The organism is Xylanivirga thermophila, from assembly GCF_004138105.1.
GTDB lineage: Bacteria > Bacillota > Clostridia > Caldicoprobacterales > Xylanivirgaceae > Xylanivirga > Xylanivirga thermophila.
The window spans coordinates 1-55,820 of sequence record NZ_RXHQ01000014.1; the positions used below are offsets into that span (position 1 = coordinate 1).

The 55,820-nt window shown below is 44.7% G+C and carries 67 protein-coding genes, 1 tRNA gene, 1 CRISPR repeat array and 1 riboswitch (1 of these 70 running past the window's edge); of the genes, 63 read left to right on the forward strand and 5 right to left on the reverse strand.

Annotated features, from left to right (window positions below; all coding sequences use genetic code 11):
- Nucleotides 1–163 precede the first annotated feature (163 nt).
- Nucleotides 164–2,036: a CRISPR direct-repeat array (repeat unit 30 nt; unit sequence GTGTAACCTATACATAGGATGTATTGAAAT).
- Between the two features lie 249 nt (nt 2,037–2,285).
- The 4 genes from EJN67_RS07755 to EJN67_RS07770 all read left to right on the forward strand — a co-directional run bounded on the left by EJN67_RS07755 (nt 2,286) and on the right by EJN67_RS07770 (nt 6,204).
- Complete coding sequence (locus EJN67_RS07755) at nt 2,286–3,056, forward strand: hypothetical protein (RefSeq protein WP_129723781.1); 771 nt, start codon at nt 2,286–2,288, stop codon at nt 3,054–3,056.
- Nucleotides 3,057–3,196: 140 nt separating this feature from the next.
- Complete coding sequence (locus tag EJN67_RS07760; RefSeq protein ID WP_129723782.1) at nt 3,197–4,435, forward strand: BaiN/RdsA family NAD(P)/FAD-dependent oxidoreductase; 1,239 nt, start codon at nt 3,197–3,199, stop codon at nt 4,433–4,435.
- Between the two features lie 16 nt (nt 4,436–4,451).
- Nucleotides 4,452–6,065 carry an NAD(P)/FAD-dependent oxidoreductase gene (locus tag EJN67_RS07765; protein ID WP_129723783.1) on the forward strand — a complete coding sequence of 538 codons (1,614 nt, stop codon included), beginning with the start codon at nt 4,452–4,454 and terminating at the stop codon, nt 6,063–6,065.
- Nucleotides 6,066–6,128: 63 nt separating this feature from the next.
- Nucleotides 6,129–6,204: transfer RNA gene (locus EJN67_RS07770), tRNA-Ala, on the forward strand.
- A gap of 658 nt (nt 6,205–6,862) precedes the next feature.
- Here the strand turns inward: EJN67_RS07770 and EJN67_RS07775 are convergent.
- Nucleotides 6,863–7,414, reverse strand: a complete 552-nt coding sequence (locus EJN67_RS07775) for a TetR/AcrR family transcriptional regulator (RefSeq protein WP_129723784.1) — start codon at nt 7,412–7,414, stop codon at nt 6,863–6,865.
- A gap of 140 nt (nt 7,415–7,554) precedes the next feature.
- Here EJN67_RS07775 and EJN67_RS07780 point away from each other — a divergent pair, with 140 nt between their 5' ends.
- From EJN67_RS07780 to EJN67_RS07920, 30 genes are all read left to right on the forward strand, one after another.
- The gene (locus tag EJN67_RS07780) at nt 7,555–8,406 is read left to right on the forward strand and encodes an EFR1 family ferrodoxin (RefSeq protein ID WP_129723785.1); all 852 of its coding nucleotides are present in this window, start codon (nt 7,555–7,557) and stop codon (nt 8,404–8,406) included.
- Between the two features lie 659 nt (nt 8,407–9,065).
- Nucleotides 9,066–9,392, forward strand: coding sequence for a hypothetical protein (locus EJN67_RS07785; protein WP_129723786.1), 327 nt, complete (start codon nt 9,066–9,068; stop codon nt 9,390–9,392).
- A complete protein-coding gene (locus EJN67_RS14020; RefSeq protein ID WP_165000797.1) occupies nt 9,347–9,520 on the forward strand; it encodes a hypothetical protein in 174 nt (57 codons plus the stop codon). Before EJN67_RS07785 ends, EJN67_RS14020 begins: the two co-directional genes overlap by 46 nt.
- A 108-nt stretch (nt 9,521–9,628) precedes the next feature.
- The gene (locus EJN67_RS07790; protein WP_129723787.1) at nt 9,629–9,826 is read left to right on the forward strand and encodes a phospholipase D-like domain-containing protein; all 198 of its coding nucleotides are present in this window, start codon (nt 9,629–9,631) and stop codon (nt 9,824–9,826) included.
- A gap of 498 nt (nt 9,827–10,324) precedes the next feature.
- On the forward strand, nt 10,325–10,780 hold the full coding sequence (locus tag EJN67_RS07795; protein ID WP_129723788.1) for a MarR family winged helix-turn-helix transcriptional regulator: 456 nt from the start codon (nt 10,325–10,327) through the stop codon (nt 10,778–10,780).
- Between the two features lie 16 nt (nt 10,781–10,796).
- Nucleotides 10,797–12,161 (forward strand): MATE family efflux transporter, encoded by a 1,365-nt coding sequence (locus EJN67_RS07800; RefSeq protein WP_129723789.1) that lies wholly within the window; start codon nt 10,797–10,799, stop codon nt 12,159–12,161.
- 139 nt (nt 12,162–12,300) lie between these two features.
- Complete coding sequence (locus EJN67_RS14530; protein ID WP_243641258.1) at nt 12,301–12,510, forward strand: zinc metallopeptidase; 210 nt, start codon at nt 12,301–12,303, stop codon at nt 12,508–12,510.
- A 391-nt stretch (nt 12,511–12,901) separates the two neighbouring features.
- Complete coding sequence (locus EJN67_RS07810; RefSeq protein WP_129723790.1) at nt 12,902–13,378, forward strand: RNA polymerase sigma factor; 477 nt, start codon at nt 12,902–12,904, stop codon at nt 13,376–13,378.
- Nucleotides 13,375–13,812, forward strand: coding sequence for a DUF3955 domain-containing protein (locus tag EJN67_RS07815; RefSeq protein WP_129723791.1), 438 nt, complete (start codon nt 13,375–13,377; stop codon nt 13,810–13,812). The genes EJN67_RS07810 and EJN67_RS07815 overlap by 4 nt, the downstream gene beginning before the upstream one ends.
- A gap of 383 nt (nt 13,813–14,195) precedes the next feature.
- A complete protein-coding gene (locus EJN67_RS07820) occupies nt 14,196–14,714 on the forward strand; it encodes a hypothetical protein (RefSeq protein WP_129723792.1) in 519 nt (172 codons plus the stop codon).
- Nucleotides 14,714–15,304: a DUF1281 family ferredoxin-like fold protein gene (locus EJN67_RS07825; RefSeq protein WP_129723793.1), complete on the forward strand. Its 591-nt coding sequence runs from the start codon at nt 14,714–14,716 to the stop codon at nt 15,302–15,304. Before EJN67_RS07820 ends, EJN67_RS07825 begins: the two co-directional genes overlap by 1 nt.
- A gap of 64 nt (nt 15,305–15,368) precedes the next feature.
- Nucleotides 15,369–16,292: a DNA adenine methylase gene (locus tag EJN67_RS07830; protein ID WP_129723794.1), complete on the forward strand. Its 924-nt coding sequence runs from the start codon at nt 15,369–15,371 to the stop codon at nt 16,290–16,292.
- Nucleotides 16,279–16,668 carry a hypothetical protein gene (locus EJN67_RS07835; RefSeq protein ID WP_129723795.1) on the forward strand — a complete coding sequence of 130 codons (390 nt, stop codon included), beginning with the start codon at nt 16,279–16,281 and terminating at the stop codon, nt 16,666–16,668. The genes EJN67_RS07830 and EJN67_RS07835 overlap by 14 nt, the downstream gene beginning before the upstream one ends.
- Nucleotides 16,669–16,682: 14 nt before the next feature.
- Nucleotides 16,683–17,114 carry a hypothetical protein gene (locus EJN67_RS07840; RefSeq protein ID WP_129723796.1) on the forward strand — a complete coding sequence of 144 codons (432 nt, stop codon included), beginning with the start codon at nt 16,683–16,685 and terminating at the stop codon, nt 17,112–17,114.
- Nucleotides 17,104–17,388 carry a division/cell wall cluster transcriptional repressor MraZ gene (locus tag EJN67_RS07845; RefSeq protein WP_129723797.1) on the forward strand — a complete coding sequence of 95 codons (285 nt, stop codon included), beginning with the start codon at nt 17,104–17,106 and terminating at the stop codon, nt 17,386–17,388. Before EJN67_RS07840 ends, EJN67_RS07845 begins: the two co-directional genes overlap by 11 nt.
- A gap of 3 nt (nt 17,389–17,391) precedes the next feature.
- The gene (locus EJN67_RS07850; RefSeq protein ID WP_129723798.1) at nt 17,392–17,952 is read left to right on the forward strand and encodes a hypothetical protein; all 561 of its coding nucleotides are present in this window, start codon (nt 17,392–17,394) and stop codon (nt 17,950–17,952) included.
- A gap of 15 nt (nt 17,953–17,967) precedes the next feature.
- The gene (locus tag EJN67_RS07855; protein ID WP_129723799.1) at nt 17,968–18,516 is read left to right on the forward strand and encodes a YodL domain-containing protein; all 549 of its coding nucleotides are present in this window, start codon (nt 17,968–17,970) and stop codon (nt 18,514–18,516) included.
- A 44-nt stretch (nt 18,517–18,560) separates the two neighbouring features.
- Entirely contained in the window at nt 18,561–18,902 is a 342-nt protein-coding gene (locus EJN67_RS07860) for a SpoVG family protein (protein ID WP_129723800.1), read from the forward strand.
- Nucleotides 18,903–18,948: 46 nt separating this feature from the next.
- Complete coding sequence (locus EJN67_RS07865; protein ID WP_129723801.1) at nt 18,949–19,179, forward strand: DUF6133 family protein; 231 nt, start codon at nt 18,949–18,951, stop codon at nt 19,177–19,179.
- On the forward strand, nt 19,169–19,588 hold the full coding sequence (locus tag EJN67_RS07870; RefSeq protein WP_129723802.1) for a prepilin peptidase: 420 nt from the start codon (nt 19,169–19,171) through the stop codon (nt 19,586–19,588). The genes EJN67_RS07865 and EJN67_RS07870 overlap by 11 nt, the downstream gene beginning before the upstream one ends.
- A 16-nt stretch (nt 19,589–19,604) precedes the next feature.
- Nucleotides 19,605–20,417, forward strand: coding sequence for a Flp pilus assembly protein CpaB (gene cpaB, locus EJN67_RS07875; protein ID WP_129723803.1), 813 nt, complete (start codon nt 19,605–19,607; stop codon nt 20,415–20,417).
- Entirely contained in the window at nt 20,418–21,233 is an 816-nt protein-coding gene (locus tag EJN67_RS07880) for a nucleotide-binding protein (RefSeq protein WP_129723804.1), read from the forward strand.
- Nucleotides 21,230–22,582, forward strand: a complete 1,353-nt coding sequence (locus tag EJN67_RS07885; protein ID WP_129723805.1) for a CpaF/VirB11 family protein — start codon at nt 21,230–21,232, stop codon at nt 22,580–22,582. The genes EJN67_RS07880 and EJN67_RS07885 overlap by 4 nt, the downstream gene beginning before the upstream one ends.
- Nucleotides 22,579–23,508 (forward strand): type II secretion system F family protein, encoded by a 930-nt coding sequence (locus tag EJN67_RS07890; protein ID WP_129723806.1) that lies wholly within the window; start codon nt 22,579–22,581, stop codon nt 23,506–23,508. The genes EJN67_RS07885 and EJN67_RS07890 overlap by 4 nt, the downstream gene beginning before the upstream one ends.
- Nucleotides 23,509–23,513: 5 nt before the next feature.
- Nucleotides 23,514–24,383: a secretion protein F gene (locus tag EJN67_RS07895; protein WP_129723807.1), complete on the forward strand. Its 870-nt coding sequence runs from the start codon at nt 23,514–23,516 to the stop codon at nt 24,381–24,383.
- 12 nt (nt 24,384–24,395) lie between these two features.
- Nucleotides 24,396–24,791: a DUF4320 family protein gene (locus tag EJN67_RS07900; protein ID WP_129723808.1), complete on the forward strand. Its 396-nt coding sequence runs from the start codon at nt 24,396–24,398 to the stop codon at nt 24,789–24,791.
- Nucleotides 24,788–25,333 (forward strand): hypothetical protein, encoded by a 546-nt coding sequence (locus EJN67_RS07905; RefSeq protein WP_129723809.1) that lies wholly within the window; start codon nt 24,788–24,790, stop codon nt 25,331–25,333. The genes EJN67_RS07900 and EJN67_RS07905 overlap by 4 nt, the downstream gene beginning before the upstream one ends.
- Nucleotides 25,334–25,429: 96 nt before the next feature.
- Entirely contained in the window at nt 25,430–25,948 is a 519-nt protein-coding gene (locus tag EJN67_RS07910; RefSeq protein WP_129723810.1) for a DUF6550 family protein, read from the forward strand.
- Between the two features lie 66 nt (nt 25,949–26,014).
- Nucleotides 26,015–27,748: a hypothetical protein gene (locus tag EJN67_RS07915; RefSeq protein WP_129723811.1), complete on the forward strand. Its 1,734-nt coding sequence runs from the start codon at nt 26,015–26,017 to the stop codon at nt 27,746–27,748.
- Nucleotides 27,749–27,831: 83 nt separating this feature from the next.
- On the forward strand, nt 27,832–28,170 hold the full coding sequence (locus EJN67_RS07920; RefSeq protein WP_129723812.1) for a DUF3852 domain-containing protein: 339 nt from the start codon (nt 27,832–27,834) through the stop codon (nt 28,168–28,170).
- Nucleotides 28,171–28,319: 149 nt separating this feature from the next.
- Here EJN67_RS07920 and EJN67_RS07925 read toward each other — a convergent pair whose 3' ends face one another.
- Nucleotides 28,320–29,513, reverse strand: coding sequence for a cation:proton antiporter (locus tag EJN67_RS07925; RefSeq protein WP_129723813.1), 1,194 nt, complete (start codon nt 29,511–29,513; stop codon nt 28,320–28,322).
- 58 nt (nt 29,514–29,571) lie between these two features.
- Nucleotides 29,572–29,645, reverse strand: a riboswitch (Fluoride riboswitch).
- A 158-nt stretch (nt 29,646–29,803) separates the two neighbouring features.
- A complete protein-coding gene (locus tag EJN67_RS14025; protein ID WP_165000799.1) occupies nt 29,804–29,974 on the reverse strand; it encodes a hypothetical protein in 171 nt (56 codons plus the stop codon).
- Nucleotides 29,975–30,121: 147 nt separating this feature from the next.
- Between EJN67_RS14025 and EJN67_RS07930 the strand changes: the two genes are divergently transcribed.
- From EJN67_RS07930 to EJN67_RS07945, 4 genes are read left to right on the forward strand one after another with little or no spacing between them, the layout of a single operon-like run.
- The gene (locus tag EJN67_RS07930; RefSeq protein WP_129723814.1) at nt 30,122–31,024 is read left to right on the forward strand and encodes a conjugal transfer protein TrbL family protein; all 903 of its coding nucleotides are present in this window, start codon (nt 30,122–30,124) and stop codon (nt 31,022–31,024) included.
- Complete coding sequence (locus tag EJN67_RS07935; RefSeq protein ID WP_129723815.1) at nt 31,021–31,587, forward strand: DUF7768 domain-containing protein; 567 nt, start codon at nt 31,021–31,023, stop codon at nt 31,585–31,587. The genes EJN67_RS07930 and EJN67_RS07935 overlap by 4 nt, the downstream gene beginning before the upstream one ends.
- Before the next feature lie 12 nt (nt 31,588–31,599).
- Nucleotides 31,600–31,878, forward strand: coding sequence for a hypothetical protein (locus EJN67_RS07940; RefSeq protein WP_129723816.1), 279 nt, complete (start codon nt 31,600–31,602; stop codon nt 31,876–31,878).
- Complete coding sequence (locus EJN67_RS07945; protein WP_129723817.1) at nt 31,862–32,452, forward strand: hypothetical protein; 591 nt, start codon at nt 31,862–31,864, stop codon at nt 32,450–32,452. The genes EJN67_RS07940 and EJN67_RS07945 overlap by 17 nt, the downstream gene beginning before the upstream one ends.
- A gap of 73 nt (nt 32,453–32,525) precedes the next feature.
- Here EJN67_RS07945 and EJN67_RS07950 read toward each other — a convergent pair whose 3' ends face one another.
- A complete protein-coding gene (locus tag EJN67_RS07950; RefSeq protein WP_129723818.1) occupies nt 32,526–33,287 on the reverse strand; it encodes an MBL fold metallo-hydrolase in 762 nt (253 codons plus the stop codon).
- Nucleotides 33,288–33,475: 188 nt separating this feature from the next.
- Between EJN67_RS07950 and EJN67_RS07955 the strand changes: the two genes are divergently transcribed.
- The 13 genes from EJN67_RS07955 (at nt 33,476) to EJN67_RS08015 (ending at nt 47,440) form a co-directional block, all read left to right on the forward strand.
- Nucleotides 33,476–35,305, forward strand: coding sequence for a VirB4 family type IV secretion system protein (locus EJN67_RS07955; protein WP_207207993.1), 1,830 nt, complete (start codon nt 33,476–33,478; stop codon nt 35,303–35,305).
- 18 nt (nt 35,306–35,323) lie between these two features.
- A complete protein-coding gene (locus EJN67_RS07960) occupies nt 35,324–36,367 on the forward strand; it encodes an amidoligase family protein (RefSeq protein ID WP_129723819.1) in 1,044 nt (347 codons plus the stop codon).
- A gap of 16 nt (nt 36,368–36,383) precedes the next feature.
- Complete coding sequence (locus EJN67_RS07965; RefSeq protein WP_129723820.1) at nt 36,384–36,887, forward strand: gamma-glutamylcyclotransferase family protein; 504 nt, start codon at nt 36,384–36,386, stop codon at nt 36,885–36,887.
- A 6-nt stretch (nt 36,888–36,893) separates the two neighbouring features.
- Nucleotides 36,894–37,934 carry a C40 family peptidase gene (locus EJN67_RS07970; protein WP_129723821.1) on the forward strand — a complete coding sequence of 347 codons (1,041 nt, stop codon included), beginning with the start codon at nt 36,894–36,896 and terminating at the stop codon, nt 37,932–37,934.
- A 36-nt stretch (nt 37,935–37,970) separates the two neighbouring features.
- Complete coding sequence (locus EJN67_RS07975) at nt 37,971–38,909, forward strand: DUF6329 domain-containing protein (RefSeq protein ID WP_243641259.1); 939 nt, start codon at nt 37,971–37,973, stop codon at nt 38,907–38,909.
- Between the two features lie 16 nt (nt 38,910–38,925).
- Nucleotides 38,926–39,180, forward strand: coding sequence for a DUF6103 family protein (locus tag EJN67_RS07980; protein ID WP_129723822.1), 255 nt, complete (start codon nt 38,926–38,928; stop codon nt 39,178–39,180).
- Nucleotides 39,181–39,575: 395 nt separating this feature from the next.
- Nucleotides 39,576–39,989 (forward strand): ribbon-helix-helix domain-containing protein, encoded by a 414-nt coding sequence (locus EJN67_RS07985; protein ID WP_129723823.1) that lies wholly within the window; start codon nt 39,576–39,578, stop codon nt 39,987–39,989.
- Nucleotides 39,990–40,075: 86 nt separating this feature from the next.
- Entirely contained in the window at nt 40,076–40,363 is a 288-nt protein-coding gene (locus tag EJN67_RS07990; RefSeq protein ID WP_129723824.1) for a hypothetical protein, read from the forward strand.
- Between the two features lie 152 nt (nt 40,364–40,515).
- Complete coding sequence (locus EJN67_RS07995; protein WP_129723825.1) at nt 40,516–41,010, forward strand: nucleotidyltransferase domain-containing protein; 495 nt, start codon at nt 40,516–40,518, stop codon at nt 41,008–41,010.
- Between the two features lie 115 nt (nt 41,011–41,125).
- The gene (gene mobP3, locus EJN67_RS08000; protein WP_129723826.1) at nt 41,126–43,924 is read left to right on the forward strand and encodes a MobP3 family relaxase; all 2,799 of its coding nucleotides are present in this window, start codon (nt 41,126–41,128) and stop codon (nt 43,922–43,924) included.
- A gap of 14 nt (nt 43,925–43,938) precedes the next feature.
- Nucleotides 43,939–45,342 carry a DUF3991 and toprim domain-containing protein gene (locus EJN67_RS08005; RefSeq protein WP_128751618.1) on the forward strand — a complete coding sequence of 468 codons (1,404 nt, stop codon included), beginning with the start codon at nt 43,939–43,941 and terminating at the stop codon, nt 45,340–45,342.
- A gap of 24 nt (nt 45,343–45,366) precedes the next feature.
- Nucleotides 45,367–47,172: a VirD4-like conjugal transfer protein, CD1115 family gene (locus EJN67_RS08010; protein WP_207207994.1), complete on the forward strand. Its 1,806-nt coding sequence runs from the start codon at nt 45,367–45,369 to the stop codon at nt 47,170–47,172.
- A gap of 13 nt (nt 47,173–47,185) precedes the next feature.
- Entirely contained in the window at nt 47,186–47,440 is a 255-nt protein-coding gene (locus EJN67_RS08015) for a helix-turn-helix domain-containing protein (RefSeq protein ID WP_128751619.1), read from the forward strand.
- 174 nt (nt 47,441–47,614) lie between these two features.
- On the opposite strand, the gene EJN67_RS08020 is transcribed toward EJN67_RS08015, so the two are convergent.
- Nucleotides 47,615–47,938: a helix-turn-helix domain-containing protein gene (locus EJN67_RS08020; RefSeq protein WP_128751620.1), complete on the reverse strand. Its 324-nt coding sequence runs from the start codon at nt 47,936–47,938 to the stop codon at nt 47,615–47,617.
- A gap of 162 nt (nt 47,939–48,100) precedes the next feature.
- Between EJN67_RS08020 and EJN67_RS14235 the strand changes: the two genes are divergently transcribed.
- From EJN67_RS14235 to EJN67_RS08070, 12 genes are all read left to right on the forward strand, one after another.
- Entirely contained in the window at nt 48,101–48,274 is a 174-nt protein-coding gene (locus EJN67_RS14235) for a DNA-binding protein (protein WP_128751621.1), read from the forward strand.
- Nucleotides 48,275–48,288: 14 nt separating this feature from the next.
- On the forward strand, nt 48,289–48,903 hold the full coding sequence (locus EJN67_RS08030) for a helix-turn-helix domain-containing protein (RefSeq protein WP_128751622.1): 615 nt from the start codon (nt 48,289–48,291) through the stop codon (nt 48,901–48,903).
- 158 nt (nt 48,904–49,061) lie between these two features.
- Complete coding sequence (locus EJN67_RS08035) at nt 49,062–49,979, forward strand: ABC transporter ATP-binding protein (RefSeq protein WP_128751623.1); 918 nt, start codon at nt 49,062–49,064, stop codon at nt 49,977–49,979.
- On the forward strand, nt 49,972–50,721 hold the full coding sequence (locus EJN67_RS08040; RefSeq protein WP_128751624.1) for an ABC transporter permease: 750 nt from the start codon (nt 49,972–49,974) through the stop codon (nt 50,719–50,721). The genes EJN67_RS08035 and EJN67_RS08040 overlap by 8 nt, the downstream gene beginning before the upstream one ends.
- Nucleotides 50,721–51,566 carry an undecaprenyl-diphosphate phosphatase gene (locus EJN67_RS08045; protein WP_128751625.1) on the forward strand — a complete coding sequence of 282 codons (846 nt, stop codon included), beginning with the start codon at nt 50,721–50,723 and terminating at the stop codon, nt 51,564–51,566. Before EJN67_RS08040 ends, EJN67_RS08045 begins: the two co-directional genes overlap by 1 nt.
- Before the next feature lie 530 nt (nt 51,567–52,096).
- Nucleotides 52,097–52,510: a sigma-70 family RNA polymerase sigma factor gene (locus tag EJN67_RS08050; protein ID WP_129723827.1), complete on the forward strand. Its 414-nt coding sequence runs from the start codon at nt 52,097–52,099 to the stop codon at nt 52,508–52,510.
- 154 nt (nt 52,511–52,664) lie between these two features.
- On the forward strand, nt 52,665–52,793 hold the full coding sequence (locus tag EJN67_RS14395) for a hypothetical protein (RefSeq protein ID WP_279387723.1): 129 nt from the start codon (nt 52,665–52,667) through the stop codon (nt 52,791–52,793).
- A 339-nt stretch (nt 52,794–53,132) separates the two neighbouring features.
- Nucleotides 53,133–53,513: a type II toxin-antitoxin system PemK/MazF family toxin gene (locus tag EJN67_RS08055; RefSeq protein WP_128751628.1), complete on the forward strand. Its 381-nt coding sequence runs from the start codon at nt 53,133–53,135 to the stop codon at nt 53,511–53,513.
- A 15-nt stretch (nt 53,514–53,528) separates the two neighbouring features.
- Nucleotides 53,529–53,900 carry a recombinase family protein gene (locus EJN67_RS08060; protein ID WP_128751629.1) on the forward strand — a complete coding sequence of 124 codons (372 nt, stop codon included), beginning with the start codon at nt 53,529–53,531 and terminating at the stop codon, nt 53,898–53,900.
- An 11-nt stretch (nt 53,901–53,911) separates the two neighbouring features.
- Entirely contained in the window at nt 53,912–54,067 is a 156-nt protein-coding gene (locus EJN67_RS14030) for an SHOCT domain-containing protein (protein WP_165000800.1), read from the forward strand.
- 124 nt (nt 54,068–54,191) lie between these two features.
- Nucleotides 54,192–55,766, forward strand: a complete 1,575-nt coding sequence (locus EJN67_RS08065) for a recombinase family protein (protein WP_128751630.1) — start codon at nt 54,192–54,194, stop codon at nt 55,764–55,766.
- A protein-coding gene (locus tag EJN67_RS08070; protein WP_129723828.1) for a recombinase family protein crosses the window boundary here: on the forward strand, nt 55,763–55,820 show its start. It continues 806 nt past the right edge of the window; the window shows 58 of its 864 coding nt (coding positions 1–58); the start codon lies at nt 55,763–55,765; its stop codon lies off the right edge, out of view. The genes EJN67_RS08065 and EJN67_RS08070 overlap by 4 nt, the downstream gene beginning before the upstream one ends.

Here is a 55,820-nt window from a genome sequence, read left to right on the forward strand (position 1 = left end):
GAGCGTAGCGAAGTGCATTTTAGGCTTGACAACTTTGCTAAATGGTAAAATTTAAGATATTTTTCTTAATTATTATAGCGATTGACTTTCTGGAAGAAAAAGGTGCCAATAAAAACTTGACACACACTTCCATAATTGCTTAGTTGATTTACATATACAAATGGTGTAACCTATACATAGGATGTATTGAAATAAGTATAACGTGGCATAGCTTTAAAACAATTCGAGTGTAACCTATACATAGGATGTATTGAAATGCATTTAGAGACTGTGGGTTAATCTCTACATCTAATGTGTAACCTATACATAGGATGTATTGAAATATCAATGGAAGGGGAGAATGTTTCCATATCTTTTAGTGTAACCTATACATAGGATGTATTGAAATCCCTTGATGTCTAAGTCTTGCCTGTCGCTCCACATCGTGTAACCTATACATAGGATGTATTGAAATCTTGCAACTGTTTCCAAATCTGGCGAATTAATATAGTGTAACCTATACATAGGATGTATTGAAATCTAATCGTAAACATATTTAACGGTGGGGATGTGCCGGTGTAACCTATACATAGGATGTATTGAAATACTCGACACCTGCAATATCTGTGTCTTTTGTAAATAGTGTAACCTATACATAGGATGTATTGAAATTATAAACTTGTGGAAAGCGCCTTAACCTTTGATAGGTGTAACCTATACATAGGATGTATTGAAATAATGTAGTGCGGTGCATGTCCACACCGATTATATAAGTGTAACCTATACATAGGATGTATTGAAATCTGATTCTTTAAGGGAAGAAGCCAAAAAAGTAGGAAGTGTAACCTATACATAGGATGTATTGAAATTGTGCAAGAATGAGAATGTTTCAATCGGAAGGATTCGTGTAACCTATACATAGGATGTATTGAAATGCATGTAGCCCTAGACGGTGAAGGCCCTATTGATATGTGTAACCTATACATAGGATGTATTGAAATATGAAGTCTTTTACCACTACGAATCTCCCATATACTGTGTAACCTATACATAGGATGTATTGAAATACAAATGTAGTTAGCGTGGATGCAGATGCAGATTTAGTGTAACCTATACATAGGATGTATTGAAATATGAAAAATCTAAAGAAATGGTTAAGGGTATAAATGTGTAACCTATACATAGGATGTATTGAAATTTGATACTAGAGCAAGATTTATGTTTGGTAGAGAGCGTGTAACCTATACATAGGATGTATTGAAATACACTAGAAAGCCGAGTATCTACAGCAGAGCAAAAAGTGTAACCTATACATAGGATGTATTGAAATACTCCATTCTTTAAAGGAAATATTTGCGTTTTCTTGGTGTAACCTATACATAGGATGTATTGAAATATTTTTCGATGTCCTTTTCTAAGAATACGTTTTGTTGTGTAACCTATACATAGGATGTATTGAAATATAGTTCTGTACCTTCTACTATATTAAATACCCACTGTGTAACCTATACATAGGATGTATTGAAACAAGGTGGTGACTAGAGCAGATGGGTGCTGAAATGTAGTGTAACCTATACATAGGATGTATTGAAACATGCTATTAGACCAAACCAACCCGTTATATAAGTTAGTGTAACCTATACATAGGATGTATTGAAACACATTTGACTTTATTCCCAGATGGTAAGTGGGTTACGTGTAACCTATACATAGGATGTATTGAAACGGGAATCTAAAACATATAAGAAAGTTAGACAATGCTGTGTAACCTATACATAGGATGTATTGAAACTAATCTCACCAAATACGGCCGCTTTATCATCCCATTGTGTAACCTATACATAGGATGTATTGAAACTAAATTTAAACGAGATTTAGCAGAAGGCACATATAAAGTGTAACCTATACATAGGATGTATTGAAACTTTACTGTTTTTAATGGACTGCAATCAAAATTGTTAGTGTAACCTATACATAGGATGTATTGAAATGGATGAAAGTACAACCTTTTAGCATAAGGTGTATTGGTGTAACCTATACATAGGATGTATTGAAATATTTATTATGATTGCTCTTAATATTATTTTGCTGGTCTTTTCCTTCTAGATTATTTCCAGTATGCCGGTCTTTTATGTTTTAAATATCGGACAGTTTAATATTTTATCTTATCCATAATTATCAAAATGCTATAATAGCAGGTATATTTATAGCAAAGCTACTTTATAAAATAAAAGTTTGTAACAAACGACAAGTTTCAACATAATATGTATTAGGGGAAACCCACTTTTTAAGGAAGGAGTGCTATTATGGCAGATTTAGATAAATCCATGGAGAATATAAAAGAATCTAGTGAGCAAATAGCTAGTTCTTTAAATGATAAAGAAGAGTCCATTCATACAGTTAAGCCTGAAGTTTTATCTGAGATAAAAGAAGCTTTAGAGGATAAAGTAATAGCTGAATATGTAAGTGAGGACTTGAACGAAAGTGAAAAAATAGAGTTGAAAGGCTGTAGATGTGGTGATCCACAACAAAATCAAGAGACTCCTCAAGCATGTAGCAGGCTCGCTAATTTTTGCTGTATAAGGGATATTCCTGATGGATTGACGATAAGTTCTAGAATAACTGATTTTAGAGTGGTATATGATCCAAGGGGATTGAGATGCTGTGTTGAAGAAACCAATATGGATGTTACTCCGCCCACTGGATGCTCAGATTTAGAAATTCCAGTATTTGCAGTTCGTGTAGTCGGATGTATCCCTGTCAATATCAGTTTGTTAGCTTTTGAAAGCCGTTGTGGTGTTAATTTAGTTCCCTCTCCCTCTCAGGACAATAGAGTAGCGCTATGTTGCAAAACAACTGTTTGTGTTGACAATGTAATCTGTTATAGGGGTACACGAGCTCAGGCAGAAGCAGCATGTGCCTCAATTCGATCTAGCATCGCCTCAAATCCATGTACTAATGTTCCATTGGTATCTGCTGCGGCTCAAGCTTTTACTGTACCATTTGGTGCATGTTTTGATAGACCTAGGGTCTTGGCATTTACGGGGACATTTAGATTGCCTGCTTGCCCAGCATAAAATTTATCAAAGGCTGTATCAAACTAGGAATTAATTTCTAGCTCGATGCAGCTATTTTTTTATATTTTAAATGAATATTAGGATATGTTATACTACAAATAATAATATTATAAACTAATAGATATTGAGGTAAGGTGGATATGATTAAAGAAAGAAAACATGTAATCGTTATAGGTGGTGGGGCATCTGGTATGGTAGCAGCTATCTCAGCAAAGAGACAAGGAGCTGATGTTACAATACTAGAGAGAAATCCTCGAGTTGGAAAAAAGATACTTGCTACAGGAAATGGCAGATGTAATTTTACTAATATAAACACAGATATCAATTATTATAATGGTAATAATCCCAAATTTGCATATAGTGCATTATCCCAGTTTAGCGTTAACAATACTATTGATTTTTTTGAAAAGCTTGGAATAGCCCATAAAGTAGAGGATTTGGGTAAGGTATTTCCCATGTCAGATCAGGCGTCAAGTATTTTAGATGTATTATTATATGAATTAAATGAAATAGGGATTAGAGTAATATGCAATGCCTATGTTAAAAATATAGTAAAAGGTAATAAAGGATTTACAATTGAATTAGAGGATGGTTCGGTGTTTAAAGGAGATAGGGTAATTATAGCAGTAGGGGGTAAAGCTATGCCATCTACTGGTTCAGATGGTAATGGGTTTGAATTGGCGTCAAAATTAGGACATTCTGTTATAGACGTTTTCCCTGCTCTGGTTCAATTAAAACTTGAAGGATCATTTTTTAAGCAGATCCAGGGAGTTAAGTTTGTGGGTACGGCTGAAATCCTATATAATAATAGATCATTGGCAAAAGATAGGGGAGATATACTATTTGCCAATTATGGAATATCAGGTCCTCCTATCCTTCAAATTAGCAGAAAAGCGGGAGAGATCCTCAAAAATAACAAAAAGGCTATATTAAAGATAACAATTATTGATACAATTTCCCAAGGGGAACTTAGAGATATTATAATACGGCGATTTAAAAACAACCCTAAAAAGACGGTGGAATTTAGTCTTGTTGGTCTTATAAATAAAAGGCTTATTCCTGTGGTATTAAAAGAAGCAGGAATAACCAATCTCAAGTGTCCGGTTGCAAATATTTCCAATAAAGAGATTGATAATATAGTAAAAATATTAACGGATTGGAGATTTGAGGTAATAGGTACAAAAAGTTGGCCTAGTGCCCAGGTAACCGCAGGTGGTGTTAATACAAAGGAGATAGATCCAAACACTATGGAATCAAAAATAATGGAAGGTGTATTTTTTGCAGGTGAAATAATAGATATAGATGGACAATGCGGTGGATTCAATCTACAATGGGCGTGGTCGTCTGGATTTATTGCGGGACAGAATGCAGCATTGTAAAATTGGAGGTAGATAAATGATTAGGCTTTCAAATATAAAGATTAGTTTAAAGAAAATTAACGACAATAGGGATGAATTAGATCTTATAAGGCAAGCGGTATTAAAAAAACTCGGTATTAATGAAAAAGAACTTATTGGCTATGAAATATTTAAAAGATCCATTGATGCTAGGAAAAAAGATGACTTATACTACGTATATACGATTGATGTTAAAACACACAATGAGCAAAGGATACTCAGAAATCATAATCGTAAGGGAGTGATAAAAACTCCAGATATGGCTTACGAAGGTGTCAAGTTCGGGGAAGATAAGATGTCCTATCGTCCCGTGATCATAGGTATGGGGCCTGCAGGTCTTTTTGCTGGGTTAACCCTTTCAAAACTGGGTTATAGACCCATAATTCTTGAACGGGGAGAGGATGTTGATGCCAGAACTGATAAGATAGGTAATTTTTTGAGGGAAGGAATCCTTGATCCTGATAGCAATGTACAATTTGGAGAAGGGGGAGCAGGGACTTTTTCAGATGGCAAACTTACTACCCTTATAAATGATAAAAGATGTAGATTGGTATTGAATGAATTTGTAAAAGCAGGTGCACCGGAAGAAATATTATATATCAATAAGCCACATATTGGCACAGATATATTAAAATCCGTAATAAAGACCATTAGGCAAAGGATTATTGAAAATGGGGGAGAAGTAAGATTTAATGCTAAGGTAACAGATTTTATCATAGAGGATGATAAGCTAGAAGGTGTAATAATAAATGATTGTGAGAAGTTAGCATGTAATACTGCTTTGCTGGGAATAGGGCATAGTGCTCGTGATACTTTTCAAATCCTTTACAAGCGGGGGGTTCATATAACTCAAAAGCCGTTTTCAATTGGGGTAAGGATAGAGCATCCTCAGCATTTTATAGACATGGCTCAGTATTGCAGTTTTGCAAGGCATCCATGTCTTTGGGCAGCAGACTATAAGTTATCCTATCATTCAAAGAATGGACGATCAGCCTATACTTTTTGCATGTGTCCCGGAGGTTATGTAATAGCTGCTGCATCAGAGGATGGAGGAGTTGTTACAAATGGCATGAGTAAATATGCACGGGATGGAGAAAATGCCAATTCCGCTTTACTTGTAGGTGTAACACCAAATGACTTTGGCAGCTCTCATCCTTTGGCAGGGGTTGAATTTCAAAGGAGATGGGAACGGGCGGCTTATAAAATTTCAGGGGAAAATTATAGTGCACCGGTTCAGCTTATAGGGGATTTTCTTAAAGACAGGCCTAGTACGCAGTTTGGATCTGTAGAACCAACATATAAACCGGGTGTAAAATTTGTAGAGTTAAAATATTGCTTACCCGACTACGTAATAGCAACTATGAAAGAGGCCATTGTATATTTTGATGCAAAGATTAAAGGGTTTAACATGTCAGATGGCATTTTGACAGGTGTTGAGACAAGGAGTTCTTCTCCCATTCGAATAAATAGGGATGATGAGTACTTATCCAATATATCTGGTTTATATCCTATAGGAGAAGGTGCAGGCTATGCAGGAGGTATAATGTCATCGGCAGTTGACGGAATAAGGGTAGCAGAAAATATTGTATCTAAATATGCATCTTTTGTATAAAAAATATTACTGCATCCCCTATTGACAATATCAATGTCAGGGTTTACTATAGTTTTGTAGTATGGGGATGTAGTTCAGTTGGGAGAACGCTGCATTCGCATTGCAGGGGTCGTGGGTTCGACTCCCATCATCTCCACCAGAAGATTAGGTCAAAATAGATGCAGGGCTGAAAAACCCAGTATTTATGCGGCCTGACGAGGGTTTTGAATGAGAAATTCAGAACCCTCGTTTTTCATAGATGCACTCTACTTTTTTAGAAGAAAGTGGGATGTTTCTTTTTTTAGGCCGGAATCAATCCGGCAGACAATTTCATAAAGCCAATACCCTGTAGGGCAATTTAAAGCGGCTGTGTTCTTCGTAACTGAAAAACAAAGCCGCTTTTTTGTTGCCTGAAATCAAAAAGAAAGGATAGATGCACCATGAAAACTGAACTGCAAACCCTGCGGCTATTCAGCCCCCTCTTTCCCCGCATCTACAGAAGAAATGAATGTGGCGATATTCAAAATAATCTGGAGGATTTTAAGTGAATATGCAAATATGTTTTTGTTTTCTTAGGCGATGAGCTTAGGGAAATTTTTGTTACGGGGCTTATGCCAAGAAGAAGTGGGGTGATCTTTATTAAGAAATCTGATAGAGAAAAATGACGCAATTATTGCAGACGGACACGGTTATGAAACATATCGTTGCCCCAAATGGGGTGAATTATATGGACATTTTTTTCATTCATATACATTATCCAGATGGTAGCTTTGAAGTAGGATGCAAATGTACGAAATACAAATCGATCTTTGAAAGAGTTATAGAGAATATGGAAACACGAACTCCATAAGTTGCATTATTTCTTCGGGAGTCTTATCCATTCCACCTTCCGCCCACTTTAAGAGAATACTCAATAGGCCACCTGCGCTAAAAGCCATGGCATAGGACAATGCCTCGGTATTGTGAGCGAGTGGATGATTTCCTTTTATGATTTGAAAAACTTCAGGGAACAACCTTGAATATTGGTTCATAATAAATGGAAGCATTTCATTTCGTCTTAATAGTTCCAAGAAATTTCTATGCTCATACCAAAATTGAAAATAAAGCCTGATGGTAACAGCAAAGTGATGATCTGATTCTTGATTTAGTAATTGCAAAAATTCACTGAACAATTTATCCGTGTAGTATACTAAAATATCTTCTTTGGTCTCAAAAATGCGATAAAATGTTCGCCGGGATAAATCAGCTTTTGTCGCAATTTCTGTTATGCTTATGTTCTTAAATTCTTTTTCTTCCATTAAAACAAGCAAAGCGTTTGTTAACCATTCCCGGGACTGGATAGCAATAGGGTTAGTAATTTCTTGTATCATGAGCCGCCTCCTCTATTCAGTGTCACAAATCAGATGTTTTGTAGCACTTGTGCTGCGTACCTTGTCAATCTGTCTTAAATCAATTATACTTAAAAATACAAAATGTCACAAGTGTGACAAGGATGGGAGGTGAAGATATTATGCAGTCAGGTATGAAGAATAGAATCTTCTATTTTTCAGGAACTGGAAACAGCATGAGAGCAGCAATTGTTATTGCACAAGTGCTAGGGAATACTGAAATCATTTCTATGCGGTGCAATCCATCGGATGTTCCAGCTATCAATTCGGATATAGTTGGATTTGTTTTTCCAGTGTACCACTGGACTATATGTGAAGCCATACAGGAGTTTGTTTCTGATCTGGAAATCAATCCCAATGCCTATATTTTTGCTGTTTCAACACCCAGCTTTATCAACGGGTTTTCTTTTGAAGTACTGGATAAACTCCTAAAAGAGAAAGGTGCAAGATTGCAATACGGAAAAAGGATATTTTCTGTTGCAAATCTCTGTATTGTTTATCCTCCATTTCCCTTTCCAAAACTGCGTGTTCCTGCAACAGAGCGGAAGATTGCAAAGATATCTGGCATGATTCAGAAGAAAGCGACGAACACCTATGCGAAAGCTGGGTGGCTGACAAGGCTGATCTATCCGAAGATGATGCCGAAATATCGGGCTATACAAGCAGAAGTGGATAAAGGGTTTTCTGTTTCCGATGATTGTATTTCCTGTGGGATTTGCTCAAAAATTTGCCCGAAGAAAAATATTACAATGGAGAACTTACACCCCCTATTTTTGCATAATTGCAGTTGTTGTATGGCGTGTGTTTCTTTCTGTCCGGAAAAAGCAATCAAGTATCATTTACCGCCTGAACAGCTTGAAAAAATCAATACACCATTTATGCGTATGATGAAACTTCCAGATAAAAGGAAGCTGTATCATAATCCGTATATATCAGCGAATGATCTAATGATAGACCAGAAATATATTGACTAAGAGTATCAACGTTTTCTCTCCTTCATCTTTTTGGGCTATTGGGGTCACCTCGGGAAATGGTGTCCGAAGTAGATGAACTAAAATTGAAAAAGCGATGTCCACCCTCATGACGGTAAAAGAAAAAATAGTTGCTGCGCTGCGAAGGACACTTTGTTATATCTAAATGACAGATATTTACCATAGCGGCAGCTTTAAAATAATAATCAAAACTGTCGTTTATCTTTTTTAGAAAGGTATCCTGCCGCCAAGGAATAACCAGCTTGAAGCGTCATCATTATTATCCACTCAAGGCACGTTGAGAGTATAATTCTGATGACGTATTGTGGTTCGGAAAGCAAGAAATAGAAGTTGACCACAACATGTAGTGGTTTGAAGACGAAATAAGGGTCAAAAAACGGTAGAAGAACACCGTTTTTTGACCCTTGAAAATAGGCTAAAATATAGATGACATTGGATAATTTGAGTGATGGCAAGGACAAAAGTAGGAAAATCAGGTTGATAAATGAATGGTTGAATAAGATACTATAGATGAACATCAGTAGATAAGTGTGAAGCTAAGATTCCCTAAATAATTTATATTGATTTAGAATGAAATTATTAAGGTGCTTTTTAATGTCTTGGTTTGTAAAACTTAAAGATGTTGGTTTAAAAATGGAGAATTGTGGGAGAATGCTGTTTTTGAAGCCGAAGAAGATGGGATAATGGTTATTGACTGTCCTACAAATGAGCATACTGATTTTGTGTTTTCATCATATTATGATATATCTGATCCAAATAATGTATCTAAGTGTAACCCTGGGTACCCAGCAAGGTATGATATGGACTTTACACATGAAAGTGCAAAAAATATGATTTATGCACCAGCATCTTTTCGAACATTAGCCCAAGGACTTGTTGAAGGTGATTATTGCTATCGTTATGATGGAGTTGGAGGCCAAAGTTGGGCTGTTCCATATGTGGTGTACTGGCACTTGGTTGGCAGGTAAATCCTGAATTAGACGCAGACACTATGAAGAATCTCCTTTCTGAAACTAGCTGGATTAACGATAAAGGGCTTCATTTTATTAATCCGCCAGAATTCATAAAAGCTGTCCGTTCAGGTGGAATACAATAGCTACTTTTAAGACAATTCAATGCAATATGAGCAGAAAAGTTTAAAAACTATTTGCAAAGTAGAGAACTATAAAGATATAATAAAGATTTGAATACATTGAAATAATCAATCCACAGCAAAACGTATATATTCGATGATACTATAAGTGTGATAGGATCTTTTAATTTTGATGCAAGAAGTAGCTATATAAACAGTGAGTCTATGGTAGTCATTTCAAGTCGGGAATTTACAGAACAGTTAAAGGAAAATGTTCAAGTAGATTTAAATAAGAGTTTAATTATAGATAAAGATTATTCTTATATATAATGATAAAGTTCAGGAAGGTAAAGTCTCCGTATATAAAAAGATAATCATCGGTTTTTTATCTAAGATTACCTTGTTTTTAGAATACCTTCTGTAAAGTAGTGATTATATTATTTGTTTTCCTTTCTTTTAGATTAGATAGGAGAGGAGAAAGAAAATATAAAAGGGATACAATGATTTCTAATCAGTAAGTATAGATATTTCAAACATGAAAGTTGTAAAAGATAAGAAATAGGGAAAATAGTATATACATCTAAAATTTAATAATTAAAACAAAGAAGCGATCTTTAGGTAAACAATGAACCTAGAAAACTCGCTTTTTTTATGCCAAAAATAAAAGTTAAGAAAAATCTTTATGTTAAGTTTTATGTAAAATACAAAGTTACAAAGTTTTGTAGATAATGATAGACATGGGATTAGTGAAATTTGCATTGAAAAAGGGAAATAAATATGTTAATATAGTTCAATGATGAACTATATTAGAGAGTGAGGTGGGTTTAAATGAAAAATGAAATAGTTAATAATAAAAATAGTCTTTTTTTAATATTTAATTGGAAGCTAAAAAAGATGTATGAAAAAATGTTTTATCAGCTAACAGAGGAATTACAATTGACCCAAAATGAAATCGATGTACTTCTATTTTTGAATAATAATAGTCCACTTGATACTGCAAGGGATATAGCGAGATATCGTGCCATGTCAAAGTCTATGATATCAAAATCTGTAGATTCTTTATATAGAAAAGGTTTTTTATCATATGAGACAGATGAAACAGATAAAAGATGTATTCATCTAAAAATTAAACCAGTGGCTATTCCAATTGTAGAAAAATTACATGAGGCTCAAAAAGAGTTTTTTTATATTCTTACTTATAATATTACTAAAGAAGAATATAAAGCAATGGAAACAGTATTAAATAAGATGTATGCAAACATCATTGATCAATTTGACGAATGAAAAGGGGATAGAAGAAATGGAAAATAAACAACAAATGGAATTAGGGACTAAAAGTATAAGTAAATTACTTTTTAGTATGGCTATTCCTGCAATTACAGCACAGGTTATCAATCTTCTGTACAATATGATAGATAGAATGTATATTGGACATATTCCAGAAGTCGGGGCTACTGCCCTAACTGCAGTAGGTGTGACCATGCCAATCATTATGGTTATATCAGCATTTGCCGCTTTAGTTAGTATGGGTGGTGCGCCACGTTCTTCTATTATGATGGGAAAAGGAGATAAGGATACTGCCGAAAAAATACTTGGAAACTGTACCACTGCATTAGTATTGATTTCAGTCACATTAACAGCTGTAGGTTTGATATTTGGGGAGAAAATGTTAATGACATTTGGGGCTAGTGAAAATACTATAAAATATGCATTGGATTATTTAAATATCTATGCTTTTGGAACACTATTTGTGCAACTTGCTTTAGGTCTCAATGCATTTATTACTGCACAGGGATTTGCTAAAATGAGTATGCTTACAGTATTAGTTGGTGCAGTATTAAACATTATATTAGACCCTATTTTTATCTTTGGATTTAATATGGGAGTAAAAGGTGCAGCTTTAGCAACAGTAATATCACAAGGAGTTTCTGCATTATTGGTTATGAAATTTCTTACAGGAAATAAAACCTTATTAAAAATCAAGAAAGAATATTTAAAGATAGACTTTAAGGTATTATTACCTTGTATTGCCCTTGGACTATCACCATTTATTATGCAATCAACAGAAAGCATTTTAGCCATATCATTTAATACATCTTTACTTAAATATGGTGGAGATTTAGCAGTAGGGGCTATGACTATCCTATCAAGTGTTATGCAGTTTTCTATGCTACCATTAGTTGGACTTACCCAAGGAGCTACACCAATTATTAGTTTTAACTATGGAGCAGGTAATGGTAAGAGGGTTAAGGAAGCATTTTTGTTACTACTTAAGATATCTTTGATTTATTCAATAGGATTGTGGGCAATCACAATGTTATCACCACAAATATTTGCTAAAATGTTTACGAAGGATGCTGAATTGATTAATATTTCTATTAAAGCAATGAGAATTTATATGGCTGCTTCTTTGCTATTTGGAATTCAAATTAGTTGCCAACAGACTTTTATTGCCTTGGGAAATGCAAAGACATCTGTATTTTTAGCTATTTTGCGTAAAATAATCCTTTTAATTCCTCTAATATATATATTACCTTTATTCTTACAAAATAAGGTCAATGCAGTATTTTTAGCAGAGCCAATAGCTGATATTATTGCTGTTACAGTAACCAGTATACTATTTACTATTCAGTTTAAAAGCGTATTAAGGGAACTGGATTACTAAAAACTTTAAATCAAGGAGTGATGACAATGTTTTATCCTTTTAGTTATTTTAGATTTGATCCAACCATGATTATTTTAATTCCGGCAGTATTTTAACGATTTATGCTCAAAGTAAGGTACAATCAAACTTTAACAAATACTTGAGAGTACCAACAAATAGAGGATATACAGGAGTTCAAGTTGCAAGAAGATTATTAGATCAACATGGTTTGCAAAATATACCAATTGAACTTTCAAGAGGTAAGTTAAGTGATCATTATGATCCAACAAAAGGAATATTAAGACTATCTCAAGAAGTGAATTATAAAGAAAAGAGTAGACAGAACTTAGCAAATAAATGGTTTGCATAAACAGGAATCCAGAAGTATCTACTTCCACCAAGGGGCTAATATCAACCTATGACATCATTATTATCCTCTCAAGGCACGTTAAGAGGATAATAACGATGACGTATTATGGTTCAGAGGACAAAATGTAGGATTTTACTACAATATGTTGTCGTCGAAGGACAAAAATAGGCAAAAATATAGATGACATTGGATAATTTGAGTGATGACAGAAGAAAATTAAATAATCAGAAGGGGTAGTTATGATTTTATATGATGGTATATCCAGTGGAATAGTGAAATATGTTTATTCTTTATTGAGCTATTTAATTTTGCAGGTAGTGCAATAAATTTTTGTGAAATGTTGTAACGAAATACGATTATGATAGTCTTATATATGAAGGGCGGTGAGAATGTGACGGAATTTGAAGAAATATACTCTGAATACTTCAAGGATGTATATAGATATGTATTATGTCTTTCTAAAAATGAAAGTATTGCAGAGGATATAACACAAGAAACTTTTTTTAAAGCATTAAAAAACATTGATAGCTTTAAAGGAAATTGTAAGATGAGTGTTTGGCTCTGCCAAATTGCTAAAAACTCATATTTTTCATATTTAAAGAAAGAACAAAACAACTTTGAAAGAGTTGAAGATATAGCCGATGTTTTTGACAGTGATTTTAAACAAATATTAGTTGACGATGAAAGTGTATTTGAAATTCATAAAGTACTCCATAATTTAGAAGAACCGTATAAAGAAGTATTTACATTGCGTTTTTTTGGAGAACTATCATTTTTAAAAATAGCCGAATTGTTTGGGAAAACAGAAAGCTGGGCAAGAGTCACATATCATCGTGCAAGAATAAAGTTAAAGGAGAGGTTAATATGAGACTATCATGTGAAGTTATTAGAGATCTGTTACCATTGTATTATGATAAGGTCTGTAGTAAAGAAAGTTCTTCGTTGATAGAAGAGCACTTAGCCGAATGTCCACAATGCGTAGATGAATTGCAAAAACTTAAAATGGATTTCGAGAATCCAACTATTTCAGATGGGAAGATGAGATTAATGGAAAATATTTCAGCAAAATGGAAAAAGGATAAGAGGGTTTCATTTACAAAAGGTTCCATGTTGGTTTCGGCTTTAGCAGCTGTGATTTGCTTCATTGCCTATAATGTTATAGGTGCAAAAGTTTTGCCAGACGGAACATTGGTTGAGCCATTCGCGCTAATACCAATCGGATATATATTTATTTTAGTGTTTATCATTTCACTAATATGTAACTTTGTACTTTTAAAGAAGTACAAAATTAAGATTAAGTAAAATGGGCATAAAGTGCTCTGTTTTATATAAAACAAAATATAGAAACTTAGAAGACGAAGTCTTCGGTCAACTTATGATCGATAGGCTTCGCCTTTTTTATTTCATCATGTACTTTAATAAAAAAGATATTAATTTATGGGATATATCGCCAAGATACACCGCAGTCATATTTCTTCTTACTGCTAATGAAAGGCTTTGGAACTCCCAGAACATACAGTAAGTCTAATGGATTTGATTTTAATAAGACTAATCTTAAAGAAATTTGTAGTTGTTTTATAAGAAATTAAATACAGAAATCTAAAGAGGCAAAGTCTTCGGTCAGCTTTATGACTGATAGGCTTCGCCTTTTTTTTATACCAAAACACAGAAAGGAAGAATACAATATGAAAAATGAAATGCAAACCCTACGGTTATTCAGTCCCCTCTTTCCCCATATCTACAGAAAGAATGAATGGGGCGATATTGAGGATTACCGGGAAGATTTAACCGCCAGTGAGGTTTTGGAATACGAGGATGAAATTCTCGCCCTCATTCAGAAAGAGAGGCTCCCCAGCGAGGGTGACCGTGGCCTCGCTGTTTACCTTGATGATGATCTTAGCCGAAAGGTATATAGCATCAATCCCTCAGTGGAGGAATGGAATGGCGAGCTGTGGGGAGTTACCGAGGTGCAAGCCCACGGGGAGCTTTCTCCCTCTGAGCTTGCAGAGCTTACCGACTGGCTGTCCGGGCAATTTTCAGACGGCTGGGGCGAGGGGCTGGAGCAAAGGGAAATCGAAGTATATGACGGTGAGCTGTATGTCAGCTTTTGGGATAGCAGCAACCGCTTCTTTATCAAGCCGGAGGACGAGCTGAAAGGCAATCAATCCTTCGGTTTTGAAATGACGATGGGAGGAATGAGCTAATGCCAAATCATGTAACCAATATTTTAAGAGTATCCGGCGATCCAGATAAGGTTAGCGCCATGTTTTATGCCATCAAGAACGAAGAAATCGGTCTTGGCAGCATTGACTTCAACAAGGTTATTCCTATGCCTAATCATATCTTTCAGGGGAATCTCGGTATGGCTGAGCGTGTAAAGTACGGCAAAGACAACTGGTATGATTGGTCTATTGCTAATTGGGGAACCAAGTGGAACAGCTATGGCTATGATACCGAGTATACCTCAAAAGAATTTGATGGCGAGCATATCGAATTCCAAACCGCATGGAGCTATCCTGACCCAATCATTGCAGCCTTGGCTAAGCGGTACCCTAATCTCAGCTTTGAGGTGAAATGGGCAGATGAGGACTTCGGCTACAATGTCGGACGCAAAGAATTTGAAAACGGCGAGGAAATATTCAGCCATACCCCTCCCGGCGGTTCCAAGGAAGCACTGGAACTGGCCGCAGAGGTTCACGGATGGGATCTGGCTGAGGAAGGTTATCTTTATAACGAAAAAACCGGCGAATATGAATACCATAATCCAAATGAGTCGATGTCACTGAAAATGTAAGTGATGATCGGCTCTTTTCTTTTTCCGAGGGAGGTGATGGAATATCAATAGCTTTATCAGCTGGGTGGGCGGTAAAAAAGCCCTCCGCAATATTATTTATCGGCTCTTCCCCAAGGATTTCGGCAGATACATTGAAGTCTTTGGCGGCGGGGGCTGGGTTCTGTTCGGCAGGCCTCCTGACTGTAAGGGTATGGAAGTCTACAACGACTTCAATGGCAACCTGACCAACCTATTCTACTGCGTAAAGAACAGGCCGCTGGCGTTCCTCAAGCAGCTGGGCTTCCTGCCCCTTAACTCACGATATGAATTCAATGTACTGCGCCAGTTCTTTGAAAAGGATGAATTCGATACCGAATATCTGCAGGAAGAACTGGAGCTGGCGCAGCATAACCTCCCGCCGCCTGCATTTGAGGAACTTAAGGCCATCCTGCTGGAGCAGGCCGAGCCAAGCGATGTGTGGCGGGCGGCTGCATTTTTCAAGCTCATCCGCTACAGCTACGGCAGCGGCTGCACCTCATACGGCTGCCAGCCCTTTGATATCAGAAAGGTATTCGCCGTTATATGGGAGGCATCAAGGCGACTTGCAAACACGGTGGTGGAAAATAAGGACTTTGAGGCGTTGATCCGGCAGTATGACCGTGATGATGCCTTTTTTTATTGTGATCCGCCCTATTACATGACCGAGGGACATTATGCGGTGGAGTTTCTCAAAACCGACCACCAGCGGCTCCGGGATACGCTGGCAGGTTGCAAAGGAAAATGGATGGTTTCCTACAACGACTGCGAATTCATCCGGGAACTGTATCAGGATTACACCATCACTCCGGTCACCCGCCTGAACAATCTGGCGCAGCGGTATGACGGAGGCTGCGAGTACCCGGAAGTTATCATTACCAACTACGACCCCAAGGAACGGGAAAATGATATGTTCCAGATGAATTTGTTTGACCTTTGTTTTGGAGGTGAGGGTGAAAATGACAGCGATTGAGAAAATGAGATGGGCAAAAGCCATGCTGGAGGAAGAAAGCGGCGGTATCTATCAGTTTGTGGTAGGCAATGTGAATGACGACCTGTATTTGCGATGCGGGGATCGTGCCAACGCAGGGCTGCATCTGACCGTGCAGCAAAACAGAAAAACCGGCAACTATGACTGTATTTTCAAGGGATACATCCGCACGAGCAGCGGCTATCACAACGCCAAAGGCATACAGAAGCTGGCTGACGAGTACAAGCAGGCCGCATATTTTCTCCGAGAAATGGAGATCGCCAATATCTCCCTGACCGAGGATGAGCTTCGCACCTTTGTGGCTGAGCTGAAATCGGTAGATGAACAACAAATCAACGCCCCGCAGATGGGGATGTAAAGGAGGCTTACACTATGAAAATCATTGAAACCAAGGGCAGGATTGCCGATAACGGCAGCATCGTCCTGCCGCCCGGTGTTTTGGAAACCATGTGCGTCACTGCTGGTGATACCGTGCATCTGGCGTACCTGTCCCATCACCCGGTAAAGGAGATCAACAGCTACGGGGAGTTTTTTCTCACCAAGGACGGTATCGACCATGTAACCGAACCGGTGGAAGCGCCGGAATCGGCAGAGCTATCGGTGCCTCATGTGCTTTTGGAGGCGGCAGGGATTCCGCTGGATGACGATCTGGACATCCGCTGTGAGGACGGCGCTATCATCATCGGCAGTGCCGATCCCGTAAAGCAGCTGCCGCCCCAGCTCATGGAACTGTTTGACAGCCTCGGCGTGAACCATGACACCATCTGCTGTGTGCTGGAGGGAGGTGGGGAGGATGAAGAATAAACCTATCTACAAGCTGATGGACGGCAAAGGCCGTGTGCTGATTCCCAAGGAGCTGCGCACCGCCAGCGGCATGGATTACGGCGATATCGTGCGCCTTAATATATCCAACGGCATGGTCAGTGTACAAAAGGTGGATATCATCGAAATCGGCGATCAGTCTCCGGAGGCGGTGGAGGCCTATGTCCGTGCGGCATTTAAGACCATGCCGGACGATACAAGACTCTCCCTCATTTCCGACCTGACTGCCCTGCTGCAGCAGAAAAAGGAGGGCTAACGGATGGAAAGGAAATCTCTATTTACTGACAAAGACTGTTCGGCAACAGGCTTAAACTGCAGCATTCATGGGAAAGTTGTTGTATTGAGTCAGGACAATCCGGAACGGCAGCTGTACTTTTGCCTCTGCGGAAACGGAGCTGGTGCCAATCCAAGCGGCTGTGCTGTCTTTTTAGTATCGCTCCGTACCGGGGAGTTTGCCCTGAAAAAACGCAGTGAAGTCATCGGCATACTGAAGCCGGAGCTTCTGCCAGACAGCGCCAAGCTTCAGCTCTCTCAAATCAGACCGGTGGGAGCGCTGGATTTAAAGAATTATGAGCCAAAATACAGCGGCTACAGCTTTCTGCCCGATGGCCGCTATGCTTCCGGCGTGTGGCTCTGCACCGAACAGGAAGCGCTGGATTATGTGGAGATGCAGAAGCCTTACCAGCATCGCATCATGATCTGCGACCGGGATGATTTTTGTGTGATGGAGCTACAGGAGGGCAGGCTTCTCCATCCCACAGAGGAAGCAATAGAGGCCTTCCGGCAGGCGTCGGGGAACGGGGGTCTTACTATGACGTAAAGGAGGCACAAGCTCATGCGAAATATCCGGATGGAAAAGGATATCATCTTGTACTACGGCAACCCTGCCGGTTATGTCAGCGGCGACAAGGCGGTGGTTGATCCCCTGTTCGAATCAGAGGAACTGAAAGCCTTTCTTAGCCGCCAAAAGGATATCAGCGAGGTGAAATGGACGGACGGCATATACGACCGTCTTGTGAATGGTCAGCGGGATAACCAGGAACTTACCCTGCTGAAAAGCTGCCGTGTATGGCAGCTAAAGCCCGAATCGGATCTCCGGATGCGCTTCATCAGCCTTGCGGATTTCTGCAAGAAGTTCGGCGAACCCAAAATATCCGATTACCAGACAGTCTATGACGGCGAGGTAGAAACCAACGATCTGGAGGCGCTCTACACCAAATTCAATACAGCTCACCCTCCCGGTTATGTAGGGCATTCCCTGTCCATGTCAGATGTGCTGGAGCTGTACGATGAAAACGGTAGCAGCTTCTACTACTGCGACCGCTTCGGCTTTCAGGAAATCGGCTTTGCACCACCGGCGCAGAGCCAAACCATGCAGCTCTAAAGGGGCTGTTTTTTATTATCAAAATGCGAAAGGAGAAAGAAATCATGCCTGATGTAGATGTAAAAATTAATTCCATGTACCCGCCAGGTACCAGCGGCAACATCCGTGCCTACGCTTCAGCAACGGTGGACGGCTGTCTCGGCATCCGGGGCATCAAGGTGGTGGAGGGAGGCCGTGACGGTCTCTTTGTTTCCATGCCAAGCCGCAAGACCGAAAACGGCTACAAGGAAATCTGCTTCCCCGTGACCAAGGAGTTCCGAGAACAGCTCCACAAGGCAGTACTGGACAGCTACCAGCAGGCCGTATCCATGAACCAAGCCTCGGTGCAGCCGCAAGAAGCTGCACCAGAACAGTCCCAGCCGCCCATGCAGATGGGCGGTATGTAAATACCCCGTCAACCCAATAACAAAAACATTTTGGAGGTAAAATACCATGAAAAAAATAATGAACAAGATTACCTATAAGGCGAATATGCTGGCAGTCAGGGCAAGAACGCCGCTCACCAACAACCGTGGGGAGGGCTTCGTAGATACAGCCATTAAGATTTTAATGGCTGTGGTCATCGGTGCTCTGGTGCTGGCCGGATTGTATCTGCTCTTCGACCAGACCGTGCTACCCACCCTCACCCAGCGTATCAAAGAAATGTTCAACTATGCCGGATAAGCTGGCCGCTGCGCAAGCGGTCTTTTTTATTGCCCTATTGTGTTCGGCATCGGCGATTGACTTTGCGAAACGCATTATTCCCAACTGGCTTAGTATCGCTATTGCCACTATTTCCATATTGGATTTTACACCAGTTAAAATGCTGGGAATCCTTGTTGCCCTGCCGTTTTTAGTGGCAGCAATATTCTGTGGTGGCATGGGCGGCGGCGATATCAAGCTGATGGCGGCCTGCGGTCTTGTGCTGGGGCTTCCAAAAGGATTGCTTGCGGCAACTGCAGGATTAAGCCTGCTGCTGCTCTACGTGGTAGTGTATCGGATTTTTTGCAAGGTGCAAAGACGGGAGGCGCAAAACGCCTTCCCTCTTGCACCTTTTTTATCGGCGGGCTGTCTGCTCGCTTACTTCATTTAAGGGAGGAAATCAAACCATGAGTTTTTTTAAGAATAGAACGGTTATTGGCGTGATTTGCATTGTGCTGTCCTTGCTGATCTGCTTTGCCGTAACGCCGCTGTTTAACCAGAGCATCAGCCAGAAAACTGAGATCGTGCGGGTGACCAAGCCCATCAAAATAGGGGAAGCCATCACCAAAGACATGGTGCAAACCGTGGAGGTGGGCGGCTACAATCTGCCGGAGGATGTGGTCAGGCATACGGATACGGTGATCGGCAAATTTGCCTCCGCTGATTTGGTGTCGGGAGATTATATAATCGGCTCCAAAATCGCTGATGCCCCTGCTGCGGAAAACGCCTATCTCTACAACCTGACCGGAGAAAAACAGGCCATTTCCATATCGGTCAAGAGCTTTGCCGCAGGGCTGTCCGGCAAACTGGTTTCCGGGGATATTGTGTCCATCGTTGCTCCAGATTACAAAAAACAGGGTGTAACGGTCATTCCGCCGGAGCTGCAGTATGTGGAGGTCATCGCTGTCACCGCAGGCAGCGGATATGATGCCAACACCGGAGAACAGAAAAAGGATAAGGATGAAAAGGAACTTCCTGCTACTGTCACCCTGCTGGTTACCCCGGAACAGAGCAAAATCCTTGCCGAGCTGGAAGCAGACGGAACCCTTCATGTGTCCCTCGTTTACCGTGGCAGCAAGGAAAATGCGGCAAAGTTTACCGAGGCGCAGGACTTGGTGCTTTCCAAGCTATATCCCGATAAGCTGGAAACTCAGGAAAGCGAGGATAACAGCCAGCCGGAATCACCTGCGAATACACCGGTGGAAAGCGAGGCTGAGTAAATGCTGAACTTCAAAAAAGGCGGTCTGTTCAGTCGCAAGGACAATATAGAGCCTCCGGAGGTAGAACCGGATAACGCCGCACAGGTACTGGCGGTTTGGGGCAGCCCCGGCTGCGGCAAGACCACGGTGGCGGTCAAACTGGCGAAATATCTGGCAGACAGAAAGAAGAATGTAGTGCTGCTTTTATGCGACTGCACCACGCCAATGCTTCCCTGCATCTGCCCGCCCGGAGATTTGGAGGGCGACCACTCGCTGGGAAGCATTCTTGCTGCCAATTCCATTACCGAATCGCTGGTGAAAAACAACTGCAATACCCATAAGCGGATGAGCCATCTGGCGGTCATCGGTCTGCAAAAGGGAGAAAACGAAAACTGCTATCCTCCCGTTACACCGGCTCTGATAAAACAGCTTATCGAAGTGCTGCGTGGTATGGAAAGCTATGTGGTTATCGATTGCGGTAGCTCCATCTACTTTGACGAACTGTCCACCATCTCCATTCTGGAGGCCGATGCGGTGCTGCGGCTCATAAACTGCGATTTGAAATCGGTCAGCTACCTGTCCAGCCAGCAGGAGTATCTGCGGATGGCCGGGTTTGACTTTGATAAGATGTATAAGGCAGTCAGTAATGTAAAATCCAATGAAGCCAGTCAAAACATGGAACAGGTGCTGGGCAATGCTGTGTTTACCCTTCCTCACTCCCCGGAACTGGAGGCTCAGGTGCTGGCCGGAAACCTATTCGCTGATTTGTCCCTGAAAGACAGTCGGGGCTTTCGCAGAGAAATCGAAAAAATCGCAAAGGAGGTGTTCGAGATATGAGCAGGCATAACCTGTTTTTTACACCGGAGCAGGAAACCGGGGATTTTCACAGTGTGCTGCAAAAGGTGCAAGGGCATATCGCCGGGCAGCACAGCGAACTGCTATCAGACGGCAACGCTGCCGAAGCCAAGGCGCATATCAAGCGGTATATCGCCAAGTTTGTGCAGGACAGCCGTATGGCGGTAAAAGACATGACACAGCAGCAACTGGTGGATGCGCTCTACACGGAAATGGCCGAATATTCCTTTCTTACCAAGTACATCTTTGCGGACGGAATTGAAGAAATCGACATCAACAGCTGGCGAGATATTGAAATCCAGTACGCCGGTGGGCGCTGTGAGAAATTGGAGGAACACTTCGACAGCCCCCAACACTGTATCAATGTGCTGCGCCGGATGCTTCACGTGTCCGGTACCATTCTGGATGACCAATCCCCTCTGGTGGTCGGTACTCTTGCAGAAAACATCCGTATTGCTGTTATGAAAAGCCCCATTGTGGATGCCAGCGTAGGCGCTGCCGCCTCCATCCGTATCGTCAACCCCAATAACATGGAGAAAGAGGATTTTATAAACGGTGGTACGGCAACCGCTGAAATGCTGGATTTGCTCTCGGAGTTCATCCGCTACGGGATTTCGGTGTGTATTGCCGGGGCTACCAGCAGTGGTAAAACTACTGTGGCAGGATGGCTGCTCACCACCATCCCTGATAACAAGCGCATCTTTACCATTGAAAACGGCAGCCGGGAGCTTTCCCTCATCCGTGAAAAGGACGGCAGGGTCACCAATTCCGTAGTGCATACACTCACCCGCAACAGTGAGAACGAGCTGTACCGCATTGAGCAGATTGATCTTGTGGATATCTCCCTGCGCTTTAATCCGGATATCATCGTGGTCGGCGAAATGCGTGGTGCGGAGGCTAATGCTGCACAGGAAGTAGCCCGCACCGGTGTGGCTGTGGTTACCACCATCCACTCCAATTCCTGCGAATCCACCTACCGCCGTATGGTTTCCCTGTGTAAGCGGGCTGTGGATATGTCGGATGAAACCCTCATGGGCTATGTGACCGAGGCCTATCCCATTATCGTGTTCTGCAAACAGCTGGAAAACAAGCAGCGCAGGCTCATGGAAATCATGGAGTGCGAAATCCTGCCGGACAACAGCCGCCATTACCGCACCCTGTTCCGGTACGAGATTACCGAAAACCGCTATGAAAACAATCAATTTTATATTACCGGACACCATGTAACAGTCAATCCCATATCCGACAGCCTATGTAAACGGCTGTTAGAGAATGGTATGCCGCAGGAACGCATCAATCTTCTTAAGAAAGGGGGGCAAATATCCGCATGACAACCATTCAACTGCTGGCCTGCATCGGTATGATTACAGGCTTTTTTCTACTCATTGGCTTAAAGCCGATGGAATTCACCGATGGGCTGTTTTCCTTTCTCACCAAAGAAAAGAAATCCATCAAGGATGAGATCAAAGCGGCACAGCGCTGCCAAAAGCCGGGATTTCTGAAACAGCAAATTCATATGGCTCAGGAGGTGCTGGCCATGACCGGCAGGAGCAATCGCTTTTCTCTGATTTGCGCCTGCTCTTTACTACTGTTTGCCATCGGTGCCGCTATCGCCATTGTAATGGGCAACTTCTTTCTGGCTCCGGTGATGGCTGTGGGCTTTATGATGTTGCCCTTTTGGTATGTGCAGCTTACCGCCAGCCATTTTAAAAAGGATATCGCAGCCGAGCTGGAAACGGCTCTCTCCATTGTCACCACAGCCTACCTGAGAAGTGAAAATATATTGACTGCTGTGGAGGAAAACATCCACTATCTGAACCCGCCGGTGCATCAGGTGTTTAAGGATTTTGTCCTGCGGGTCAAGCTGATTGATCCCGATGTGCTGGAGGCCATCAAGGTGCTGCGCACCAAAATCGACAACGAAGTATTCCGTGAATGGTGTGATGCCCTATGTGACTGCCAGCATGACCGTAGCCTGAAAAGTACCCTGACTCCCATCGTTTCAAAACTCAGTGATATTCGGATTGTGAACGGCGATCTGGAATACCTTGTGTTTGAACCCCGCAAGGAATTTATCATCATGGTCATCTTTGTCATCGGCAATGTTCCCCTCATGTATCTCCTGAACAAAAGCTGGTATGACACGCTGATGCATACTTCGTTGGGGCAGATTATCCTGGCTATCAGCGCTGCCCTTATCTTTGTTTCTACGGCTTGTGTCATTAAGCTGACAAAACCAATCGAGTACAGGAGGTGACGAGGATGGGATTACTGTTTTTATTTGGAGTCACCTTAGCGGCGGGGCTGTTCTTTGTCTTTTTGGATGTGCTGCGCCTACCGTACCTCAGCACCGCCAAGGCCATGCTGAACACCACAAGAGCAGAGAAAAAAGCAGCAAGGAGCTTGGAAACCTATCTCATGACTTGGGCGGTAAAGCTCTCTAAATATATCCGCATGGACGAATACCGTAAACATCGGCTGAAAAATGTGCTGAAAGCCACCGGTATGAATATGGAGCCGGAGGTTTATCAAGCCTATGCGCTGGTGAAATCCGGCGTAATTCTGCTGATGGCAATCCCTGCGGGCTTTATTTTCCCTTTGCTGGTGCCGGTGGTGGTGTTCCTTGCGGTCATGGTGTACTTTAAGGAAACTAAAAAGGCAGATGAAAGGCTGTCCGCAAAGCGAGCCTCCGTAGAAAAGGAGCTGCCCCGTTTTGTTGCCAACATCGAACAGGAGCTAAAAGCCTCCCGTGATGTGCTGGCCATCGTAGAAAACTACAAGAAAAACGCTGGGGAAGCCTTTGCCGGGGAGCTGACCATGCTGGCTGCGGATATGCGCTCCTCCAGCTACGAAGCTGCCCTTACCCGGTTTGAGGCAAGGCTCAATTCGCCCATGCTCTCGGACGTGGTGCGAGGCCTTATCGGTGTACTGCGTGGGGATGACAGCACGGTGTATTTTCAGATGCTGGCGCATGATTTCAAACAGCTGGAGTTGCAGCGCCTAAAAAGCGAGGCGCAAAAGATACCGCCGAAAATCCGTGTGTTTTCCTTTCTCATGCTGATGTGTTTCCTGTTCACCTATCTGGCCATCATTGCCTATGAGATCATCAAATCCCTCGGCGGAATGTTTTAGGGAGGGGTGAGTATGAAGAAAATTCTAAAATCCAAACGTGGCGAGGGCTACATTGATGTGTGTGTCCTCGTCCTCTGCGCCATGCTGGTCATTGCGCTGGCTGTACAGGTTCTGCCTGTGTTTATCGCCAAAAACCAACTGAATACCTACGCCACTGAGCTGTGCCGGGAAGCGGAAATCTCCGGCAGGGTGGGCAGCGAAACCAGCCGCCGTGCTGCAGTTCTCACTGAACAAACTGGATTGAGTCCCCGAATTTCATGGTCAAAGACTGGCAATATCCAGCTGAATGAGGATATCACCGTCACCCTCACCTTAGAGAAAAACATCGGTCTGTTCGGCGGGTTCGGTTCCTTTCCCATTACCCTGCGCTCCGAGGCCTCTGGCAAAAGCGAGGTGTATCACAAATGACCAAGCTAAGACACATTCTCAAGGATAAGTCTGGGAACGGGTTCCCTTTGGTAATAGCCATTACACTGGCGCTTGTGATTATACTGTGCGGTGTGATGGAATTCTTTCGGCTAAATATCATCGCCAGCGGCGTAAAGGAAACCCTGCAGGATGCCATCATTGTCACTGTCAACGACAACTATGCCGATGTATATCACGGTGTTCGGGAGGGATATAGCGGCGGCTATCAGCCGGACGGTTCCTCTTTTTCCTACAGCGTGAATACTGGCGATATCTACGGCTACATGGACGATATCCTTGGAATGGAGGAAGTCAGCGGCAGCCATGTAAAATATGCCGGGGATGTTTTAGAGTATAAGCTCTCCGGCTTAGATGTCACCATCCGCAATGCGCCACTGGCTCCTTCCTCCCCCAAAAACGCACAGCGCTTTGAAGCGGATGCTGTGATCTGGCTGGAGGTTCCCCTTTACTTTGGCGGCAAGGAGCTGGCTCCCATGAAAATCAAGCTCAAGGTTCAGGCGGGATATACCGAGGTGTTTTAACTGTTCAGGAAAGCATCTGGACTTCTGGAAAAAATTATAGTATGGTGAGAAATACAAAGAGGTAACACTTTACACTTCTCAAAGGAGGTTTTCAATATGAATGATAAAATCAAAAGGAGACTTGCCATTGCAGGCGCTTTGGTGATTAGCATTGCGCTTGTGATTGCCATCGGAATGCAGTTTACCAAGGAACCTGCCAAGCCGGATGCTTCTTCACAAGAGCCGGTCAGCTCTTCGGATGTGGCTCCTGATATACAGAAAAATACAGAGAAAAAAGAGGTCGTGGTTTCCCCGCAGCTCACATCAGAGCCGGAAAGCTCGGAAACGCTGCCGCCTCAGACCGATTTGCCGGAGCAAAAACTCCAGCCCGATCCGGTAAAGCCGGAAACCCCAGCAAAACCTGAGCTGCCAAAGGATGCGGATACCAAAAACCCATCCAAGCCTCCAGAATATAAGCCAGAGGCTACAGAAAAGAAACCGCCTTCTTCCGAAAGCAAGCCGCAGAGCGGCGGTGGATTGCCAGGATTTGATAATGTACCGGACGGCGGTGCCAATCAGGGAGAATACCTCGATGATATGTACGAAAACGGCAATAAGATCGGTGAAATGGATTAAAACAAAAATATTTGCATCAAAAGTACGGTTTATACCGTGCTTTTTTTGTTGCGGAAAGGAGGAAATATGAAACGGTTATTTTCCGTTTTTCTAATGATATCTTTAATTTTCTGTCTGCTTTCTCCTGTTTCCGTTTATGCCGTAGGCGATGGAAACGTGGATGGCGGCGGTGGAGGCATGGGAGATGGTACCAGCACCAACTCATGGACTCCGGGCAATGAAGGTGTGCGGGTAACGGTGGTTCGAGCAAGTGATCATGCGGTGGTCACTACACCGATTGATTTGACAAACAAGGCACCTTCCTCCGGGATTTATCATTTCGGAAAGGTCAGCAAAATACAATATAGCGGCGGCAGAGATCTATCTCCTGCAAAAGGTGGGTACACCTTTAAGAATCCGGCACAGACGATACCCCGCATTATAAGTACCAATGGCAGCAACAACATTGCCGCCATCAAAAGCTATTTTACTGATGAACAGGTCATTCGTTCTATTGCAGCTACAGTTGGAATGGATTTTGATACCTTAATCGGCGGCGAGTACAAGCTGCTTTTGGAACCCATAGCCTATTATAAATTTGAGGGTGTTATGATTGCCACTACAGCTACGGAAGCCGCCATGTATGACGAACAGGTAAACGGTCTTCTGAGAAAGAGAATGGTATCTCTTTCCCATAAAAATCTGCCCCTTGCCATGTTTTTAGAGGTAGCGGATCTTGGCTACCCGGCATGGTCAGGAAGCCGGAGCAAAGCTGCATCCAATGCAGATATTAAGGCGGCTCTTGGCCTTGGTATCGTGCGATTTAAGGATATGCCCGGCGAGTCGCCGGAGGTTTCCGTGTACGATTACGAGTATCGGGTCAACACCGAAGTCATCACAGCGGTGACGGTCAGCGGCGGTCAGAGCGATCCGGATCATCCGGTATCAGCGACCTTTTATGTGAATGGCAGAAGCTATCGGGTCAGCAATATCTATTATCCCGATGGCGACAGTCAGCTGGCGTGGATACGCTGGACAACACCAAGTACGCCGCAGCAGATGACCATCACGGTTTCTGTGTCTGGAGGCGGCAGCTCCAGCAAGGCGACAATTAATATAAATATCGTTGACCTTGATAAGAATTCGCCGCCAAATCCTGTGGCCGATGATCGCAATGATAGCTTTAGAAAGTCCGCTGTTCCAAACAATCCGCAGCAGACTTCTGCCAGCTGGACGGTGTGGCGGCCTTGGTGGCAGGAGTATTGGGTATGGCACAGTGACTGGAACTGGTACAGTGATGGTGAGGGCGGCGGTCATTGGGAGGATGACGGTGAATGGGTCGATGAGGGCTGGTGGGAGTTTGACCTTGACCGGTATCAGGCCAGCCTTTCGGCAAGTATGGCAATCCAGCCGGATGACAAAAGCCCCACCGCCAGCGGAAAGGCCATGAAGTCCGGCTACGGCATCAATCAGACAGTTTCTGCCAGAGTCAGTACAAACCAGTCCTCGGCGGTAACTGGGGCGCAGAGTGCGGTGACCTACTTCCCGGAATTCGGGTATCAAACCTACTGGAGGCTGCTGGAACGCATGAGTTCCGGCTACAGCACCCGGTTTGAGTTTCAGAAGAATCCATACAGCACCTACAATCGCAGAACGCATTTTTCACCGATTTGGTTCCCGGACGGAAAATATGAACCGTACACATGGCTGATTGACTGCTGGTCACCCGCTGGGATGCTTTCAATAAACCTCACGGACAGCGTAACCGTCCGGGATAATTTGTGGAGCGACTGGCACATTGCGCCTCAGAAACCCAATTAAAAACAGAGAAAAAAACAAGGCCGCAGCGAACCGAAAGCTGCGGCCTTGCCATTCTCAACCCTATGAAGAAAGGTGGAAAATCAATGAAATCGAAACGAATTGCAATGCTTCTGTGCATGGTTCTGCTTCTGTGCCTGCTGTTCAGCACAACAGCCTATGCAGCGGGAACTGGCGATGTGGCCGGGGCGATTGAGGGAACATGGAAAGATGCCTCCAGCCAGATAAAGGCGGTGGTCAACAAGGTGGTGTTCCCCGCCATCGACCTGATTCTGGCGGTGTTTTTCTTCGCCAAATTGGGTACGGCATATTTTGATTATCGAAAACATGGACAGTTCGAATGGGCGGCTCCGGCCATCCTGTTTGCCTGTTTGGTGTTCACGCTGACAGCTCCATTATATATCTGGACGATACTCGGATTATAGGTAAAGCAAGAGCCGTTGCACCTTTCAGGAATACAACGGCTCAATATTAGTTTTTTACCATACAAACAGGAAGTTCGCAGGCGCATTCATTTCTTTTCAGTTGCCTGGTCAGATGTGCGGTATCGCTATATTTGGCGTATTTCAAAGTCTTAAACACCCGCTGAACCTCCTTTGTCTAACAGCTTTCTATAGGTTGCATCGACAAGAGCAGCGCCCAAAGGCGCGGTGATTAGAATGGAGAGCACTGCAACGGTAAGAACAATGTCACCACAAGCAAGCCCCATCGCAAGAGGCAAGCCGCCAATGGCGGCCTGCACCGTGGCTTTTGGCATATAGGCTAGAGCAGTGAAAATACGTTCTTTCTTATTTAGTGAGGTTTTAATAAGGCAAGCAAACACACCAACCATACGGAAAACCAGTACACAGAAAATAAGTGCTACGGCGGTAAGTCCAGCTTTCAGCGCATAGCTGATATTGACCGTTGCACCGACCAAGACGAAAAGTAAAACTTCTGCACAAACCCATAGCTTTGAAAATTTCCCCGACAACCTCTTGGAAACCTCATGCTTTCTCTGCTGCAAGGTTGCGCCCATTGCCATGACCGCAAGCAGTCCTGAAAAGCCAATTACATCTGTTAGGCTATGCTCCACTGTTACCAACAAAAAGGAAATGGACAGGATAATTATCACCTTGCCACTGTCACGAATACGCAATTTAGAAAACAACAATGCAAGAAAAAGTCCTGTGACAATGCCCCCAAGTAACCCAAATACAATAGAGGTCGGAATGGATAAAAAACTCATGGGTGTGATATTGTCACCCTTAGCCAAGCCTGTAACTGCCGTGAAAAGGACGATAACAAAAACATCGTCCACCGATGCCCCTGCCATAATCATCTGCGGAATGCTTTTACTTTTGCCATAGTCGCTTTCCATCAGCTTCAGCATTTTTGGCACGATGACCGCAGGTGAAACAGCAGCAATCACAGTTCCCATAATAGCGGCTTCAAGGCGTGTAATGCCCAGAAACATGGGGGCGAATATCAGCATCCCCACTATTTCAAAACAGGCAGGGACAAAGCACATGAGAATGGCGGGGCGTCCCACACGCTTTAAGTCATTAATGTCCAAGTTCAATCCTGCCCGTGTCAGAATGATGATAAGTGCAATTTGCCTTAAATCCGTTGATATGTTCAGAATGGTCGGGTCAAGCAGATTTAAGACATAAGGGCCGAGTAAAATACCCGTCAGCAGCATACCCAACAAGCTGGGTAGCTTTAGCTTTTGAAAAATACCCCCGAGTGCCATGCCGCATAGAAAAACCAGTGCAAGTGATAGTAACATGAAGTTCTCTCCTTTTCTTTCGCAACGCATAAAAAAGCTGATGCGTCTGCGATTACCTAAAATCACAGAAGTCATCAGCTATAAAAGCGGTTTTGGAATTAACCACGGGAGAACTTCATTCCCATTAAATAATTCTACCATATCAAAGCAATTTTTTCAATATGAATTTATTTCCAGACTGGAACTTTTTTAAAAACAAGAATTGAATAGTAAAAAATCAGAAACTATTCACCATCCTATTGCAAGGATACTTTGGCAAGTGCTGGGGATGTAACTGTAAAGGTAAATATTTATTCCTCCGACTTATCTGTCAGGCGCAGTGGTGTCTCGTCTGCATCCATATATGTTTCCTCGCACTCCTGCTGGACAGTGCGCATCATACAAGCGGCCTGAGAAATGAGCTTCTCAGCATCGGTTACTGCATTAAACATTTTATAATAGAGTTTTTTGTAATCAGCCACACAAGTACCTCCTTTAACATTATTTCGGCGGCCTCCGTTGTGTGGTATTAAAGCTCTGAAAAAGCGGATTGTCAAGTCATAAATCAGAGAACAAAAACCAACCAGTGCTTGGGAGGTAGCGGAGGTTATGAAAGAGGTGAAATTCAAATGTTCATATGGGATTTTGTCGCCGACACTGTCCTCGGTCAGATTGTGGATTGGATCTACGGTCAGATCGTGGGCTTTCTCGGCGACTTTTTTATGCAGATGGGAAATATGGGAGCCGACCTGTTCGAAATGAGCTGGGTACAGTCCATCGTGCTGTTCTTTTCCTATCTGGCTTGGGCGTTATATGGCGTAGGGCTTGTGGTGGCCGCCTTTGAATGCGGGATTGAGTATCAGTCTGGCAGAGGCAGTATCAAGGATACCGCCCTCAACGCCATCAAGGGATTTATGGCTGTGGGGCTGTTCACCACGGTACCGGTGGAACTGTATAAGCTATCGGTGTCTTTGCAAGGCAGCTTCACTGCTGGGATTACCGGCCTTGGAACCGACTTCGGCACAGTAGCCCAAGGCATCATCGCTTCCCTGCAGGATGCAGGTAATCTGGAGCAGGCCATGACCAGCAACGTGTTCGGCGGCTTGAAAGCGATCACCAGTCCCATCATGATGATCTTTATATTAATCCTGATGGGATATGCGGTCATTAAGGTATTCTTTGCCAACCTGAAGCGAGGCGGTATCCTGCTCATTCATATTGCCGTGGGGAGCCTGTATATGTTTAGTGTTCCCCGTGGATATATTGACGGCTTTGTATCGTGGAGCAAGCAGGTCATCGGCCTGTGCCTTACGGCATTTCTACAGGCAACGGTGCTGATTGCCGGACTCATGGTGGTAAAAGACAATGCTCTGCTGGGTCTTGGACTGATGCTGGCTGCCGGTGAAATTCCGCGCATTGCCGGTCAGTTCGGACTGGATACGTCAACCAAAGCCAACCTCATGAGTACCATGTATGCGGCACAGACCGCAGTGAATATGACTAAAACGGTAGTACAGGCGGTGGCGAAATGAACGAGAATAAACTGGTCTATATCTGTTCGCCATACGCCGGTGATATGCAAAATAATGTCGAATTTGCAAAGGCAGCCTGCCGCTATGCAATGGAGCAGAATTGTACGCCTGTAGCTGTCCATCTTCTATATCCGCAGTTTTTAGACGATAACGATCCTGCCCAAAGAGAAGCTGGTCTTCGCATGGGGCATCGTGTGCTGAAGGCCTGTGATGAACTGTGGCTCTGCGGCAGCCGGATTTCCACCGGTATGGCGATGGAGCTTAAGGAAGCACAAAAGTTGGGTATCTCCGTCCGGGAAATATCCGCAGAACAAATCCAAGGAGGTTTTTCAATGAGCAAAAAATATGGAGTATGGGCGATGCGCAGCGCCGCTTCGGTATGCGGAGCTGCGCAAAGCTGGTGTAAGCATGGTGGTAAGCCTATCGAGTTTGACACGATGGAACAGGCAGAAAGCTATGCCAAGAAACTAAACGAATCCTGTTATTCCCCCAATGTGCAGTATGCCGCAAAAGAAATGGAACCGGAGCTAAACCAAGGCTCCGGTTTTTCCATACGGATGTAAAGGAGGATGTCTATGTATATCTACCCCGATCACTTAAGGGCTAAGGCGACCTTGTGGCTGTGGCAGCTGCGGGACATCGGCATCATCGGCGTGGCGCTGCTTCTCTCTGTGCTTGCGTTTTCCCAGCTGGGCTTTGTACCGCCCATCGTGCTGACCGCCGTTTATGCCTTTTTAACCATCCGATTTGAGGACACAAGCATTCTGGATTTTCTCCGGTATGCCTGTGCCTTTTTTATGACCAAGCAGCAATTCTATGAATGGAGGTACACGCCCAATGCGCAGGAATCATAAGGCAGAAGCAAAAAAACGAGCCTCCACCCGGCAGCTCATCGATACCAAAGAAATCACCGAGTACAGCCTGCAGACCTATGGGAATGGAGAGCTTGTGTATTTTATCATCAAGCCCAGCAATATATCGGTGCTGTCGGAGGCCAGCATCAGTACCCGCATCTATGCTTTAATGACGGTGCTGAAAGGTATTGCGGAGATTGAGATGCTGTGCCTGAACAGCCGGGAGAACTTCGAGGACAACAAGCGGTTTCTCCGCAGCCGCATAGAACAGGAGCAGAACCCTGTGGTGCGAAAGCTCTTGGAAAAAGACCTGTCTTTCCTTGACCGGATACAGGTGCAGATGGCCACCGCAAGGGAGTTTTTAATCCTGATCCGCCTGCGGAATGAAAAGGAAAAAGAGGTGTTCCCGTACCTGTCCCGCATTGAGAAGTCCCTGAAAGAACAGGGCTTCTCTGTAAAGCGAGCGGACAAGGAGGACATCAAACGCATCCTTGCGGTTTATTTTGAGCAGAATGTCACAACCGAGAAATTCGAGGATTTCGATGGTGAAAGGTGGGTGATTTTGAATGAGTGAGCAAATATAACGGGAAGCCAAGAGTTGTTTCTCAGCTTCCCGTTTTGCTCATTACTTCTCATACGTTCGAACATCACAACCAAATAGCCCAATCACCGTAATCAAAAGTACCGCTACCATGATATAGATTGCCGTCGATTTTCAGTTGCCTGAGAGCATCTCGCATACGGAACAAAATCTCTGGCTGAACATCCAAACTGTGATGAGCAGGAAATACTTTTTCCACGGGCAGCGCAGCAATCTTTTCAAGTGACGAGAGATATGCCTGCGGATCAGTGGACGGATAGTACGCAAATAGCGTGTCCTTATAGACAAGATCGCCGGTAAATAGGTATCCACGTTGTGGTTCCCAAAAACACAGATGCCCTGGAGAGTGTCCCGGCGTATGCAGCGCCGTGACTACTCGCCCACCCAGATCAATGGTGTCTCCGTCTTGCAGTACCCGTGTAGGCATTCCCTGGAAGAACTTATAAGTGTTGACGTCATACCCTTTCGGCAAATCACAGCGATCTATGACCATGCCCCGGATAGTATCTATCGTCAGCGGAAATTCACCGTTCAACCAGTTTAGTTCCGCCTCATGTGCGTAGAAATCCGGGTAGTATTCGTGGCCACCGATATGATCCCAATGGATATGTGTCGCCACGGCAGTCACCGGCCTATCCGTCAGCTTTTTCACTGCCTCAGAGATGTTGCAAATACCAAGTCCGGTATCGATGAGCAAACACCGCTCGCTACCTTCAAGTAGATAGCAATGTGTTTCCTCCCAATGGCGGTATTCACTGATTATGTAAGTATATGTATCAATTTGATCAAGTGTAAACCAGTTTTCCATTTTAAGTCCTCCTTCGTGCTGCGTAAAATGAAAACACAGCGTTTGAAAAAAATCTTACTGATCAATTACTCCTAAAATTTTATTATATCTCAGCTTTGCATCAAAGTGAACCATTTTACTTCAAGCCGTCACTCCATGTGGCGGCTTTTCCTATACCTAAAATCAAAAACAGAAAGGAAGAAAAAACGATGGTGCAAAAAAGAAAAACCCCATCTCCTCCACAGGAAGATGTCAGAATCCAAGAGTTTCTGGATATGATTGCCCCCTCGGTCATCAAATTCAACACCGATCACTTTATCTGCGGGAACACCTACCGCTGCGTTTGGGCGCTTCGGGAATACCCCACCGCTACCGAGGAACAGGCAATCCTCCGTCACTTAGGTGAAAAGGACGGCGTGACCCTGCGCATCTATACCCGCCATGTTACCCCGGTGGAGGAAAAGAAAATTATCAGCAATGCCGCCAATAAGAACCGCCTAAGCAAATCCAATACCAATGATCTGCAGCAGACGGTCATGGCCGAAAGCAATCTGCAGGACGTGGCAACTATCGTGGCGCAGGCGCACCGGAACCGGGAACCCTTCATCCACTCGGCTGTGTATATTGAGCTGTCTGCATACGATCTGGATCAGCTAAAGCTCCTCCAAACGGAAGTTATGACCGAGCTGATTCGTAGTAAGCTCAACGTGGACAGGCTGATCCTCCGCCAGCAGCAGGGCTTTCAATGCGTGATGCCCAGCGGATTTAATGTGTTTCGTGACCAGTTCGAGCGTGTCCTCCCGGCCTCCAGTGTGGCCAATCTCTATCCCTTCAACTATTCCGGCAAGACAGATGCCAACGGTTTCTATGTTGGGAGGGATAAGTTCGGCAGCAATGTGCTGGTGGATTTCAATAAGCGAGCCGATGACAAGACCAACGCCAACATCCTGATTCTCGGCAACAGCGGTCAGGGCAAATCCTATCTTCTCAAGCTCATTCTTTGCAATCTGCGGGAATCCGGCATGAATGTGTGCGCACTTGATCCCGAAATGGAGTACGAAGATTTGACCAACAATCTCGGCGGCTGCTTCATTGATCTCATGTCTGGAGAATTCATCATCAATGTGCTGGAGCCGAAAACATGGGATGAAAATGGCAGCCCGGAGGATAAGGATGCGCCGCAAACCTTCCGCATCAGCAGCAAGCTCAGTCAGCATATTTCCTTTCTTAAGGATTTTTTCAGGACATACAAGGACTTCACCGACCGGGAGATCGACACCATCGAAATCATACTGCAGAAGCTGTACGCCAAGTTCGGCATCAGTGACAGCACGAAATTTGACCGCCTGACTGCCAAGGATTACCCTATCCTCTCCGACCTGTATGCGCTGATTGAGGAAGAATACAAGAGCTTTGATGAAAGTAGCCGCCAGCTTTACACTGCAGAGCTTTTGCAGAATATCCTGCTGGGGCTGCACTCTATCTGCAAAGGAGCGGAGTCGAAATTCTTTGACGGACATACCAATATCACCGATTCCAGCTTTGTCACCTTTGGCGTGAAAGGACTGCTGCAGGCTTCAAAGAGTCTGAAAAACGCCCTGCTGTTTAACATTTTGTCCTACATGAGCAACGAGCTTCTGACCAATGGAAACACCGCCGCCAGCATTGATGAGTTCTATCTGTTCCTCACGAACCTCACCGCCGTGGAGTATATTCGAAACTTTTCCAAGCGTGTGCGCAAAAAGGACTCAGCAGTGATCATAGCCTCGCAGAATCTGGAGGACTTCAACATTGAGGGCATCCGAGAATATACCAAACCGCTGTTCAGCATCCCGACCCATCAATTTCTGTTCAACGCTGGAAACATTGATGCCAAGTTCTATATTGATACTCTCCAGCTGGAACAGAGCGAATACAATCTGATCCGTTATCCGCAGCGTGGCGTGTGCCTCTATAAATGCGGCAATGAGCGCTACAACCTGATGGTCAATGCCCCGGAGTATAAGGCAAAGCTGTTCGGAAAGGCGGGTGGCAGATAATGGGAGGTGAAAGAAAAAATGGACATGAAAGCCCAGCGCTTCGGCATCGAAATCGAGCTGACCGGTATCACCCGTAAGGATGCCGCCGATGTTGCTGCCGCCTACTTTGGTACAACCGCTGTGTATGATGGTACCTATTACGATACCTACGCCGCCATCGACACCCAAGGCCGCAAGTGGAAATTCATGAGTGATGCCAGCATTACCCCGCAGAGGAAATCCGGCGGGCAGACCGTATCTGCTTCGGCAGAATACAAAACCGAGATGGTCAGCCCTATCTGCCGCTGGGAGGATATCGAAAAAATACAGGAGCTGGTGCGCAAGCTCCGGGAGGCCGGTGCTATTTCCAACAGCTCCTGCGGCATCCATGTTCATGTGGATGCCTCGCCCTTTGATGCCAATACCCTGCGGAATATTACCAATATCATGGCCGCCAAGGAGGATTTGATTTACAAGGCGCTTCAAGTGTCAGTAGCCAGACAGCACCGCTGGTGCAAGCCGGTGGACAACCGGTTTCTGGAGGAACTGAACCAGAGAAAGCCTCGGACACTGGATCAGGTCAGTCGCATTTGGTACAACGGTGAAAGCCGAAGTCATCAGCATTACGATGACAGCCGGTATCACTGTTTGAATCTTCACAGCGTGTTTCAGAAAGGTACGGTGGAGTTCCGCTTATTCAACGGAACCACCCATGCCGGGAAAATCAAAGCCTACATTCAGCTCTGTATGGCCATTTCCGCACAGGCGCTCAATCAGCGCTGTGCCAGCCGAACCAAGACGCAGACCACCAACGAAAAGTATACCTTTCGTACTTGGCTGCTGCGTTTGGGGCTGATTGGGGATGAATTCAAGACCGCCCGAGAGCATCTGCTGAAGAATCTGGACGGCTGCATTGCTTGGCGTGATCCGGCACAGGCAGAAAAACAAAAGGAACGGATGCGGCAGAAAAAAGAAAAAGAACTGGAGCAGGCACGGCAGGAAACTCAGGAAGCCCAGATGACTGCTTCAGAACCAATCGAAGCCGAGGTAGAAGATGCCCCGGCTTTTACTATGCGAATGTGAATGTAAGGAGGAAAATATGACGAAGAACCGCTTATATATTGCCTATGGTAGCAACCTGAATCTGCCGCAGATGGCATTCCGCTGTCCCACCGCTAAGGTGGTGGGAACAAGCGAGGTCAAAGGATATGAGCTGCTGTTCCGAGGCGGCAGCCGTGGAGCCGTAGCCACCATTGAGCCGCTGGAGGGCAGCTCTGTGCCTGTGCTTTTATGGAAGATCAGGCCGCAGGATGAGATTGCCCTCGACCGTTATGAGGGGTACCCGAATTTTTACCGCAAGGAAATGCTGGAGGTAGAGCTGAACGGCAAGCCAGTAAATGCAATGGTCTACATCATGAATGACGGCAGGGAGTTCGGCGCACCCTCGGATTTTTATCTGCACACCATCGCTGAGGGCTACGAAACCGCAGGCTTTGATACGGATTTTCTGGATCAGGCGGTGGAGAAATCCATCCGGCTGGCACAGGAGCAGCAGGCTGCAGAGGATGCACAGTTCAGCCTTTGGGAACAGAAATGGTGGTGATCACCGATGGCAGACCCGGCAACCATTACCCTTGCAGTAAAAGCTGCGGTAGCCGCAGCCACCGACAAACGGACGTGGAAAGCGGCAGGCGTGGTCATCGCCGCCATCCTCACCCCGTTTATTCTAATCATTGTTATGATCATGAGCCTGCTGTCCGGTACCGCCGAACACAACAATTCCGCTGTGGATTTAACCTTTCACGGAGGCAGTATCTCCTCACAGGTTCCCGCCGAGTATCGGCAGTACATTGAGAATATGCGAGGCAGCTTCTCTGATTTGGACAGCGCTGTGTTCGAGATTACGCCCATGATTGAAAGTGGCAGTATCGACAGTACCCGTATAAAGTCCATTTTTTATTCTCTGTATTTCGGCGCTGAAAATCTGCGGATGAACGCTTCCTATTATCGAGCCTTTGCGGATTGCTTCGTCCGCTACGAGGAACGCACCCGCACCGTCACTGATGTGGATGGCAATGAAACAGAGGAAACCTACGCGGTGGCTGTTCCCATTACCGACCTGAATGAGATATATGGAAGCCTTGAAAGCACTCTCGGTAAAACCATCACAGAGGAAAACCGGATCAATGCACAACAGATTTACTCCCATGCCAAGTACGGCAGAGCCATCCCCGGTGTGGAGGACGGAGAATATCCAGGAGAGATGGGCGATGGTACCTTTCAGGCGTTGATGGAGGAAGCACAAAAATACATTGGCTACCCCTATGTTTGGGGCGGCTCCTCTCCGCAGACCTCCTTTGACTGCTCCGGTTATGTGTGCTGGGTCTATTCCAAATCGGGCGTATATTATCTGCCCCGCACCACCGCATCAGGAATTTTCAACCAATGTGCAGTGATTTCACGTGAGGAAGCCAAGCCCGGTGATTTGGTGTTTTTCCAAGGAACCTATGCCTCGGCTGGAGTCATAAGCCACATCGGAATCTATGTTGGGAATGGCCAAATGCTGCACTGCGGCGATCCAATCGGGTATGCGGACTTGAATAGCCGCTATTGGCGCAGCCATTTCTATGCCTACGGCAGACTGAAATAGCTGCTAAATAAATGTAAAATAAGGAGATGATACGCAATGACAATGAAAGCAATCTTTGAACGAAAGCCCTCGGATTTCAATCTACGGAGCTTTAAGGTATCAAAAACCATTCGACTTCCCATAGAAATCTTTGAGAATGTGCTGCAAAATCCTCTGCGGGATTATGCCTTTATTCAGGAAAATATAGAGCAGATGCACTGCGACAGTAGCGGTGTGTATCACTGCCTGCTGCTCACCGGTGAGGGCAGAAATGACGGACTGCTGGTGGAGTCGGAGGGCTACGGCTACTGCCGGTACGCCTCCTATGTTCCCAACATTTCCGCTCTTACCTTCCCGGCCTTGCAGCAATTCAATCAGAAACTGACGAAGGCGGTGGATTACATTGTGTCCACCGGAACACAAAATACAACAGAGGGCAACTGGATTATAGGCTTTGATGAGTTGGCACAGCAAACCGGCTTTGAGCATGACTTTAACATCACAGATACCCTGCTGGATATGCTCCATGAGCGTGAGGAAGTGGCCAATGTGGAGTTAGATGATAGCAGCATTGACATGTGCTATTACCTCAACTTCTGTCCGCAGTACGGCGGTCACCCGGAGGAATCGGAGCCAGAGCAGCTGCCGGAATCCACTATGCCTGTCAGCAGGCTGAAAGATTTGCTCCATCTCCACTGGGAGGATATCCATCTGCTGCACAAGGATGTGGAGGTGCAGCCTGCCACTATCGTGGAGCTGGATGAACGCACCCTGACCGATGCCGGAAAAGAGGCATGGACTGATGTTTTGGATGCTGAGGTGGTGAAAATCTACAACGGCTACTACGGTTTGCAGATGGAGCTGGATAAGGTGAAGCCCTCTCGCTTGGAGGAATTCTCGTCCATGCTTGCCGGGTACTGCCCAGTATCGGATTATGAAAAATGGGTCACCCAAGAGGAAAGCATCCCTTCTCAGTCACCCCAAATGAAATTATGAAATGGAGGAAAGTACAATGAAAAAAGCAAACTTGACCATCAGCTTTGGCAGCGAAAAGCTGGATGCCCTGACCTATCACATGGGCAAAAAGGATACGAATTTGCAGACGGAGCTGGAAGATACCATCCAGAAGCTCTACGAAAAGCACGTTCCGCAGGCCACCCGTGAATACATTGACGACAAGCTCTCCCGTGAGGCCGCCGCCAAAACCAAGCCTAAAAGACCGGTTCGCCCTGCTGCGGCAAGCAGCGCTGAAAACAGTATGGCATAGGCAGGCAACACTGTCCGGGCGTGTAGGCGGCTGTGTTGCCCTGTGTGGCCTTTTGGCAGGCAGAGTGGCATCCTGATACCCTTTAGCATCGTACCGCCACGTTGCGCCCGTGTGGAGAGAATGTGAGAAAGCCCCGACTGCGGCGATAAACCCTCAAAATCAGGGCATCCCAGTAGGGTCGAAAGTGGTGCAGGTTAAAGGAGTTATGCTGCTTTGGCAGCACAACTCCCCTGAACACCGACCGGCAAAGCCGTTCGGGGATTGCGAAGTGACATAACTTTCTGCCCGAAGCCCTGATTTGTTATGCTGGTTTTAGAAAAGAGCAAGGAAAACCGGGAACTTGCGGAGCTTATTCTGCATACTGGACAGAAATCACAGAGAAAAGGAGGTCTTGCATGGCAAAGGAATCGGAAAAAATCCGCACCGGCTTTTATATTGAAAAGGAAGTGCTGGATCGATGCGATGAGCTACTGGAGCAGGCCAATGTGAAATCCCGAAATGAATTCGTCACCGAGGCGCTGAAGTTTTATTGTGGGTATCTCACCTCGAAAAAAATTGAAAACTATCTGCTGCAAAGCCTATCCTCCGTCCTCACCGGCACAATCCGGGACACGGAAAACCGTCTGGCCAGAATGGATTTCAAAATAGCCACAGAGCTGTCCAAGCTCTCTCATGTGGTGGCATATACTCACGCCGTTGACGAGCATGCGCTCCAAAGCCTACACTTAAAATGTGTGGAAGAAGTAAAAAGGATCAACGGTGCGGTTGATTTCGAGGATGCATATAACTACCAAAAGCGGCGAACCTAAAATGATAGGAATTATTTGTTTCTTTTGGGTATGGACTATGGAAATACATTCGTTTATGGTGTGTTGCGAAAGGAGGTAAAAGTGCAATGGAGAAAAATGAAATCTTTGAAACAGCTATCCGTGAACTGACGGAAGCTGCAATCAGCAAACGCAAGGAAACCCTCAATGACAGCGAACAGCAGCTCTATGCTGAGGTGATGGCTCTCAGCTCTCAAGCTCGTGAGATTGTCAAAACGCTACCGGCGGATCAGCAGAAAATTCTCACCGATTATTTTCAGAAAACCAATTTGATTGCCGACCATGAGTGCCAGCACCTCTATGTGCAGGGTGCAAAAGACTGCGTGGAGCTGTTGAAAAAGCTGGGTGTACTGTAAGGAACATAGGTGGGCGGCCTCTGCGTAAGCAGGGGCTGTTTTACATAGACAAAACTGTTTAATGATTTCTTTAGGATTAAATGATATAATATCTTATAAAAAAACATAAATTCAACAAAAAAGATAAACAGGAATTTGAACGGAGGGATTACATGATAAGTAAAACTGATGCCATTGAGATAATAACATACGCTGAAGAAAATGGAATTAACATATGGATTGATGGCGGTTGGGGAGTAGATGCATTATTAGAAGAAGAAACAAGAGCACACAACGACATTGATATATTTGTGGAAGAAAGTAATAGTAAAAAGTTTGTTGAGATATTAAAAGAAAAAGCTTTTGTTGAAGTTACAGAAGCATATACCACCACATCTCACACGGTTTGGAAGGATACTAAAGATAGGATAATTGACCTTCATATATTTAAGTTCAACGAACAAGGATACATTGTTTTTGAAGGAGAAGCATATCCTCCAAAAGTATTTAGTGGTATTGGGAAAATAGGCGATAAAATGGTCAGATGTATTGATGCTGAAAATCAAGTGTTATTTCATCTGGGCTATGAGCATGATGAAAATGATATACATGATGTAAAACTATTGTGCGAGAGATTTAATATTCCTGTTCCGAGTGAATACAAGTAACTGACAAATCCCAATTTGTCGAATATCTAACATAATTGTTTTCAATCCTAAGAGCGATCATTTACCACGTGGTCGCTCTTTTCTTTTACCCAAAACGCAGAAAGGAGGCGTTGCTATGCCGAAAATCATCTTCACCTCGCAATATATGCGGAATGCCCCGCCAGCCCAGCTTGAAAATTATGTGAAGTACATCGGAACCCGTGAGGGTGTTGAAAAGATTGATGAAAGCAAGCGGCTGCTTCCTGCTACCGTAAAGCAACAGCAGCTTATCAACCAGCTACTCCATGACATTCCTTCTGCCAAAGATATGCTGGAGTACGCTGATTACTGTGAGAACCCCACCATCGGCAATGCTACCGAATTCATCTCCCTTGCCTTGGAACAGAATCTCAACCTCATCGGTAAGCGGGAAAATTATGTGGAGTACATTGCTGGCCGTCCCCGTGTGGAGCGAATCGGTGAACATGGCCTGTTTACCGATGCAGGCGTTCCGGTGGTGCTGGCTCAGGTGCATGAGGATGTATGCAATCACAAAGGCGCTGTCTGGACTCATGTCATCAGCCTGCGCCGGGAGGATGCCGCAAGGCTCGGATATGACAGCGGTAAGCAATGGCGGGATTTACTCCGCAGCAAAAAAGCGATGCTCTGCAAACATATGAAAATCGACAGTGAGAATCTGCGATGGTATGCTGCCTTTCACAATGAAAGCCACCATCCCCATGTGCATCTCATGGTTTACTCCGCCAAGGACAATGACGGTTTCCTTACCGAGCCTGCTATCGAAGCCATGCGCTCAGAGCTGGCGCATGATATTTTCCGTCAGGACTTCGCTCATATTTATGAGCATAAAAACGAAGCCAGAACCCAGCTCAAGAAAGGTGCCGCTGTAGTGATGGCCGAGCTACTTTCGCAGGTGCAGGATCGTGTCTGTGAAAACAAAGTCATCGAAGCGGATCTACTGCTGTTGGCTCGGCGGCTTCAAAATACAGGGGGCAAAAAGGTGTATGGCTACCTCAAGGCAGATGTGAAAGCTATTATTGATCGCATTGTAGATGAGCTTGCCAAGGAGGAACGGATCGATAAGCTATATCGAGCATGGAACGATTGGCAGAATGAAATCCTCAAGACTTACATGAATAAGCTGCCGCCCCTTCCTCCGCTTTCTCAGCAGAAACAATTTAAGAGCATTAAAAATATGGTGATTGCTGAAGCGTTAAAGCTGGGTAATCACCATTTCTCATTTGAGGATGAATCCGTACCGGAACCGGAGATGTCTGAGCCTGCGGATGTTTATCCGGATGATACTTTTATGGAGCCTTCCGATGTGGTCTTTCATGCCAAATGGAACGAGCAATATAAGCTGGCAAGAAAATATCTCTACGGCAGCGAGGATGTGCCGCAGGATTTTAATGAGGCGTATCGGCTGTTCATTCTTGAAGCAGAATTTAGAAATGCTCTGGCCATGCATGACCTCGGCAGGATGTTCGCCGATGGCTTAGGCCGTGAGATTGATTTACAGTCCGCACACGCATGGTATGAAAAAGCGCTGGCCGCCTTTTTATCCGAAGAGAAAGAAAAGCCCACCTATCTGGAATACCTCATCGGCAAAATGTACGCCACCGGTCTTGGAACTGAGCAGGACTATGGGCAGGCGGCCTCATGGTTTCAGGAGGCTGTAGAGAAAAATCATAAATACGCCCAATATTCTCTTGGCTGTTTGCATTACCGTGGTCAGGGTGTTGTGCAGGATTATACAGAAGCACTCCGCCTCTATACCCTCTCTGCCAATCAGGGAAATCCCTATGCGGATTACGAGCTTGCCAAGATGTATCGTGATGGTGTCGGTACGCCGGTGGATACCGCTATATCCGATCAGCGTTTCAAAGCCGCCTTTTCCGGATTTTATCGTTTGGAAAAAGATAGCCACGATGATAAACTGCAATACCGCCTCGGTCAGATGCTTTACACCGGAACCGGTACGGATAAGAATATGCGGGTGGCGGTTTCCTATCTGGAAAAATCGGCGCAGCTTGGAAATGTGAATGCCCAATATCTGCTGGGCAAGGTGTGTCTGGAAAACGGTATTGGCAATCCGGCACAGGCGGTGACATGGATGACCAAGGCAGCAGAGGCTGGGAATTCCGGAGCGCAATATGCGCTTGGTAAGCTGTACCGGGATGGTACTCATGTGGAGAAAGATATTCCAAAAGCGGTGGCGATGTTTACTGCTGCCGCAGAACAGAAAAATGAGTACGCCGCCTATCAGCTTGGCAGGCTCTATCTTGCCGGTACGGATATCTCGAAAAATGTTCCGGAAGCGGTCAAGTGGCTTACGCTCTCCTCCACTCTTGGCAATGCCTATGCAGGGTACTTACTGGCGAAGCTGTATCTTACCGGCGATGGTGTTCCCAAGAATGTCGGTGAGGCAATCCGGTTGTTCACCCTATCGGCAGAGAAGAAAAATGAGTTTGCGGCTTACCAGCTCGGCAAGCTCTATCTTCTTGGTGAAGATGTTCCCAAGGATATGGGAGCCGCCATCCGCTGGCTTATCGCTTCCGCTGAACAGGGAAACCAGTTTGCACAGTATGCCCTTGGCAAGCTGTATTTTTATGATGGGGATGTTCTCCGTGATAAGGAAAAGAGTCTTTACTGGCTGAGGCTGTCTGCGGCGCAGGGCAATGTTTATGCGCAGTATCTGATTGACAACATCAACAGCTATCGCAATCCATCGGTGCTACTGGCCGCCACCCGGCTGATGCATCGGCTGGAAAATCTGTTCTGGGAGGATTACCGTAGAACCGTAGGAATCACAGCCGGTCATATCGACCGCAAGCGCAGACGGAAGCTGCAGGAGAAAAAGCAGGCGCAGGGTCACAAGCGTGACGATCATGAGCCGCAGCAAATTCATTTATGATGGGAGGTTTTTTTGTGTCAGGCTATATCTATTTTACAGGTGAGCAAAAGGAACGAGCCAACTCCGTGGATCTGGTGGACTTTCTCCAGAGGCAGGGTGAAAAACTCCTGCCCTCCGGCAGAGATAAACGGCTGGCCAGAGATCGTAGTATTACTGTCCGTGGAAACCGCTGGTACGATCACTCCGCTCAGGAGGGTAGCTATGCTATCGATCTTGTCAAACGGCTATACAACCTATCTTTTCCGGAGGCGGTCAGCCTGCTGCTGGGTGGTGAGCAAGGTGTGGAATACCGGCAGCACAGCAAAAGCAGTGAGTCAGAACAGCGAAAGCCGTTCGTTTTGCCGCTAGCGCATACCGATATGCGCCGGGTATTTGCTTATCTCATCAAGCAGCGCTGCATCAGCCGGGAGGTGCTGTCTGAGTTTGCCAGAGAAAGGCTGCTGTTTGAGGATGCCGAATACCACAATGCCGTGTTTGTGGGCTTCGATGAAAAAGGCATTGCCCGTCATGCCCATAAGAAAAGTACGGCGACCGGCAGCAGCTTTCGCATCAATGTAGAGGGCAGCAATCCGGTCTACAGTTTTCATTATATTTCTAAAAATCCCTATCCCCATACGCTGTTTGTTTTTGAAGCGCCAATTGATTTGCTGTCATACATCAGCCTACATCCGCAGAACTGGAAGAATGCCAGCTATGTGGCGTTAAACGGTGTGTCGGAACAGCCTATCCTGAATCTGCTGAAGTTGTATCCGCAACTTGACCATGTGATTCTATGTCTCGATCATGATGCGGCAGGTATTGAGGCTACTGAGCGCATCTATGATATTTTAATGGAACATGGGCAGTTTGCAGTAGGTCAGGCGCAATCCAAATATAAAGACTGGAATGAGGATTTGAAAGCACAGCACGGTTTCACACCCATTCCTGCTGAGGAACATCCGCAACTGTTACTTCGTGATGAGCTATGTGAAGAAATTAGTAAATTCACATGGGAATATCAAGGTACCGACTGCTCCGTTGATGTGTTTCGGAAAACACTGCAAAACTGCCGAGGCAATCCACAGCAGAGGAAAAATGCACTGGTGGAACTGGCTGGTCTCTCTGTGCTGGCTGCTGCCAAGGAATACAAGCGCATCAGTTACTGCCGGGATTTGTCTACAGTGGAAAGCAGATTAAAATACAGCTTCAAAGCCTATCAAAACCGTGGCAGGCTGGAAAACAAACTAAGCGACATTGGAAACTTTCTGATGCCGCTTTTTTCATGCTCCCAAATAGAAACACAGAGCGAAAAGAAAAGCCGTGGGGAGAGTTTCGAGCAGCTGGCGTCCGAATGCTTAAAGGGCGCTGTCCTTGCGGAGCTTTCCATTCAGAAGGCGGCAGAAAAGAAACAAAAGCAAGGCGGCTTGTGCTTATCATAGCCGCCTATCGGAAAGGAATTCTCTATGCAGACAACACAAATTGTAACCTTAATTGTAATTGGGCTGGGGATGTTTGCTGTCATCGGCTTCATTTCCCTGCTGGCACATTACTATACCTTAAACGGTATCAAATCCAAGACCGTAGGTGACGGTCAGCATGGTACCGCCCGTTTTGCCACAGAAAGTGAAATCAAACGGACATACGCCCATGTACCCTATGAACCGGAGAAATGGCGGCGTGGGCAAAATCTGCCCGCCCTGCAGGGGCTTGTGGTGGGCTGCAAGCAGAAAGCAGGCGCTACCACTGCCTTGATTGATGACGGCGACATTCATTGCCTGATGATCGGTGCTGCCGGTGTAGGTAAAACCGCTAATTTTCTCTACCCCAACATCGAATACGCCTGTGCATCCGGCATGAGCTTCCTCTGCACCGATACCAAGGGGGATCTGTTCCGCAATTACGCAGGCATTGCAAAGGATTACTACGGCTACAAAATATCGGTGCTGGATCTGCGTAACCCCACCCGCTCGGATGGCGATAACATCCTGCAGCTGGTCAACCGCTATATGGATGCCTATATGGAAAATCCGGAGAACCTCGCTTTAAAAGCCAAGGCTGAGAAGTATGCCAAGATTACCGCCAAGACCATTATCTCCAGCAGCGGCGAGGACTCGGCAAACTACGGTCAAAATGCATTTTTCTATGATGCCGCCGAGGGTTTGTTGACCTCGGTTATTTTATTAATTGCGGAATACTGTCCTCCGAAGAAGCGACACATCATATCGGTGTTTAAAATGATACAGGATCTGCTGGCTCCCTCGCCGGTGAAGAATAAAAGCCAGTTCCAGCTTCTAATGGATAAGCTGCCGTCTGACCATAAAGCGAAATGGTTTGCGGGAGCCGCACTAAATACCGCAGACCAAGCGATGGCTTCTGTTCTTTCTACTGCCATGTCAAGACTGAATGCGTTTCTGGATTCCGAGATGGAGCAAATCCTGTGCTTTGACAGCTCTCTTGATACGGAAACCTTCTGTAAAGAAAAGTGTGCCATCTTTATCGTACTGCCAGAGGAAGATAATACGAAATATTTTATGGTGTCGCTCTTCCTGCAGCAGCTCTACCGGGAGATGCTGACAGTCGCTGATGAATACGGCGGCAAGCTCCCCAACCGAGTGATGATATTCGCAGACGAAATCGGAACCATCCCTAAAATCCAGTCGATGGAAATGATGTTCTCCGCCGGCCGTTCCCGCCGCATCAGCATGGTACCCATCATCCAATCCTTTGCCCAGCTTGAGAAAAACTACAGCAAGGAGGGTTCCGCTATCATCATCGACAACTGTCAGGATATTCTGTTCGGCGGTTTTGCCCCCAACTCGGAAAGCGCCGATATTCTCTCTAAAGCCCTTGGCAATAAGACCGTTATGTCCGGTTCCATCAGCAGAGGGAAAAACGATCCAAGTCAGAGCCTGCAGATGATCCAGCGACCGCTGATGACACCGGATGAGCTGAAAACCCTGCCCAAAGGCAATTTTATTCTGGCCAAGACTGGCTGCTATCCCATGCGCACCAAGCTACCGTTGTTTCTTAAATGGGGCATCCGCTTTGAAAAGCCCCTTGAGGTGGATGAACGAGCCGCCCGAAAGGTTCACTACGCTGACCGCTTCGAGCTGGAGCAGGAAATCCTCCAGCGAGGCTGTGCCCATGAGGAAGATGATTTTGCCGAGTTCCCAGAGCCACCCGGTGGCGACCGCAGCGGTGGATCTTTGCATACTCCAGTGCAGATGCATGAGCCGGAGCCTCCTGCCATGCCTCTGCGTACCGATTAGGGGGTGTTTGTGATTGAGCTATCTTTCCTCTCTCTACGCTGAAAATGTCCCTCACCGTGCTGTGGTGGTGTACCGCTACCTGAAAGATCGGGCAAACAAGGACGGAACCTGTTATCCTTCCATAGGTACCATTGCCAATGACCTGAAACTCTCACGCCGCACGGTGCAAAGAGCCATCGCTGACCTTGAAAAGACCGGGTATCTGCAAAAGGAGCAGCGCTGGCGGGAAAACGGCGGTAAGAGTAGTTTACTGTTTACCGTGAAATGAAAAAACACATACCCTGCCGCCAAGGGAGTAGTGCGCCCTGTTGGCGGCATATGGTATGTGTCATCATGACCTATGCAGTGAACCTTTCACTCTAAGGATTTCTTTAAACACAGAGAAAGAACAATATTGGGATAGAGATAACAATGACCATCCTTCCGAAAAGAAGATGGTCACTTACTTTGACTCCAGCATTGCTTTCGCCGTTGCGGTTATGATTTTAAGATCACGTTCATCGCATTGGGAGAGTAGCCGCATCAGCTGTTCTTTTTCATTCTCTGTATGTGGGTTTTTCGGGTAGAAAATATTGTCTGCAGGGATGTTCAGCACAAGAATGAGTTTACATAGCACCTCAAAGCTGGGCTGTTTATGTTCATTTTCCAGTGCCATGATATACCGACCCGTCACCCCGATCCGTTCGGCAAGCTCATCCTGTGTAAGATTGGCTGCTATTCTGGCCTGTTTGATGGTTGCTCCCAAATTATTTAGAATAATATTCACTTAACGTTCACCTCCTACACCATTTTACAGTTCGGGTAAAGAAAGCGGAACGTTTTGATAGTTCTCGTTTTATACGAACAATAATAGAATATTAACATTTTTATCTTGATTTTCTTCGTTTAAACGAATACAATAAGATATATCATGAAAGGATTTAAGAATATGGAATACATAACTGTTCGGGAAGCTGCCGAAAAATGGGATATTACAGAGCGCTGGGTGCAGAAACTCTGTGAAGAAAATAGAGTTAAGGGTGCAGTGCGGTTCAGCCGAGTATGGATGATACCAAAAAACGCGGAAAAGCCCTCTGATGGGCGGACGAAAGCGAATAAATAATAGGAGAATTATATATGGAATTTAACGAAAAACTACAACAGCTGCGGAAACAGAACGATATGACACAAGAACAGCTTGCGGAATTATTATATGTATCAAGAACAGCAATCTCGAAATGGGAAAACGGTAAAGGCTACCCAAATATAGAATCGCTAAAAAGTATATCAAAACTATTTTCGGTATCTATCGATGAATTGTTGTCCGGAGAAGAATTGATTACTCTTGCAGTTAACGAAAACCGTTCAAATATACATAAAATATTTGGTTTGATTAACGCCGCACTCGACTTGGCAGTTATTGCTTTTATTTTTTTACCGCTTTACGGCAAATCTGACGGTACATACATTCATTCTGTAAACCTTTTTTCATTTACAGACACAACACCAATAAATCTTGCAATTTATTGGGCTGTTTTTACTATCATTATCGTATTTGGTATCGCTCAGTTCATATTTAGCTACATTGAAAAAGAAAAATGGCAAGGACTTTCTGCTAAATTTTCATTTATAATTGAAGCATTTTCTATCTGTTTCTTTGCTGCAGCAAAAGAGCCTTACGTAACTGCACTTTTGTTTATACAATTTCTAATAAAAGTGTTGCTTTTGAAAAAAAGCGCCCAGATGAAGTAAAAAAGTTATAAACCCTTGAAAATAAGCCTTTGACACGAAAAGTGTCAGGGCTTTTTTCTGTTGTGATGATAGGTTTCTTGCCTCTTTCCGCATTTGACCGGATAATAAAATTGCAGTCTGGCATAGACAGCAATAAATAAAAAGAAGGGAAGATGTGTATGGAACATATTATTGAAACGAAAAATCTAACAAAACAATACGGAACATCTACCGTTGTTAATAATTTCAATCTTCACGTGCCTAAGGGTAAAATCTATGGTCTCCTCGGCAGAAATGGAGCCGGAAAAACTACCACAATGAAAATGATATTACAACTTGTGAAGCCAACGGCAGGAACAATCCGATTGTTTGGAATGGATTTCAGAGAAAACGAACATAGCATTTATCGAAAAGTAGGCTCAATTATTGAAACTCCGGGGTTTTATCATAATTTGACCGCCTATGAAAACCTGCAGATTTTAGGACGCTTAAGAGGACAGGAAAATGAAACAGAGATATATAAAGCGTTAGAAATAGTTGGACTTCAAAAGGAGTATAAAAAACCCTTTGGCAACTATTCTTTGGGAATGAAGCAGCGCCTTGGGATTGCTGCTGCAATTATGCACCAACCGGAGCTTCTTATTCTTGATGAACCAATTAACGGTCTTGACCCAATTGGTATATCAGAAATACGATCATTATTTTCGGCACTAAGTTGCGATAAAGGAACGACTATTTTAATCTCCAGCCACGTTTTAAGTGAAATTGAGCAAATTGCAGATTTCATAGGTGTGATGCACGAAGGGCGCTTGATTGAGGAAGTGAATATGGCTGAACTACACAAACGAAAACGCAGATATATTGAATTTGAGTTATCTGATATAACTGTTGCTTTAAATTTATTAGAAAGTAAATATCAGATTACAGATTGTTCGGTACATGGCAGTACAATCAAAATCTTTGACTGCACTTATAACCTTGGAGAAATTAATCGTACATTTGTGGAAAACGGTTTGCTTGTAACAAAGATTGGTCAAAGCAAAGAAAACTTAGAGGATTATTTTTCGAAACTGATTGGAGGTAGTGGTATTGCTTAATCTGATTACTTGTGAATTATTAAAGCTGAAGCATTCAAAGATGGTGCTTTTAAGTGTTTTAGGTGTCTTGGCTACACCATGCATGATGCTGGCCGGAGCATTGCAGATGCATTTTGAAGATCCTAATAAAATTTTCACCTTGGCTGACATCTACGATAACAGTCTGGTTTATGCGATGCTGCTCATTAACTTTATAGTTTATGTGACAGTAACTGCCTATTTATTCAGTCGTGAGTATAGTGAAAACACGTTGAAAACGCTGTTGCCAATACCTGTTTCACGAACAGCTTTTATTGTAGGAAAATTTCTTGTCCTATTTCTCTGGATTATGCTATTGACGGTTGTTACATGGGCAGGTATTCTTGCTTTGTTCTCAGTCTATCATGTTATATTTGGTATGCACAGTTTCAGTCTTAACGTTGCAGGGCTCTGGCTTTTAAAGTTTCTCCTTGGAAATATACTCATGTTTTTCACCCTATCCCCTTTTGCTTTTATTGCCCAAAAAACAAAAGGTCTGGTGGTGCCGATGATTGCTTCGGCAGTGGTTGTTATGAGTAGCGCAGCACTTTCCAATCAAGATATGGGAGCATTGTTTCCATGGACAGCAACCTATTTTTTAATGGACGGAAGGTTGGAAAGTATTGGATATCCAATTCCTTTATCAATTGCAATCATCTTTGCAATAAGTGTAGTTGGACTGCTTGCAACATTTAGATATTTCAAAGGGGAGGATTTAAAATAATGGAACTAAATTTTATAGAAATTCTCAAGGTCATTTTCCTTGGTATCGTGGAAGGAATCACAGAATGGTTACCAATCAGCAGTACCGGACATATGTTGCTTGTCGACGAATTAATTACTCTAAATATGAGTGAAGCGTTTAAGGAAATGTTCTTTGTAGTGATACAGCTTGGAGCGATTTTAGCGGTTGTAGTAAGGTTTTGGAACGAGATGTTTCCATTCCAGTTCAAAGATAAAACTCAGCCGATTGTAAAAAAGGACACTTTTTCGCTCTGGTTTAAGGTGGTCGTCGCCTGTATTCCAGGGGCTATTGTAACCCTCCTCTTTGATGACTATATTGAAGCACATTTCCATACCCCGGTTGTGATTGCCTCAACCTTAATTTTATATGGTATTGCATTTATTGTAATTGAAGTATGGAATAAAAAACGCGTGCCAAGCATACGCCACTTATCCGATATTACCTATAAAACTGCCTTGATAATTGGATTGTTTCAGGTGCTATCCATTATCCCCGGCACATCACGATCCGGTGCAACCATTGTCGGTGCATTACTAATTGGTGTGTCAAGAGTTGCAGCAGCAGAATTTACTTTTTTCCTTGCTGTACCTGTGATGTTTGGGCTAAGTGCACTGAAAATATTAAAATTTGGGTTTGCTTTTACAGGTATAGAAACCCTAACGCTGGGGCTTGGCATGACGGTAGCATTTTTAGTGTCAGTACTTGTAATCAAATTTTTGATGAGTTATATCAAAAAACATGACTTTAAGGTATTTGGTTGGTATCGAATTTTGATCGGAATAATTGTATTTCTTTATTTTGGGTTTGGTACATTTATTAGATGAACATTAGGGGTTGGGCGATAGCTCCAAACATATATTTCTGTGTATCTTTGTGTATTATAGGAACTCACTATTAAATCCCTATGATTTAAAATCTATTAATTTTAAATCAGCATAAATAGCAAGTATCACCCGCCGAATAAAAAAAACGGCGCTTTGGCGGGTCTTTCTCTATGCCCGGATCTTCTAAAGCAACCCTCCAAACCCGTGAAGTTTGGGGGGGTTTTTCATGTGTTGGTCAATGCATACCGCACCGCTGCGCATCTGCTGCAGCGACATTAGGTTATCTACATAACCCATATTTACATAGGTGATTCGTTAAAAAAAGCCTATATTTCTCAACGGAGAAGTATGCCTATCAATACGAACCAACAGAACAGATAAAACATGAATTAATGTATAAGAGCGTACAAACGGACTTTTTTGTCTGTGGGTATGCTCTTTTTGTTTTCCACCGCATAACGCCTCGGTGCCGGTCACCGCCTCTTGTCCTTCGTTTTCAATCACATTTTGAAAATTTGGAGGACAAGCATATGTCAGAGAACAAAAAATATACAATCGTAGTAAAACGGCAGCGTGTAGAGGTTAGCGAGGCCGTCTACCGTGCCTATCATAAAGAGCGGGAAGCGGAGCGTTATCAGAGTAAGCTTATCCGCCAGAACGAGTTGTCGCTGGAACGCTTCAGGGAGGACGGTGTCAATATTGATTACCTCATAGTCCGTGTTCAGCCGGACATCGTGGACAAGCTCATTCATCAGGAAAAGCTGGAGGCTCTGTGGAGCGCTCTTCAATCTTTGTCGGAGGATGAACGCTTGCTCATTGATGAAATATTTTTCAATGAGAAAAGCAAGTCACAAGTTGCCAGAAGTATTGGAGTAAACCAATCTACGGTCAGCCGCAGGCTCTCAAAAATTCTGTCTAAGCTAAAAAACTTGATGGAAATTTAATTTTTTAGCGCATAGCTCCCCTCACTTTTTCCTTTATAGAAGTGAGGGGGATTTTTTATCTCTCTTATGTTCCTTGAAAAACACCGAAGTCATTTGGTCATATCCAGTAGCTTAGATACATTAGCTGTTCAGCTCCGATGAGGGGAAAGCGGCTTTGGAGGACACGCCAAGACCATCTGCGGATAGATCAGAACTATCCGTAAACACGATAGCATCAAAGATGCCGAGCGAAAAATGTCCGTCCATAAAGCAATCTGTGGTAGATTGCCCCGCCATGACCTGAACAGCCTACAATGATACTTCCGCATAGCCACAGACATCGCAATGGGTGCGGTCGCCGGAGAACCCGGTGGGGGTGAGAGTCCCATGACAGCCAATAACCAAGGCTGGTTTAAGCTGACTGCCCAAAGGACGAAATCGTCCTTATGCCGCAGGCAATCTGCCTGTGGTGTTCTGCTTCGGGGAGTAGTGTCGAATAGAAGCAGCAGAAAACGAAGAACAAGAGTTTTGTTATACCAGAAACTATGGGGACAGCCGACCTGTGGGTATACCCGGTCAAATTCGGCGGCTGTCCTTATCCTTGTGGTATAACAACCAATTTCACGCAAAGGAGGAATGCGAAATGCGTATTTACAAAGGCGATATATTCTACGCCGATTTAACCCCTGTGGTTGGCTGTGAGCAGGGCGGCATCCGACCGGTACTGATTATCCAAAATGATATTGGAAACCGCTACAGTCCCACCGTTATCGTGGCCGCTATCACCAGCCGCACCGAAAAAAACCACCTGCCCACCCATATCCAACTGTGCAGCCAGCAGTATGGGCTGCGGCAGAATTCCCTTGTGCTTTTGGAGCAGGTGCGAACCATTGACCGTTCCCGCTTGCGTGAGTACATAGGCCATTTGAGCGAACCACAGATGCAGCAGGTCAATGAAGCCTTAGCCGTAAGCTTCGGTCTGGATGCCCTGCTGCCGGAACCGCAAATGAGCCTGAGCTTGTAAAAGGAGGTATTTTTTATGGACAAGAAATCCGCTTGGATTTACTGCCGCATCGATGCGCCGGAGGATGTACATGGCGCTTTGAAAGGACAATACGAAAGATTAGAAACCTATGCCGCACAGATGGGCTTTACCGTTGTCGGCTCTTCGCAGGATTTAGGCAGTGGTCTAAACTTTGACCGCTCCGGCCTGCAGGCTGTTCTGGAATCAGCAAAAGCCGGGAGCTTTCAGATTCTGTTGGTGGATTCGGTGAGCCGAATCGGGCGGGATATGAAAAAGACAATAGCATTTATTCAAACAATTAGCGGCTGCGGTATCAGCATTTACTCCCCGATGGAGGGAGAAATCAAGCTGTCTGATTTTATGAGGCCGCCGTTTCAATTGCGATAGGAGGAAATGCTATGACGAAAACAGAACCAGTAAACGAAGTCCGTTATTTAATGGCGCACAACTTCCTCACCTATCTTCTGGAGCAGGGCAAAATTACTCAGGAAGAATTTCAGATTGCAGACCAATTCGTGGTCGAAAAGTACAAGCCGAGGCTCCGGATTATTTAGTGGATTATGTGATAGCTTTCCCTGCATCTCTGTGGTAGTGTATGTGCTAATACCCAAGGGGTATTGAACTTACACGAAAGGAGCTGTCACACATGAAAATACGAAAACCAAAGGAGGTGCCGCCATGCCACAGGTACAGGTTATCGAACCGGTAAATTCCATTTACCGATATTCACCGCCCAAGCTGCGTGTCTGCGCCTACGCCAGAGTCAGCAGTGACTCCGCCGATCAGCTAAATTCCTTTTCCGTGCAGATGGAGCATTACACTTCCCTGATTGCCGAAAATGACGAATGGGAGCTGGTGGACATCTATGCCGATGAGGGCATTACCGGAACCCGGTCGGACAAGCGGGAGGAATTCCAGCGGATGCTTTCCGACTGCAGAAAGGGCAAAATCGACCGCATCCTTGTGAAATCCGTTTCCCGGTTTGCGAGGAACATTCATGACTGCCTCTCCACCGTCCGAGAGCTGAAAGCCCTCGGTGTAGAGGTGGAATTTGAGGAAGATGGTATCAAGACAGCGGATATGCACGATGAGATGATGATTGGAGCCTTCAGCTCCATCGCCCAAGAGGAATCCACCTCCATCTCTAACAATATGCGCTGGAGCTACGCTCGTAGGATGCAAAACGGAAATTTCACTTGTTGCTGCCCACCCTACGGATACGATCTTATAAACAACATACTGATTCCAAATCCCAAGGAAGCACCGATGGTGCGAAGAATATTCGGAAGCTACCTATCCGGCAAGAGCATGGAGCAGATAGCCAGTGAGCTGAACGCAGATGGCATCCCCTGCAAAAATGGAGAGGTAAAATGGCTGTATACCGCTGTCAGCTATATTCTCAAAAGCGAGCGTTACATCGGTGATGCCCTGCTGCAGAAATCCTACACCACCGACACCATGCCCTTTCAAACCAAGCGCAACAAGGGCGAGCGTGACCGCTATTACATCACCGGTTCCCATGAACCGATTATCAGCCGGTCGGAGTTTGAGCAGGCACAGCGGCTGATGAAAGCCCGTAACTCCCTTTATCCAAACAAGGGGCGTGGCAGGCAATACACTTTCTCACAGAAAATTCGATGTGGCAAATGCGGTACGAATTTCTCCCGCAGGGTGACCAATGGAAAAACCTATTGGGTATGCCACAGGCACTTCCGCAGCAAGGAGCTTTGCGAAATCCGTCAAATCCGGGAAGATGCCATCATGCAGGCGTTCATCCGAATGTACAACAAGTTAAAACAGAACAGCCGCTATATTCTCTCCTCCGCTTTAAACGAGCTGATGGATCTCAAATCCAAAATCACCATGAGCGATGTAAAAGTCGGAAGCATCAATAAGGAAATAGCGGAACTCACCAAGCAGAGTCTGGTACTGAATCGTCTCAGGACGAAAGGTTACATGGACTCTGCTGTTTTTATGCAGAAAAACAATGAAATCAACCAGCAGCTCGATTTGCTCAAGCGAAACCGCCGCAGACTGCTGGAAAGCGATGCGGACGATGAGATGATTTCCGACTGCAAGCTATTGATTGAGCTGATGGAACAGGGATCGCCGTACCTGACTGCTTTTGATGAAGCCCTATTTCACAGCATTGTCAATCAGATCGTTGTCACCGAGCAGGATAAACTCAAATTCTGCCTGATCGGTGGTCTTGCCTTTACCGAGCAGCTGCCCAAGGAGGTGTTCGGACGATGAATAAAAACCGATACCTTCCTTTCGGCTATCACATTCAAAACGGTACGCTGTGCA

Excerpts from the sequence above, each read along its gene's own strand:
- EJN67_RS07985 (WP_129723823.1), top strand. The coding sequence starts at position 39,576 with ATGGCAAAGGAATCGGAAAAAATCCGCACCGGCTTTTATATTGAAAAG.
- EJN67_RS07765 (WP_129723783.1), top strand. The coding sequence starts at position 4,452 with ATGATTAGGCTTTCAAATATAAAGATTAGTTTAAAGAAAATTAACGAC.
- EJN67_RS07990 (WP_129723824.1), top strand. The coding sequence starts at position 40,076 with ATGGAGAAAAATGAAATCTTTGAAACAGCTATCCGTGAACTGACGGAA.
- EJN67_RS07815 (WP_129723791.1), top strand. The coding sequence starts at position 13,375 with ATGAGACTATCATGTGAAGTTATTAGAGATCTGTTACCATTGTATTAT.
- EJN67_RS08060 (WP_128751629.1), top strand. The coding sequence starts at position 53,529 with ATGGACAAGAAATCCGCTTGGATTTACTGCCGCATCGATGCGCCGGAG.
- EJN67_RS08065 (WP_128751630.1), top strand. The coding sequence starts at position 54,192 with ATGCCACAGGTACAGGTTATCGAACCGGTAAATTCCATTTACCGATAT.
- EJN67_RS07885 (WP_129723805.1), top strand. The coding sequence starts at position 21,230 with ATGAGCAGGCATAACCTGTTTTTTACACCGGAGCAGGAAACCGGGGAT.
- EJN67_RS07895 (WP_129723807.1), top strand. The coding sequence starts at position 23,514 with ATGGGATTACTGTTTTTATTTGGAGTCACCTTAGCGGCGGGGCTGTTC.
- EJN67_RS07760 (WP_129723782.1), top strand. The coding sequence starts at position 3,197 with ATGATTAAAGAAAGAAAACATGTAATCGTTATAGGTGGTGGGGCATCT.
- EJN67_RS07955 (WP_207207993.1), top strand. The coding sequence starts at position 33,476 with ATGGTGCAAAAAAGAAAAACCCCATCTCCTCCACAGGAAGATGTCAGA.
- EJN67_RS07855 (WP_129723799.1), top strand. The coding sequence starts at position 17,968 with ATGCGAAATATCCGGATGGAAAAGGATATCATCTTGTACTACGGCAAC.
- EJN67_RS07900 (WP_129723808.1), top strand. The coding sequence starts at position 24,396 with ATGAAGAAAATTCTAAAATCCAAACGTGGCGAGGGCTACATTGATGTG.
- EJN67_RS07980 (WP_129723822.1), top strand. The coding sequence starts at position 38,926 with ATGAAAAAAGCAAACTTGACCATCAGCTTTGGCAGCGAAAAGCTGGAT.
- EJN67_RS07925 (WP_129723813.1), bottom strand. The coding sequence starts at position 29,513 with ATGTTACTATCACTTGCACTGGTTTTTCTATGCGGCATGGCACTCGGG.
- EJN67_RS08055 (WP_128751628.1), top strand. The coding sequence starts at position 53,133 with ATGCGTATTTACAAAGGCGATATATTCTACGCCGATTTAACCCCTGTG.
- EJN67_RS07795 (WP_129723788.1), top strand. The coding sequence starts at position 10,325 with ATGAAAAATGAAATAGTTAATAATAAAAATAGTCTTTTTTTAATATTT.
- EJN67_RS14235 (WP_128751621.1), top strand. The coding sequence starts at position 48,101 with ATGGAATACATAACTGTTCGGGAAGCTGCCGAAAAATGGGATATTACA.
- EJN67_RS07975 (WP_243641259.1), top strand. The coding sequence starts at position 37,971 with ATGACAATGAAAGCAATCTTTGAACGAAAGCCCTCGGATTTCAATCTA.
- EJN67_RS07880 (WP_129723804.1), top strand. The coding sequence starts at position 20,418 with ATGCTGAACTTCAAAAAAGGCGGTCTGTTCAGTCGCAAGGACAATATA.
- EJN67_RS07905 (WP_129723809.1), top strand. The coding sequence starts at position 24,788 with ATGACCAAGCTAAGACACATTCTCAAGGATAAGTCTGGGAACGGGTTC.
- EJN67_RS07950 (WP_129723818.1), bottom strand. The coding sequence starts at position 33,287 with ATGGAAAACTGGTTTACACTTGATCAAATTGATACATATACTTACATA.
- EJN67_RS08035 (WP_128751623.1), top strand. The coding sequence starts at position 49,062 with ATGGAACATATTATTGAAACGAAAAATCTAACAAAACAATACGGAACA.
- EJN67_RS07820 (WP_129723792.1), top strand. The coding sequence starts at position 14,196 with ATGAAAAATGAAATGCAAACCCTACGGTTATTCAGTCCCCTCTTTCCC.
- EJN67_RS07800 (WP_129723789.1), top strand. The coding sequence starts at position 10,797 with ATGGAAAATAAACAACAAATGGAATTAGGGACTAAAAGTATAAGTAAA.
- cpaB (WP_129723803.1), top strand. The coding sequence starts at position 19,605 with ATGAGTTTTTTTAAGAATAGAACGGTTATTGGCGTGATTTGCATTGTG.
- EJN67_RS07870 (WP_129723802.1), top strand. The coding sequence starts at position 19,169 with ATGCCGGATAAGCTGGCCGCTGCGCAAGCGGTCTTTTTTATTGCCCTA.
- EJN67_RS08050 (WP_129723827.1), top strand. The coding sequence starts at position 52,097 with ATGTCAGAGAACAAAAAATATACAATCGTAGTAAAACGGCAGCGTGTA.
- EJN67_RS07995 (WP_129723825.1), top strand. The coding sequence starts at position 40,516 with ATGATAAGTAAAACTGATGCCATTGAGATAATAACATACGCTGAAGAA.
- EJN67_RS07850 (WP_129723798.1), top strand. The coding sequence starts at position 17,392 with ATGGAAAGGAAATCTCTATTTACTGACAAAGACTGTTCGGCAACAGGC.
- EJN67_RS07825 (WP_129723793.1), top strand. The coding sequence starts at position 14,714 with ATGCCAAATCATGTAACCAATATTTTAAGAGTATCCGGCGATCCAGAT.
- EJN67_RS07940 (WP_129723816.1), top strand. The coding sequence starts at position 31,600 with ATGTATATCTACCCCGATCACTTAAGGGCTAAGGCGACCTTGTGGCTG.
- EJN67_RS07840 (WP_129723796.1), top strand. The coding sequence starts at position 16,683 with ATGAAAATCATTGAAACCAAGGGCAGGATTGCCGATAACGGCAGCATC.
- EJN67_RS07780 (WP_129723785.1), top strand. The coding sequence starts at position 7,555 with ATGCAGTCAGGTATGAAGAATAGAATCTTCTATTTTTCAGGAACTGGA.
- EJN67_RS07755 (WP_129723781.1), top strand. The coding sequence starts at position 2,286 with ATGGCAGATTTAGATAAATCCATGGAGAATATAAAAGAATCTAGTGAG.
- EJN67_RS07935 (WP_129723815.1), top strand. The coding sequence starts at position 31,021 with ATGAACGAGAATAAACTGGTCTATATCTGTTCGCCATACGCCGGTGAT.
- EJN67_RS07970 (WP_129723821.1), top strand. The coding sequence starts at position 36,894 with ATGGCAGACCCGGCAACCATTACCCTTGCAGTAAAAGCTGCGGTAGCC.
- EJN67_RS07965 (WP_129723820.1), top strand. The coding sequence starts at position 36,384 with ATGACGAAGAACCGCTTATATATTGCCTATGGTAGCAACCTGAATCTG.
- EJN67_RS08010 (WP_207207994.1), top strand. The coding sequence starts at position 45,367 with ATGCAGACAACACAAATTGTAACCTTAATTGTAATTGGGCTGGGGATG.
- EJN67_RS08045 (WP_128751625.1), top strand. The coding sequence starts at position 50,721 with ATGGAACTAAATTTTATAGAAATTCTCAAGGTCATTTTCCTTGGTATC.
- mobP3 (WP_129723826.1), top strand. The coding sequence starts at position 41,126 with ATGCCGAAAATCATCTTCACCTCGCAATATATGCGGAATGCCCCGCCA.
- EJN67_RS07845 (WP_129723797.1), top strand. The coding sequence starts at position 17,104 with ATGAAGAATAAACCTATCTACAAGCTGATGGACGGCAAAGGCCGTGTG.
- EJN67_RS07865 (WP_129723801.1), top strand. The coding sequence starts at position 18,949 with ATGAAAAAAATAATGAACAAGATTACCTATAAGGCGAATATGCTGGCA.
- EJN67_RS07920 (WP_129723812.1), top strand. The coding sequence starts at position 27,832 with ATGAAATCGAAACGAATTGCAATGCTTCTGTGCATGGTTCTGCTTCTG.
- EJN67_RS07945 (WP_129723817.1), top strand. The coding sequence starts at position 31,862 with ATGCGCAGGAATCATAAGGCAGAAGCAAAAAAACGAGCCTCCACCCGG.
- EJN67_RS07835 (WP_129723795.1), top strand. The coding sequence starts at position 16,279 with ATGACAGCGATTGAGAAAATGAGATGGGCAAAAGCCATGCTGGAGGAA.
- EJN67_RS07890 (WP_129723806.1), top strand. The coding sequence starts at position 22,579 with ATGACAACCATTCAACTGCTGGCCTGCATCGGTATGATTACAGGCTTT.
- EJN67_RS07860 (WP_129723800.1), top strand. The coding sequence starts at position 18,561 with ATGCCTGATGTAGATGTAAAAATTAATTCCATGTACCCGCCAGGTACC.
- EJN67_RS08030 (WP_128751622.1), top strand. The coding sequence starts at position 48,289 with ATGGAATTTAACGAAAAACTACAACAGCTGCGGAAACAGAACGATATG.
- EJN67_RS07930 (WP_129723814.1), top strand. The coding sequence starts at position 30,122 with ATGTTCATATGGGATTTTGTCGCCGACACTGTCCTCGGTCAGATTGTG.
- EJN67_RS07960 (WP_129723819.1), top strand. The coding sequence starts at position 35,324 with ATGGACATGAAAGCCCAGCGCTTCGGCATCGAAATCGAGCTGACCGGT.
- EJN67_RS14030 (WP_165000800.1), top strand. The coding sequence starts at position 53,912 with ATGACGAAAACAGAACCAGTAAACGAAGTCCGTTATTTAATGGCGCAC.
- EJN67_RS07910 (WP_129723810.1), top strand. The coding sequence starts at position 25,430 with ATGAATGATAAAATCAAAAGGAGACTTGCCATTGCAGGCGCTTTGGTG.
- EJN67_RS07775 (WP_129723784.1), bottom strand. The coding sequence starts at position 7,414 with ATGATACAAGAAATTACTAACCCTATTGCTATCCAGTCCCGGGAATGG.
- EJN67_RS07915 (WP_129723811.1), top strand. The coding sequence starts at position 26,015 with ATGAAACGGTTATTTTCCGTTTTTCTAATGATATCTTTAATTTTCTGT.